At 50.7% G+C, this 51,611-nt stretch carries 51 protein-coding genes and 3 tRNA genes; 36 read left to right on the top strand and 18 right to left on the bottom strand.

Annotated features, from left to right (window positions below):
* The first annotated feature begins 104 nt into the window (after positions 1-104).
* Complete coding sequence (locus tag EYQ01_11245) at positions 105-776, top strand: site-specific integrase (protein HIE66357.1); 672 nt, start codon at positions 105-107, stop codon at positions 774-776.
* A 63-nt stretch (positions 777-839) separates the two neighbouring features.
* Here the strand turns inward: EYQ01_11245 and EYQ01_11240 are convergent.
* Positions 840-916 (bottom strand) — tRNA-Arg (locus EYQ01_11240).
* A gap of 145 nt (positions 917-1,061) precedes the next feature.
* On the opposite strand from EYQ01_11240, the gene pyrE reads away from it, so the two are divergent.
* Complete coding sequence (gene pyrE, locus EYQ01_11235; GenBank protein HIE66356.1) at positions 1,062-1,670, top strand: orotate phosphoribosyltransferase; 609 nt, start codon at positions 1,062-1,064, stop codon at positions 1,668-1,670.
* Positions 1,671-1,861: 191 nt separating this feature from the next.
* Positions 1,862-2,647 (top strand): 3'(2'),5'-bisphosphate nucleotidase CysQ, encoded by a 786-nt coding sequence (gene cysQ / locus EYQ01_11230; GenBank protein HIE66355.1) that lies wholly within the window; start codon positions 1,862-1,864, stop codon positions 2,645-2,647.
* Here cysQ and EYQ01_11225 read toward each other — a convergent pair.
* The 5 genes from EYQ01_11225 to EYQ01_11205 form a co-directional block, all read right to left on the bottom strand.
* Positions 2,642-3,781, bottom strand: a complete 1,140-nt coding sequence (locus EYQ01_11225; GenBank protein HIE66354.1) for a citrate synthase — start codon at positions 3,779-3,781, stop codon at positions 2,642-2,644. The two genes, cysQ and EYQ01_11225, sit on opposite strands and share 6 nt — an antisense overlap.
* The gene (prpB, locus tag EYQ01_11220; GenBank protein HIE66353.1) at positions 3,778-4,674 is read right to left on the bottom strand and encodes a methylisocitrate lyase; all 897 of its coding nucleotides are present in this window, start codon (positions 4,672-4,674) and stop codon (positions 3,778-3,780) included. The genes EYQ01_11225 and prpB overlap by 4 nt, the downstream gene beginning before the upstream one ends.
* Positions 4,671-6,047, bottom strand: a complete 1,377-nt coding sequence (locus tag EYQ01_11215) for an MmgE/PrpD family protein (protein HIE66352.1) — start codon at positions 6,045-6,047, stop codon at positions 4,671-4,673. The genes prpB and EYQ01_11215 overlap by 4 nt, the downstream gene beginning before the upstream one ends.
* Before the next feature lie 127 nt (positions 6,048-6,174).
* Positions 6,175-6,672 carry a cytochrome gene (locus tag EYQ01_11210; protein HIE66351.1) on the bottom strand — a complete coding sequence of 166 codons (498 nt, stop codon included), beginning with the start codon at positions 6,670-6,672 and terminating at the stop codon, positions 6,175-6,177.
* A 322-nt stretch (positions 6,673-6,994) separates the two neighbouring features.
* Complete coding sequence (locus EYQ01_11205) at positions 6,995-7,870, bottom strand: MBL fold metallo-hydrolase (GenBank protein HIE66350.1); 876 nt, start codon at positions 7,868-7,870, stop codon at positions 6,995-6,997.
* 165 nt (positions 7,871-8,035) lie between these two features.
* On the opposite strand from EYQ01_11205, the gene EYQ01_11200 reads away from it, so the two are divergent.
* From EYQ01_11200 to EYQ01_11165, 8 genes are all read left to right on the top strand, one after another.
* On the top strand, positions 8,036-8,230 hold the full coding sequence (locus tag EYQ01_11200) for an NAD(P)-dependent oxidoreductase (protein HIE66349.1): 195 nt from the start codon (positions 8,036-8,038) through the stop codon (positions 8,228-8,230).
* A gap of 26 nt (positions 8,231-8,256) precedes the next feature.
* Positions 8,257-9,171: an outer membrane protein assembly factor BamD gene (gene bamD, locus EYQ01_11195; protein ID HIE66348.1), complete on the top strand. Its 915-nt coding sequence runs from the start codon at positions 8,257-8,259 to the stop codon at positions 9,169-9,171.
* A gap of 3 nt (positions 9,172-9,174) precedes the next feature.
* A complete protein-coding gene (locus EYQ01_11190; protein ID HIE66347.1) occupies positions 9,175-9,621 on the top strand; it encodes a bifunctional precorrin-2 dehydrogenase/sirohydrochlorin ferrochelatase in 447 nt (148 codons plus the stop codon).
* Positions 9,618-10,586: a hypothetical protein gene (locus EYQ01_11185; protein ID HIE66346.1), complete on the top strand. Its 969-nt coding sequence runs from the start codon at positions 9,618-9,620 to the stop codon at positions 10,584-10,586. The genes EYQ01_11190 and EYQ01_11185 overlap by 4 nt, the downstream gene beginning before the upstream one ends.
* A 138-nt stretch (positions 10,587-10,724) precedes the next feature.
* Positions 10,725-11,237 carry a D-glycero-beta-D-manno-heptose 1-phosphate adenylyltransferase gene (gene rfaE2 / locus EYQ01_11180; protein HIE66345.1) on the top strand — a complete coding sequence of 171 codons (513 nt, stop codon included), beginning with the start codon at positions 10,725-10,727 and terminating at the stop codon, positions 11,235-11,237.
* Entirely contained in the window at positions 11,234-14,638 is a 3,405-nt protein-coding gene (gene mfd / locus EYQ01_11175; GenBank protein ID HIE66344.1) for a transcription-repair coupling factor, read from the top strand. The genes rfaE2 and mfd overlap by 4 nt, the downstream gene beginning before the upstream one ends.
* Entirely contained in the window at positions 14,575-15,729 is a 1,155-nt protein-coding gene (locus EYQ01_11170; protein ID HIE66343.1) for a hypothetical protein, read from the top strand. The genes mfd and EYQ01_11170 overlap by 64 nt, the downstream gene beginning before the upstream one ends.
* Positions 15,701-16,684 (top strand): hypothetical protein, encoded by a 984-nt coding sequence (locus EYQ01_11165; GenBank protein ID HIE66342.1) that lies wholly within the window; start codon positions 15,701-15,703, stop codon positions 16,682-16,684. The genes EYQ01_11170 and EYQ01_11165 overlap by 29 nt, the downstream gene beginning before the upstream one ends.
* Before the next feature lie 128 nt (positions 16,685-16,812).
* Here the strand turns inward: EYQ01_11165 and EYQ01_11160 are convergent, their stop codons facing one another.
* Positions 16,813-17,469: a YihA family ribosome biogenesis GTP-binding protein gene (locus tag EYQ01_11160; protein HIE66341.1), complete on the bottom strand. Its 657-nt coding sequence runs from the start codon at positions 17,467-17,469 to the stop codon at positions 16,813-16,815.
* A gap of 96 nt (positions 17,470-17,565) precedes the next feature.
* On the opposite strand from EYQ01_11160, the gene EYQ01_11155 reads away from it, so the two are divergent.
* The 6 genes from EYQ01_11155 (at position 17,566) to EYQ01_11130 (ending at position 21,547) form a co-directional block, all read left to right on the top strand.
* Positions 17,566-17,650, top strand: a tRNA-Leu gene (locus EYQ01_11155).
* Between the two features lie 176 nt (positions 17,651-17,826).
* Positions 17,827-19,233, top strand: coding sequence for a DASS family sodium-coupled anion symporter (locus tag EYQ01_11150; GenBank protein HIE66340.1), 1,407 nt, complete (start codon positions 17,827-17,829; stop codon positions 19,231-19,233).
* Complete coding sequence (locus EYQ01_11145) at positions 19,155-20,168, top strand: universal stress protein (protein HIE66339.1); 1,014 nt, start codon at positions 19,155-19,157, stop codon at positions 20,166-20,168. The genes EYQ01_11150 and EYQ01_11145 overlap by 79 nt, the downstream gene beginning before the upstream one ends.
* A gap of 83 nt (positions 20,169-20,251) precedes the next feature.
* Entirely contained in the window at positions 20,252-20,341 is a 90-nt protein-coding gene (locus EYQ01_11140) for an AURKAIP1/COX24 domain-containing protein (protein ID HIE66338.1), read from the top strand.
* Between the two features lie 35 nt (positions 20,342-20,376).
* A complete protein-coding gene (locus EYQ01_11135; GenBank protein ID HIE66337.1) occupies positions 20,377-20,604 on the top strand; it encodes a hypothetical protein in 228 nt (75 codons plus the stop codon).
* Between the two features lie 73 nt (positions 20,605-20,677).
* Positions 20,678-21,547, top strand: a complete 870-nt coding sequence (locus EYQ01_11130) for an ATP-binding protein (protein ID HIE66336.1) — start codon at positions 20,678-20,680, stop codon at positions 21,545-21,547.
* On the opposite strand, the gene EYQ01_11125 is transcribed toward EYQ01_11130, so the two are convergent.
* The 5 genes from EYQ01_11125 to EYQ01_11105 are packed head-to-tail and all read right to left on the bottom strand — an operon-like array spanning position 21,541 to position 26,549.
* A complete protein-coding gene (locus tag EYQ01_11125) occupies positions 21,541-21,894 on the bottom strand; it encodes a hypothetical protein (GenBank protein HIE66335.1) in 354 nt (117 codons plus the stop codon). The two genes, EYQ01_11130 and EYQ01_11125, sit on opposite strands and share 7 nt — an antisense overlap.
* A gap of 21 nt (positions 21,895-21,915) precedes the next feature.
* A complete protein-coding gene (locus EYQ01_11120; GenBank protein ID HIE66334.1) occupies positions 21,916-23,133 on the bottom strand; it encodes an FtsX-like permease family protein in 1,218 nt (405 codons plus the stop codon).
* 15 nt (positions 23,134-23,148) lie between these two features.
* Positions 23,149-23,847: an ABC transporter ATP-binding protein gene (locus tag EYQ01_11115; GenBank protein ID HIE66333.1), complete on the bottom strand. Its 699-nt coding sequence runs from the start codon at positions 23,845-23,847 to the stop codon at positions 23,149-23,151.
* Positions 23,848-23,890: 43 nt separating this feature from the next.
* Positions 23,891-25,039 carry an efflux RND transporter periplasmic adaptor subunit gene (locus tag EYQ01_11110; GenBank protein ID HIE66332.1) on the bottom strand — a complete coding sequence of 383 codons (1,149 nt, stop codon included), beginning with the start codon at positions 25,037-25,039 and terminating at the stop codon, positions 23,891-23,893.
* Positions 25,017-26,549: a TolC family protein gene (locus EYQ01_11105; protein HIE66331.1), complete on the bottom strand. Its 1,533-nt coding sequence runs from the start codon at positions 26,547-26,549 to the stop codon at positions 25,017-25,019. The genes EYQ01_11110 and EYQ01_11105 overlap by 23 nt, the downstream gene beginning before the upstream one ends.
* Before the next feature lie 128 nt (positions 26,550-26,677).
* Between EYQ01_11105 and EYQ01_11100 the strand changes: the two genes are divergently transcribed.
* From EYQ01_11100 to EYQ01_11010, 19 genes are all read left to right on the top strand, one after another.
* On the top strand, positions 26,678-27,748 hold the full coding sequence (locus EYQ01_11100) for a hypothetical protein (protein HIE66330.1): 1,071 nt from the start codon (positions 26,678-26,680) through the stop codon (positions 27,746-27,748).
* Positions 27,749-27,840: 92 nt separating this feature from the next.
* Complete coding sequence (locus EYQ01_11095) at positions 27,841-28,464, top strand: MBL fold metallo-hydrolase (GenBank protein ID HIE66329.1); 624 nt, start codon at positions 27,841-27,843, stop codon at positions 28,462-28,464.
* A 161-nt stretch (positions 28,465-28,625) separates the two neighbouring features.
* Positions 28,626-29,609 (top strand): histone deacetylase, encoded by a 984-nt coding sequence (locus EYQ01_11090; protein ID HIE66328.1) that lies wholly within the window; start codon positions 28,626-28,628, stop codon positions 29,607-29,609.
* 287 nt (positions 29,610-29,896) lie between these two features.
* Positions 29,897-30,574 carry a heme ABC exporter ATP-binding protein CcmA gene (gene ccmA, locus EYQ01_11085; protein HIE66327.1) on the top strand — a complete coding sequence of 226 codons (678 nt, stop codon included), beginning with the start codon at positions 29,897-29,899 and terminating at the stop codon, positions 30,572-30,574.
* The gene (locus EYQ01_11080; GenBank protein ID HIE66326.1) at positions 30,561-31,238 is read left to right on the top strand and encodes a heme ABC transporter permease CcmB; all 678 of its coding nucleotides are present in this window, start codon (positions 30,561-30,563) and stop codon (positions 31,236-31,238) included. Before ccmA ends, EYQ01_11080 begins: the two co-directional genes overlap by 14 nt.
* Before the next feature lie 2 nt (positions 31,239-31,240).
* Positions 31,241-31,954, top strand: a complete 714-nt coding sequence (locus tag EYQ01_11075) for a cytochrome C assembly protein (protein ID HIE66325.1) — start codon at positions 31,241-31,243, stop codon at positions 31,952-31,954.
* 10 nt (positions 31,955-31,964) lie between these two features.
* A complete protein-coding gene (locus EYQ01_11070) occupies positions 31,965-32,459 on the top strand; it encodes a hypothetical protein (GenBank protein HIE66324.1) in 495 nt (164 codons plus the stop codon).
* Positions 32,456-32,911, top strand: a complete 456-nt coding sequence (locus tag EYQ01_11065; protein ID HIE66323.1) for a cytochrome c maturation protein CcmE — start codon at positions 32,456-32,458, stop codon at positions 32,909-32,911. The genes EYQ01_11070 and EYQ01_11065 overlap by 4 nt, the downstream gene beginning before the upstream one ends.
* 80 nt (positions 32,912-32,991) lie before the next feature.
* A complete protein-coding gene (locus EYQ01_11060; protein HIE66322.1) occupies positions 32,992-35,034 on the top strand; it encodes a heme lyase CcmF/NrfE family subunit in 2,043 nt (680 codons plus the stop codon).
* Between the two features lie 3 nt (positions 35,035-35,037).
* Positions 35,038-35,616, top strand: a complete 579-nt coding sequence (locus EYQ01_11055; GenBank protein ID HIE66321.1) for a redoxin domain-containing protein — start codon at positions 35,038-35,040, stop codon at positions 35,614-35,616.
* Complete coding sequence (locus EYQ01_11050) at positions 35,613-36,086, top strand: cytochrome c-type biogenesis protein CcmH (GenBank protein ID HIE66320.1); 474 nt, start codon at positions 35,613-35,615, stop codon at positions 36,084-36,086. Before EYQ01_11055 ends, EYQ01_11050 begins: the two co-directional genes overlap by 4 nt.
* Before the next feature lie 22 nt (positions 36,087-36,108).
* Positions 36,109-37,035 (top strand): hypothetical protein, encoded by a 927-nt coding sequence (locus EYQ01_11045; protein HIE66319.1) that lies wholly within the window; start codon positions 36,109-36,111, stop codon positions 37,033-37,035.
* 45 nt (positions 37,036-37,080) lie between these two features.
* A complete protein-coding gene (locus tag EYQ01_11040; GenBank protein HIE66318.1) occupies positions 37,081-37,692 on the top strand; it encodes a TlpA family protein disulfide reductase in 612 nt (203 codons plus the stop codon).
* A 150-nt stretch (positions 37,693-37,842) separates the two neighbouring features.
* Positions 37,843-38,586: a cytochrome c biogenesis protein CcdA gene (locus EYQ01_11035; protein ID HIE66317.1), complete on the top strand. Its 744-nt coding sequence runs from the start codon at positions 37,843-37,845 to the stop codon at positions 38,584-38,586.
* A 48-nt stretch (positions 38,587-38,634) separates the two neighbouring features.
* Positions 38,635-39,687 (top strand): PDZ domain-containing protein, encoded by a 1,053-nt coding sequence (locus EYQ01_11030; protein ID HIE66316.1) that lies wholly within the window; start codon positions 38,635-38,637, stop codon positions 39,685-39,687.
* Between the two features lie 349 nt (positions 39,688-40,036).
* A complete protein-coding gene (locus EYQ01_11025; protein ID HIE66315.1) occupies positions 40,037-40,315 on the top strand; it encodes a hypothetical protein in 279 nt (92 codons plus the stop codon).
* Positions 40,312-40,863 (top strand): hypothetical protein, encoded by a 552-nt coding sequence (locus EYQ01_11020; protein ID HIE66314.1) that lies wholly within the window; start codon positions 40,312-40,314, stop codon positions 40,861-40,863. The genes EYQ01_11025 and EYQ01_11020 overlap by 4 nt, the downstream gene beginning before the upstream one ends.
* A 55-nt stretch (positions 40,864-40,918) precedes the next feature.
* A complete protein-coding gene (pilQ, locus tag EYQ01_11015) occupies positions 40,919-42,283 on the top strand; it encodes a type IV pilus secretin PilQ (GenBank protein HIE66313.1) in 1,365 nt (454 codons plus the stop codon).
* A 59-nt stretch (positions 42,284-42,342) separates the two neighbouring features.
* Positions 42,343-42,419 (top strand) — tRNA-Arg (locus EYQ01_11010).
* Between the two features lie 13 nt (positions 42,420-42,432).
* On the opposite strand, the gene EYQ01_11005 is transcribed toward EYQ01_11010, so the two are convergent.
* The 6 genes from EYQ01_11005 to EYQ01_10980 all read right to left on the bottom strand — a co-directional run bounded on the left by EYQ01_11005 (position 42,433) and on the right by EYQ01_10980 (position 50,998).
* Positions 42,433-42,900 carry a site-specific integrase gene (locus tag EYQ01_11005; GenBank protein HIE66312.1) on the bottom strand — a complete coding sequence of 156 codons (468 nt, stop codon included), beginning with the start codon at positions 42,898-42,900 and terminating at the stop codon, positions 42,433-42,435.
* A gap of 463 nt (positions 42,901-43,363) precedes the next feature.
* Positions 43,364-44,002, bottom strand: a complete 639-nt coding sequence (locus tag EYQ01_11000; protein HIE66311.1) for a cytochrome c — start codon at positions 44,000-44,002, stop codon at positions 43,364-43,366.
* A gap of 81 nt (positions 44,003-44,083) precedes the next feature.
* A complete protein-coding gene (locus tag EYQ01_10995; GenBank protein HIE66310.1) occupies positions 44,084-45,049 on the bottom strand; it encodes a hypothetical protein in 966 nt (321 codons plus the stop codon).
* Positions 44,973-46,379: a hypothetical protein gene (locus EYQ01_10990; protein HIE66309.1), complete on the bottom strand. Its 1,407-nt coding sequence runs from the start codon at positions 46,377-46,379 to the stop codon at positions 44,973-44,975. Before EYQ01_10990 ends, EYQ01_10995 begins: the two co-directional genes overlap by 77 nt.
* Positions 46,380-47,236: 857 nt before the next feature.
* Positions 47,237-47,638 carry a hypothetical protein gene (locus EYQ01_10985; GenBank protein HIE66308.1) on the bottom strand — a complete coding sequence of 134 codons (402 nt, stop codon included), beginning with the start codon at positions 47,636-47,638 and terminating at the stop codon, positions 47,237-47,239.
* 1,263 nt (positions 47,639-48,901) lie between these two features.
* Positions 48,902-50,998, bottom strand: a complete 2,097-nt coding sequence (locus EYQ01_10980; protein ID HIE66307.1) for an elongation factor G — start codon at positions 50,996-50,998, stop codon at positions 48,902-48,904.
* Positions 50,999-51,611: the final 613 nt, after the last annotated feature.

Below are 51,611 nucleotides of genomic sequence, written 5' to 3'. Positions count from 1 at the left end.
ATGGGATTGAGATCAATAAATCAGATCAGGTCGCCGCTTAATGAAGATCTCATACACCAGATTTGACAATAACTCTCAACCTAGAACTGTCCGCCCTAAAGAGAATGTTTCATCTCGCCTCACGACAAACACCTCCCTTAGTTACTTCTCGCCCTCACATCGACCTTCTCAAGGAAGATAACGTCAGAAAGGGCTTCTTCACCCTGGAAGAATACAAACTCCTTAGAGCCGCCCTTCCGGACCACATCAAGATTCCATTTATTATCGGATTCTGGACGGGAATGAGGGCAGGAGAAATCGTTAATCTTAAATGGGAACAGATAAATCCTGATGAAGGATGGCTTCGACTAGAGCCTGGAACAACAAAGAACGGAAGAGGGAGATCGATTCCCTTGGTTCAAGAGGTCAGAGAAGTTCTCCGGAAGTGGAAAGACAACACCCTACTCCTTTACCCACAGAGTCCTTGGGTTTGTCATTACAAAGGGGAACGATTAAGAAGAATCCCCCATCGGACATGGGATAAAATCTGTGAACGGGTTGGCCTAAAGGGGAAACTCTTTCATGACCTTCGAAGAACGGCGGTTCGGAATATGGTGAGGGCTGGAATCTCAGAGAGAGTGGCAATGGAAATCACCGGGCATAAGACCCGGTCGGTTTTTGACCGCTATGACATTGTGGATGAAACAGATCTTTCCAATGCGGCGATTTTACTCCAGGAGGGATTAGCAAATTCAGCGAGAAATCCAGAAGAGATCCACATCAGTTTGCCCGAGTGAGCACAATCCTGATCACAATCGCGGATTTTGTCTCTCCAGGAACCCTCTAAGTTATTGATTTTATGGTGCCCCCGGGGTGATTCGAACACCCGACACACGATTTAGGAAACCGTTGCTCTATCCACCTGAGCTACGGGGGCTTTTGTGATTTTCTTTTTAATCAGGTTGAAGTTTGCATGTTAGCATATCAGCCTTGGTCTGCCAAGAAATGCAGTGCCCTCTGTGAATATCCTCTTTTGGGCCTTATCGACTTGACAAAATCAGCCCAATTCGATAGGCATAGGCATGTCCTTTCACTCCTCCCGGCAAAAGCTGCTTGATCTCCTCTTTCAACGGGCCTTTCGTTATTCTGAAGAGCCGTCCTTTCAACTGACTTCCAGAAAAATGAGCTCATTTTATATTGACTGTAAGAAAGTCTCACTTGATGCAGAAGGGGCCTATCTCATCGGAGAGGAAATTTTTGAGAGGGTCAGGGCCATGGAAGCGATAGAAGGGATTGGAGGTATGACACTGGGTGCCGATCCAATTGCAACGGCGGTATCCGTGGTCAGTTTCATTAGAAAAAAACCGATTCCCGCGTTTATTGTCCGCAAAGAACCGAAGGAACATGGGAGCGGGCAACAGGTTGAGGGGGCATTAAAGGAAGGGGCCAAACTGGTCGTTGTGGAGGACGTGGTCACCACGGGTGGATCAACGATCAGGGCACTGAAGGCCTTAAGAGAGTCCGGATTCACGGTCGCAAAGGTGATCTCCTTGATAGACCGCAAGGAAGGTGGAGCTGAACGGATTTTACAGGAAAAGGTTGAATTTGAGAGCCTCTATACGATCGATGATTTTATGCGGCTTGTTCGCAAGGAGTCTGTTGCCGAAATAGGATCGTCACGAGATGCATGAAAAATAGAGGCAAGTTTCTGGATAATTTGAGGAGGAGAGCCCGGCTATTTAACGAGAATTATCTGGGAAATGGGCCTATTTGGCATCATCGCAGTAGATTCCTTATTTCACCGACAGGTTCCTCGCAGCGATCATAAGGTCTCACTGTCCCAGAGTCTAAGGAGATAAGCAACTTGAAGCATCAACCAGATATTGACCACAGTGTGTCGTCATTTTTACCCGAACTGGTTGCGATCGCAAAGCGGGCGGGCCAGGCCATCCTGGCGGTCTATGTTAAGGCCGATTTCGGGATTACTTACAAGGAAGATACCTCCCCCCTCACAAGCGCGGATATGGCTGCCCATCATCTGATTCAGGCCGGACTGGAAGCGCATCGGCCCGCCTTCCCCGTCATTTCGGAAGAATCGGAAGCGCTTTCTTTTAAGGTTCGCCAGAAGTGGGAGACCTGCTGGCTGGTTGATCCCTTGGACGGCACGCGGGAGTTCATCAAACGAAACGACGATTTTACGGTGAATATCGCCCTCATTCAAAAGGGGATTTCGACCCTCGGTGTCGTCCACGCGCCTGCACTGGGCCTCACCTACTATGCATCCCATGAAGACGGTGCATTTAAACAGGTCCGGGAAGAAACCCCTATCCAAATTCAAGTAGACGACTATAGGAAACAAAAATTGAGAGTCGTCATCAGCCGATCACACGGGGTCGACATCACCGCCCGCCTCCTCGAGAAAAAGATAGATTATGAATGTCTGCGGAGGGGAAGCTCCTTGAAGTTGTGCCTTGTCGCTGAGGGGGCCGCTCATTTATATCCCCGGTACGGGAGGACGATGGAATGGGATACCGCCGCGGCCGATTGTGTCGTGACTGAGGCCGGTGGGTCGGTGACCGACATGGAGGGAAACCGCTTACGGTATAACAAGCCTGATCTCGCAAACCCCGAATTCCTCGTCAGAGGAAATCCGCCCTTCCCCTTATGAGATCGGTTCTCGTTTATTAAGGGGAATGTACTCTCTTTCTTCTTCTCCGATATACCGGCAACGGGGGCGGATAAGCCGGTTATGATCGTGCTGTTCGATGATGTGGGCCGCCCAGCCGGTGATCCGGCTGCAGACAAAGAGGGGGGTGTCGAATGTCACGGGAATCCCGAGGAGAGTGTAAGCTGACGCGGAATAAAAGTCGAGGTTTGGATAGAGACCTTTCTCCCTCAGCATGATCTCTTCGATCTTTTTCGAAAGCGTATACCACTTTCGATTCCCTTTCCGTTCTCCCAGGGATTCAGAAACTTTTTTCATGATCCTGGAGCGCGGGTCTTCCTTCTTTAAGACACGATGTCCGAATCCCATGATCCGCTCTTTCCGGTGAAGACGCTCCAGGATATCCTTTTCGGGACCTCCCGCCTGATCGACCTCCGTGAGCAAGGTCATCACCGCTTCGTTTGCCCCGCCATGGAGCGGCCCCTTTAAGGAGCCGATGGCGGATATCACGGCGGAATGCAGATCAGACAGAGATGAGGCGGTCACACGGGCGGTAAAGGTCGAGGCGTTGAACTCGTGTTCGGCATAAAGGATGAGCGAGACCTCTAAGGCTCGAACATCGGCGGGCTCCGGCAGAAGGCCGGTCAACTGATGGAGGATGAACTCGGGATGGCTGAGGGCGGGATCAGAGCTTATGACCTTCTGCCCCTTTGCGTGTTGTCTAAACGCGCCGAGGAAAATCGGGATCTGAGAGATCAGGCGAATCGCTTTTCGGTGGTTGGCTTGGTTGTCGTTTAAGTCTCGATCCGGGTCTTCCATGCCGGAGATGGAAACCGCAGTCCTTAAGACATCCATGGGATGGGCCGAAGGGGCGGTTGATTTCAAAAATAGCCGGACCTGCTCAGAAAGGTTTCGGGCGCGGCGCAGATCCTTTTTGAATTCCTCAAGCCTCTCCCGGGCCGGCAACTGCCCCAAGAGCAAGAGATAGGCGACTTCTTCAAACGTGGACTGTCCGGCCAGCGCTTCAATGCGATAGCCCCGATAAGAAAGCCCTCCGGATTCGTGATCGACATGGCAGATGGCTGAATTGCCCGCCCTTATCCCCTCCAGACCATCATGGATCTCTTCGCTGCTCATTGTTCTCTCTTTTTTTCTTTGGGTGGAGAAGCCTTTCCAAGATCAAGCTGATTTATTTCGTCATACCCGATCAGTTGATAGAGGTCCTGCCGGGGTTGCATCTTTCCGAGCATCCCGGATGAGGTCCCCGCCTTTTTCAATTGTTCTAGTGCTTCTTCGATTTCTTTCGAGGCGATCCTGAGAAGGGTCATCGGGAAGAGGACAAGGCGGTATCCCATCTCTGCGAGGGCCTCAAGACCCAAGGGTGGGCTCTTTCCGAACTCCGTCATGTTGGCCATCAGTAGGGCCGGTAGTGCATCGGCAAACCTGAAAAATTCATCGGCCGACTTGAGTGCCTCCGGAAAAATGATATCGGCACCTGCATCGAGGTAGCGTTTCGCACGATCCACCGCGTCCTGAAAATTCGTCACTCCCCTGGCATCTGTTCGGGCGATAATCAATAAGTCAGGGTCTTTCCGAGCCGCTACCGCGGTCTTGATCTTCTGGGCCATCTCTAAGGCGGGGATGACCTCTTTTCCTGAAAGGTGGCCGCAGCGCTTTGGAAAGACCTGATCCTCAATTTGAATCGCCGCGACGCCGGCGGATTCAAAGGCCTCTATTGCCCGACGCAGGTGAATCCCGTCACCGAATCCCGTATCGGCATCTGCAATTGCGGGGACGTTGACCGCCTTCGTGATGTACCGAACCTGTGTGATCACTTCCGTCAAGGTCAAGAGGCCAACGTCGGGGAGACCAGCGACACCATTGGCCATGCCGGCCCCGGAGATGTAAACCGCGTCAAATCCGGCCTGCTCAATCTGTAAGGCCGAAAGGGCATTATGGGCCCCCGGTATAAGAAGGGTCTTTTTTTTGATCAGTCTGCGCAACCGCTTTCCGGGAGAGGAATTTTTCATGATGTCCTTCTCTTTATCTTAAAGAGGGCAAGCAAAGCCCCGATTGATTTCTCCTTTTCCAGGTTCCAAAGCCGATCAAGCGTGGTCTGAATTTGTTTCTTCGATAACAAGGATTCAGCCAGAAGACGGAACTTTGCTTCGATCTCTGTGTCGCTCATCCTATTTTTCGGGTGTCCCCTGGGATGGTCTACCCGTTTTGAATAGACCTTTCCTCCTATTGTGACCTCTACCGTATTCGCGATGGCCTCCGGGTAGGCGGCGGAGAGTTCAGGGTCGGTGACCACCTGAATCCGTTGCATGAAGGAATGAAGTTTTGGGTCGGAGACGTGCTCAGGGTCAAACTGCTGAAGACCGACCTCTCCATCCAGCAGGGCCGCTGCCACGCAATAGGGAAGGGAATGATCAGCCGTTTCCCGCGTCTTGGGATGCCACTTCTCCGGATCGCGTCCGATGATTTCATGAGAGACCCCTGATGTCCGGACCATGATTTTGTCAATACGCCCTGGTTTTACTCTCTTGATTCGTTCGCGCAGTCGTAAGCTTGCTTCAACAGCACTCTGCGCGTGATACTCGACCGGATAATATTTGATGTAGGTTTCTAAGATTTTGAAGGGACCGTCCAAAGGCAGAGGCGGGAGATCAAATGATCCGGAGACAATCTGCATCATTCCTTTCTCTCCCTCAAAAATGGGAGCGGGTCCTGTCATCCCGAGTCGCGCCAGGGAGACGGCAAAGAGGCCGTTTCTGGCCGTATTGGCAAAAGCGGCCGCCTTCCACATTGAAAGCTCGCCAACACGTGTCTGGCGGAGGGCATAGTTTGCAGTCCCGGCAAGGCCGAGGGCATGGCCTGTCTCGGTTTCCGAAAGACCCCAGAGTTTTGCAGCGACCAGGGCCGTCGAAAAGGCGCCATAGACTACATGGTCCCAGCCCCTGGGGCGAAGGGCAGCGGCATCGCAGAGGCGGCACTGGACTTCATACCCGAGGAGGATTGCCTCAATCAGTTTCTTTCCCCCCGCTCCCGCAACTTCAGCAACGGCAAGCGCTGTGGAGATGTTGTCACTGGGATGCGCCGGTTCTTTTGAGAGATAGGTGTCGTTGTAATCGAGGAAGCGGACGGCGGTCCCATTGGCAAAGGTCGCGAGATCGGGAGTCGTCTTCCAAGCAGTTCCGAGGAGGGTTGCTCCGGAGCGGAGCCGAACCACTTTTGCGGCGTCGCGGGCGATTTGTGTCGGCGTCGCGGTCCATCCACCGAGCGCACAGGCGAAGGTATCAATCAGGCGCCGTTTGACCTCATGGACGGTTTCGGATGAAAGTCTGCGGTAGGTGAGTTCACGGGAGTAACGGGCCAAACGCCCGGCAAGGGTTTGCCTCAGACCGATCTTCGACACTTCTCCCTCCGTCGCGTTTATAGAAATAGTTCATGCTACGCCGGATACTCACCCATCACTCTACAAAGCTTTGGAGGGTGTGTCAAATGTGGAAAGTTCGGATAGAGACTTCTCAGGCAGAGGTCTCAAGGATCATCTTCGCCAGCCCAATCGCTTCGGACGGGTCTCCGGCAAGATGGACCTTCTCCGGGGCGAGGCTTTTGAAGAAGTCTTTCCCCTTTTCATGGTCTGTCAACAAGATGACCTCTTTTTTAGCCTTCAATGCAAGCGCGATTTCAGAGGCGGTTCCAGCACCCATCCCACAGGCGATGACCAGATCACTTGAAAGGACATTAATATTATTTCGCCCGGAGCCCATGTCGGTCAGGATGGGGATATCGACTGCGGAGGACATAATGTCCCGGTCACCTGTAGGAAGGACGCCGACGACTAGTCCTCCGGCATTTTTTGCTCCCTTGCTTGCGGCGTCCATGACGCCGCGGTTGCAGCCGCCGCTCAGAAGGACCCACCCCTGAAGGGCGATCAGGCGTCCAAGTTCCGCGGCCGCTTCGATCTCTTTCACCGTGACTCCTTCTCCCGGCCCCATGACACCTACAATAATTCTGCTCATTTAATTTATTTTGATAAAAAAACAGTTCTTCTTTATCATCCATCCAAGGCAAGGCGATGTCAAGGGTGATTGACAAATCCCGGTTCTGTCGCAAAAAACAAATAACCAGTATTTTATTTCGTGAAGATGCATCCTAAGCCATTGATATAACTACGTATGCTTTATCAGTATTAGGCCGTAAATCGAAATTTTCGACAGAACCACATTTTTGCCCTGAAAAAACAATCCATGGCTTATTCAGAGGTTCCTTTACCTGAATCAGGATCTTGAGTCGTAGAAGGAAATGCATGGGAGCTCACTTCAGCCAAACAGGAAAAGATCTTTATTTAAAAAAGGGATTGTGCGCATTTTCTTCCGCGACGGTCGTGACCGGACCGTGACCCGGGAAGAGCAATGTTGCGGGCGGAAAAGATAAGATGACATTTTTTACGGATTTCAACAAGGTCGGATAGGTTTGCGATGACTTTGCGCGGCCAATGGAGCCGGCAAAAAGAGCATCGCCGACAAAGGCAAGCGTCGTGGACATCAGGGGTGATGCATCGATAAAATAGGTCGTCCCGCCATCGGTGTGTCCGGGTGTCAGTTTTGCCGTTATTTTAAAGCGACCGACCTCAATCGTCATTTCTTCTTTGACCTCAACCTGCCGCTTCAATCTTATGTTGTTGAGGGCTTCATTTCGGTGAAGATAGACGGGCATATCTAGGTGGGATTGTATTTTTTCTATCCCGCCAATGTGGTCTGGATGTGAATGGGTCAGACAGACGGCCACAAGTCGAACTCCGTTTTCTTTTAAGAAGGTAATCACCTTGCTTGGACTATATCCTGTATCAAAGAGGACACATTCCTTCCTCTTCCAATCGATAAAAAAGTATCCGTTCACCCCATAGCCTCCAATTTTTCCATCAATGACATGGATCATATCGTGAGAAGTGGTCAGGTCCGGGTCGGGAAGGTAGGGTGAATTGAGGCTTGGCTCCCAGGAGGTTTCGGCACTCTCCCGGAGCTTTTTGCCGTCAAGGTCTAGCGATGCTCCCAGCGATGTGATTTCGTTTTGCTCTGGCGCTGCTTCTGCTTCCAGCGCAGCAATTCTTTCTTCCGAAACCTTGGACCGGCGTTCCAGTTCCAAAAGAGACCAGTCTTTTCCAAATCGAGCTTTTCCAATGATGTCCGCGAAGGCATCTTCAAGCATTGGAGGCATCCTCTCTATCAAAAAGACGATAATCGTTCAGAATACAATATAAATATATCATTAGGGTTTCTTGAAGTTCTCCAAGGTAAACCTCATGCAGTTTACCAGCACAAAGGGCAACTTACAAAATTTAACTTGTAGAAATACACCGATATGTACAGGCCGGGAGATTCAATGAAATATATTTTCCTTGATACTTTGATATTATCTTTCTCTGTAGAGCATGCGGCCAAAGATTACGGCATCGCATTGCAACCTGCGGAGCAACAAGGCTTGGATCTCCCCCTGGCCAGGACCACCCATGCACAATATCGCCGCCTGGTGGAGATCGGAAAGGTGCCCTGGATAAATCGGCCGTTTCAGAACTGACCTTTCCGGGACGGAAGTGATTTGAAATGACTGAAAAAACTCCAATGGACAAGTTTAACCCAAGATCCAATCTCCGATCTCAGGTTAAAAATAGATTCTTGCGCTTTGTTCTGATATCTGCTACTTTTTGGTCAGCATTATCAAGGCGTAGTTCTCCGATGGGCGCTTCGGGGAGTGTTTATCTATTGGTCATAAATCCTATGGAAAAGTCTTCCCTTCGAAAAAAGATCGGGTCCTGGGCATCCGTCCTCCTTGTATTTTTTCTCATGGCCGGGTGTGCCGGTACAGAGGAAAAGTCAGAGCTTCTCTCCTTGTTGGGGATTGATGAGGATATTGTCGATGTCTCATCGGAAGATGTTGATAACATTTTTGATGCCTTGACCCTTCTGAAACGCGGAGAGGCACATTTTGTAAAAAAAGAATACGATGAAGCCGTGGCAGAGTTCCAGCGTTTTCTGACACTCCATCCTTTCAACCGGATGGCCTCCTTTGCTCAATATCGTCTTGGACTGAGCTATTATAAGCAAATGCACGCCATCGACCGCGACCCGGAGCCGATGGAAAAAGCCATGGCTGCATTGCAAAAGGTGGTGGCCAATTATCCCAGAAGTCTTTATGTCGATGATGCAGGGAAAAAGATCGTCCTACTCAGACTCCGCCGGGCCGAACATCATTTCAATGTTGGTTTTTTTTATTATAGGACGGAGGTTTACCCGGCGGCAGTTGCACGTTTTCAAAAGGTCTTTGGAGGGGGAGGGGCCGGGCCCCTTATTGAAAAAACCCTCTATTATCTTGGTCTTTCCCACTACGATGCCGGAAACCGGCAGGCCTCTGCTGAGGCTTTTCAACGTCTCCTCAGCGAATACCCTGAGTCTCCTTACATCCGGAAGAGCGAAAAGGTGCGAATCTCGCTCGCGGCACCCCTTCCTTTAGACTCCTAGAAAATGCGTTATTACCCTATTTTCCTTGATTTGAAAGCACGGCGCGCGGTTGTCGTTGGAGGCGGGCCTGTGGCCGAACGGAAGGTGGCCACCCTACTGAAGGCCGGTGCCGATGTGACGGTTGTCAGTCCGGAGGTTACACGTCGCCTGGCCGCCTGGGTCTCCCGGAAAAAAATCAGGCACATTCAGCGGGCTTACCGAAAAGGGGATCTAGATCAGGCCGCCATCGCTTTTACGGCGACCGACAGAGATCGAGTGAATCAAGCCGTCGAGGACGAAGCCGAGCAAAAAAAGGTGTGGATCAACGTTGCTGATCAATCTGTGCCGGGTAATTTTATTCTCCCGGCCCTTTATACCAAGCGTGATGTCACGGTCGCGGTCTCTACCGGGGGGAAAGATCCCCGCCGCTCCGTCAAGATAAGAGATTCCCTAAAAGGAGTTATCATTTGAAAAAAATAGAGCCGCTCCCCTGGGAGGCGCTGAAGACCTATTCCATAAAAGATCGCGTCAGCAAGGTCCGCAAAGAAGATCTGGCCACCCCGCTCTCTTCCGGCAAGGGGATCACCTCTTTTCTGGACGCCTTACCGCATATTCTGGCGGCAAAGGATTTGCGCGAGATCATTGCTGCGATGGCCAGGGCCCATCGTCAGGACAAGATGATTTCTCTGGCGCTCGGGGCCCATGTGATCAAGGTGGGATTAAACCCGCTGATTATTGATCTCATGGAGCGCGGAATTGTCTCGTCTATCGCCTTGAATGGTGCAGGGATTATTCATGATTTTGAATTGGCCTATATTGGTTCCACCTCTGAAGATGTGGCTGCTGAACTGGAAGATGGACGCTTTGGCATGGCAGAAGAGACGGCGACCTATTTAAATCGCGCGATCGCAAAAGGGGCTGCTGAAGGAGTTGGAATCGGTGAAGCTGTCGGCGCGATGATCCTTGAAGGGAAGTTTCCCCATACAAAATACAGTCTTCTGGCGGCCGGGGCGCGTCTGGGTGTCCCGGTGACGGTTCATGTGGCGATCGGGATGGATATCATCCACATGCATCCCACTGCAGATGGGGCCGCGATCGGGAAGGGATCGTTCCTCGATTTTCGCCGCTATACCGAGTGTGTGGCAAAATTGGAGGGGGGCGTTTATCTGAACATTGGTTCGGCCGTTCTGCTCCCGGAAATCTTTCTAAAGGCCCTTTCCCTTTCGAGAAACCTTGGCCGGACGGTCCAGGATTTCACCGTGGTCAACATGGATTTTATTCAGCATTATCGACCTCTCATCAATGTTGTAAAACGACCGACGCAACGCCACGGGAAAGGATATTCACTGACCGGCCATCATGAGATCATGGTGCCGCTCCTGATCGCCGGGCTTCTTGCCGAGCTGGACTCCGAAGAGAAGAAAAATGAAATGTAACGATTCAGCTTGCCTAGATTTTTCTCAAGGGCAAGGCACGAGGAGCGGAAAAATGGAGCGTATAGGTTATATGCGAGGCTTTGAGCACCCCAGCAACGCAGTCATTGAGAAAAAGATGGGTGAGATGAAACGTTACAAATGAAAAATGCTAAGGTCATGACTTTGGCCGAACTCCAGAAGCGGGTTCGCGTCCTCCAAAAAAAAGGCAAGAAGGTGGTCTTTACCAACGGCTGTTTTGACATCCTGCATGTCGGTCATGTCCGATATCTCTCAGCAGCACGGGCCCTGGGAGATGCCTTAATTATTGCTGTCAATTCCGATCAATCGGTTCGCGCTCTGAAAGGCAAACAGCGGCCCATTGTCCCGCAAAGAGAGCGGCTTGAGGTCCTTGCGGCTTTATCCTGTGTCGATTATTTACTTCTTTTCTCAGGAAAGACGCCTCTAAGATTGATCAATACACTGGGGCCGGATATACTGGTCAAAGGGGGCGATTGGTCTTTGGAAGATATCGTCGGGAGAAAAGAGGTAGAGGCACGCGGCGGGAAAGTTGTTCGGATCAAGCTTGTCCGGGGGGCCTCGACAACGGGTCTGATCGAACGGATCTTAGAAGGTTCACTCGATCCTGCCACTTCCAGGACCGGGACGGTATGACGATCCATCAGCTTAAGGCATCCTATTTTTCCCCAGTGATGGAAGCGATTGAGGGAGGGGCCTCAAAGATCAAGGTGAACGGCCTCTGGGGGTCATCTGAAGCCTTTTTCCTGGCCTCCCTTATTCGAGAGGGAAAATCTTTTTGCCTCGTAGCACCGTCTTATGCCCAGGCGGAGCAAATCTTCCAGGAGATCCGGTTCTTTGTTGAGATTGATCCGCTTCCTCCACCTCTATCTTTTGAACTTCTTTTCTTTCCTCCTTGGGATATCCTTCCCTATGAACCTGCCGCGCCGCGGCCGGACTGGATTGCCCAACGATTGGCAACACTTCATTGCCTGGCGTCGGGTCCCGCGGCCTGCGTCGTCACCTCGATTGAGGCCTTTCTCCAAAAAGTGGTTTCCAGGGCCTTCCTGAGTGAACATCACGAAGTCATCCGGGTCGGTGATTCCCTTTCCATGGAATCATTGATCGAAGGTCTGGGTAAAGTCGGTTACGAGGTTTCCGGCGGGGTGACGCAATATGGAGAGCTTGCTGTTCGGGGAGGAATCATAGATCTATTTCCGCCGACCGCGACGCACCCGATTCGGATTGAATTTTTTGGAGACCAGATTGAATCGATCCGGGCCTTTGACCCGGAATCACAGAAGTCAATCAAACCGATCGATATGGTTGAGGTCATTCCGGGACGGGAAGATATTCTGGACCCCCGTTATTACCAGACCCCCTTTTCAGCCTATCTCTCCTCAGAGGCCATTCTTGTCTTTGATGAGCCTGATGAGGTCGTTCAAAAGGGAAAACGCTTCCTTGAGGAGGCAGAAGACGGCGCTCTTTTTGCGAGAAAACGAAACGCGAAGCATCCGAAGGTGGAGGACCTCTATCTTCCCTTGACGCATCTTGCGGATGCGGGATCTGGCGGCATGACCATCGATCTTGAATCGCTTTCCTTAAGACAGGAACGGGGTGTTGAACGATTCACATTCGATACGCATTCTGTCTCCTCCCTTGGGCTGGACCGACCCGGCCAACCCTTTTCCGAGATGATCAAGATATTGGACGCACTTCGGCGCGACCACATGGTCATGGTTTCGGTCAGGAATGAAGGTCAGCTCACCCGATTCCAACACCTTTTTTCTGATCATGAGATCCCCTGGGCCCTATGGAAGGGCGAAAAGGGGATTGCAATCTCATTCCCTGCGCCGATCTTCTTAGCGGTCGGGCCGATTTCAGAAGGATTTTCTCTCCCTCAGGTGAAAGCCATTTTTCTGATTGAAAAATCATTGTTCGGAAGCGGCCGTGTCTCCCGTCCCCGTCCACAGAAGTCCCATGCCCGGGCAGCGGGCGAGAAGGACAACCGGGAAAGCTTTCTCTCATCGTTTAAGGATTTAAAACCCTCTGACTATGTGGTCCATGTCCATCATGGGATTGGCCGTTTTGTCGGCTTGAAACGCCTTGCAATCCGCCAGGAGGAAAGAGGTCCTCAACAGGAGTCCGATTTTCTGGTACTTGAATATGCCAAGGGAGACAAGGTCTATGTCCCGCTTGATTCTTTTGAGCTGGTCCAGCGGTATGTCGGTTTGGAAGGAAAACCTCCCCGCCTGGATCGACTGGGGGGCGGCTCATGGAGCAAGACGAAGGCGCGGGTCCGCAGCGAGATCAGGGAGATGACGCAGGAACTTCTTAATCTTTATGCCCAGCGGGAAGTGGTCGAGGGCCATGCCTTTTCAACCCCGGAGTCCATGGCCGAGGAATTTGCCGCTTCGTTTGAATATGAGGAGACTCCGGATCAACTCCGATCGATCCAGGAGGTTATTCGCGACATGGAAAAACCGAAACCGATGGACCGTCTTGTCTGCGGAGATGTCGGTTACGGGAAAACCGAGGTGGCGATGCGGGCGGCCTTTCACGCGGTGATGGATAATAAGCAGACCGCAATCGTTGTCCCCACCACCCTTCTGGCCCAGCAGCACTTCCAGACCTTTGTGAAACGCTTCGCCCCTTTTCCGATCCGTGTGGAGGTCATCAGCCGTTTTCGCTCGCGCCGAGAGCAGAAAGAGATCATCGCCGCCCTGGGAGAGGGACGCGTTGATATCCTGATCGGGACACATCGTCTTCTTCAGGGGGATATCAGATTTCGGGATCTGGGCCTGCTGGTGATCGATGAAGAACACCGCTTTGGTGTTCGCCATAAAGAGCGGATGAAGCAGATACGCAAGCAGGTCGATGTCCTGACCCTCACGGCCACCCCGATCCCCCGGACCTTGCAGATGGCGCTGGCGAAGGTGCGCGACCTCTCTGTGATCGAAACCGCGCCGGCTGACCGGCTTGCTGTCCGGACCATATTGTCCCCTTTCGATGCAGGGATTATTCGGGAGGCGATTTTCAGGGAATTGGTGCGTGGCGGTCAGGTCTTCTTCGTCCATAACCGAGTGAATAGCATCGACCAGATCGGAACCTTTCTTGCTGAACTGATCCCGGAGGCCAGAATCGGGATCGCACACGGGCAGATGAGTGTGCAGGCTCTCGAAGAGGTCATGATCAAGTTTCTTTCGAAGGAATACAATCTCTTGGTGACGACCACGATCATCGAATCCGGGATTGACGTTCCCTCTGCTAATACCATCATTATCAATGATGCGGAGCGCTTTGGACTGGCGGAACTCTACCAGCTTCGAGGAAGAGTTGGACGTTCAGGAGAACAGGCCTATGCCTATCTTCTGGTGCGCGAGGGACGTATCCTGACGGAGGAATCCCGCCAGCGCCTGCAGGCCATTCAGGAATTTACCGAACTGGGTTCGGGATTCAGGATTGCGGCGCGTGATCTGGAAATCCGGGGGGCAGGAAATCTGTTGGGGCAGGAACAATCGGGACAGATTGCGGCGATTGGTTTTGAACTCTACCTGAGAATGATTGATGAGATGGTCCAGGAATTGAAAGGCACGCCGACCGAAAAAGAGATCGAACCCTCGCTCCAATTCAGTATTTCTGCTTTTATTCCAGATGATTATATCTCTGATTCCTATCAGCGCCTTGTGATCTACAAACGTCTTTCAAGTTGCCAGGGTCTTTCAGAGGTGGAAGCGATTCGGGCAGAGTTAGAGGACCGCTATGGTCATATTCCAGACCCTTTAAACCACCTTTTACAGATCATTCAATTGAAAAAGCTGGCCTTACCGATTTGCATCACGCAAATTGAGGAGCAGGATAAAACGATACTCTTTGTCTTCGATGAATCGACCCCCTTGACGGAAGGTGATCTTCAACGGGTTTTGAAGCAGTTCAAGGGGAAGATTCATTTTACCTCCCCCTATTCATTTGAACTGAAACCGAGGAGCAAGGCATGGGAAGACCTCTTTTTAGAGACCGCGCATTGCCTGAAGGTCTTACAGAAGAGAGGGGGATAATGTTGGTCTGGGGCGAGACCCATCCGCCTGAAAATACTGCGTTATCGGCCAAAGGTCTCCTCACCGTACGAGTGAGTACGCCTCGGTCGCCCTTATGCCTTCTTGCCTTGTCTTTCAGGCGACTTGACGGTTTGCCCAAGGTCCAATTGCGGACCTTGGGACTTCTTGGATCACTTTCTCTGGTTCTCCTGGCCTCAGGATGCTGGCAGGAAAAAGAGACAGTGCGGCTGGCGACCCTGGCGCGGGTCAATCATGAAGAGATTACGACTCAGGACCTTCTCGTTACGATTTATGGGAAGGGAGAGAGGGCCGGGAACGATTCATCCGGGACTTCGGCCCGGGAGCATTTACGATTGAGAAGAAATCTTCTGGCCCAATTGATCGAAAGGAAGATGCTTCTTCAGGAGGCACGCCGCCTTGAGCTCCGGATCTCCGATGAAGCGCTTCAGAAAAGATTGAGTGAAATGAAAAATGGAAAAGAAGAGGTGGTCTTCCTTCAGTCTCTCGCGGAGGAAGGCATTACCCGGGGTGGGTGGGAAAGCGCAACGCGGGAAAACCTTCTCATAGAGAGGCTGCTTGAGCAGGTGATCCGGGACCAGGCACACATCACCCTGGAGGAAACACGCCGATACTATGAAGGTTATCCGGAGAAGTGGCATCGTGGAGAAGAGGTGAGACTCCGACAAATCGTCGTCGAGACGCAAGGTGAGGCGGAAGATCTTCGCCTTTCTATCCTCGCGGGCAAGGACTTTACACTAGCGGTCAGAGAATTTTCAAAGGTCTCCCAACTCGGGGCGGGAGGAGATCTCGGTTATCTGAGCCGGTCTGAAATTCCGATTAAATTCGATGTCCTTTTCGATTCTGAAATCGGGGCTGTCAGTCCGGTCATCAAGACCCCTTTTGGGTATCATCTTGTGAAGGTGGAAGATCGTCATCCGCCACGAATTCTTCATTTTGATCTCGTTAAAGAGGAGATTCAGCGGGTTCTTCTCGAAGAAGAAAAAGAACGACTCTTTCTTGAATGGATAGAAAAATTAAGGCGTCGCACGGAGGTGATCATCAATGAAGAACTTCTTCTCAGATTTTCTTAGGCCCGTTCTCTGGGGAACGCTCCTCCTGAGTTGGGCCATCCATCCCGTATGGGGTGCGGTCCTGATTGATCGTATCGTGGCCGTGGTCAATCGTGAAATTATCACGCAGAGTGATCTTGATCTTGCTGCACAATCGGCTGGAATGACACCTTTGGAAAGAGGTCAAGTGATCTTGGATGAGGACCTCCCATTTTACCAAAAAAGGTTGTTGAGTTTGATGATTGAGGAAAAACTCATTCTTCAAGAGGCAAGCCGGAGAGGGGTCCGTGTTTCTGATTCTGAATTGGATTTTGCCTTGAACGATATCGCACGCCAGAATAAATTCCCCGACCGGTCGGCGCTGAGATCTGCGGTCTCTCAAGGAAACATTACGTGGGATCGGTACGTGAGTAATCTGGAAAACCGTTTGATTGCCTTAAAATTAATCAATCGTGAGGTCGAGTCAAAGATGCTCCTCATGGATGTAGATGTTCAGGCCTACTACCAGGATCATCCGGAGCGGTTTAAACTGACAGACCGGATTCGACTCCGACAGATCCTGTTTCGTGTTTCAGAGACATCGACCGCAGAGCAGATTGAAGAGGTCCGGATGGAAGCGGAGAGGGTTCTTTCCGAAGCAAAAAAAGAGTCTGCGTTCTTTCAGCTTGTCCAGAAATATAGTGACGGGCCTGAAGCCCAGAGAGGGGGAGATCTTGGATTCTTCAATAAAGGGGATCTCGCTGTTCCGATTGGCCGGGTGGTTTTCAATCTTGGGGAGGGAGAGATCAGTCCCCTGGTTCGAACGCCCATGGGCTTTCACATATTCAAGGTCCAGGAGCGACAGGAAGGGCGCCTGCGTCCTCTCGAGCAGGTGCGTCCTGAAATTGAAGAGATAGTTATCTCGGAAAAGAGAGAACACCTTCGGAGAAAATGGCTGGATGAGTTGTGGGAGCGTTCCTTCGTTGAAATAAAGTAATTGTAAAGATTCAGGTGAATAGGCTGAAGGCCGTAGACTCTTAGAAAGCCTTTAACCTGTGGGCTGGGTTCCTCGTGCCTAGTTCTGAAGAAAGACAGGGAGGTGCTGAACCCTTCACCTTTCCCCATTCACCCTTCACTCTCATGGGATGTTTTTGATAAGACTGACTCGATCTCCTCCCAAAGCGCTTCTTTTCCCTCTTTTTTTAGGGTTGATGTGATCACCAGGTTTGAAATTCCAAATATATTCTTGACCTCATCGGACTGTTTTTTTCGTTGCGAACGCTTGATCTTATCCCCTTTTGTCGCGACATAGAGGGTGTCAAGCTGAATTGCGTTCAGCCATTCTTTTACCTGGAGATCAATCGCCTGGCCAGGATGCCGAAGATCAATCAACATGACAACGGCCCGGAGCATTTCCCGCTTGGAGAGATAGTCCTCAATCATCGCTCCAAACTGCTCCCGCTGCCCTTTCGGGACACGGGCATAACCATAGCCGGGTAGATCCACCAGATAAAAGGCCTGATTGATTCTGAAGTAGTGAATCAACTGTGTCTTCCCAGGCGTTCTGGAAATATAGGCGATTTTATGTCCCAGGAGATAATTGATCAACGAGGACTTTCCAACATTTGACCGCCCGATCATGGCAATCTCAGGCAGCCGATCCCGCGGCCCGTCATCCCAAATGGGAGTGCCTTTTACATATTCCACAGAGTAGTGCTTCACTTTTCTAATCCCGGGCTGAACATTTTTCGTGTGGGCCAGTAGGTATAGTACATTAGCGATTCAGGGATGACAAGTTGTGCCGGGATGCGATCGCACGATTTTGGGCGGAGACAACTTGACAGAAACAAGACTAAAAACCTATAATATCGCCGATTTGCCGAAGTGGTGGAACTGGTAGACACGCACGTTTGAGGGGCGTGTGGGGCAACCTGTGGGGGTTCAAATCCCCCCTTCGGCACCAGTTTTATCCAGTCGAATGCCGGATCCCCGGGGTGAGAACCCTTCTCTTTTAATCTCAAGGAAAGGCAGACTCACCTGTATCGTGAAGAATCTTTTCACTGATGATGGTGACTCTTCACCTGAGTCAACGGTTTCAAATTCCGCAATCGCGGCATTTGGGGTCATCGGATTATTTGAATGTCGTTTGCGTCCTGGTTGAAAAAGAGGAAGTGGATTTTTATCGGGCTCCTGGTCGGGGCCGTCCTCTTATCGGTCCCGGTTCCGGCCGGACTCACTCCCATCGGAATGAAGACTCTGGCGCTGGTCATCGTGGCCTTTATTTTCTTTATTACCGAGCCGATTCCGCTTCCCGGCGTCGCCCTTTTTATTGCGGTTTCTGAGGCCTTGCTCGGCCTGGCAACACCCACTACGGTTGCCCAGTCCTTTATGAGTGATTCCGTCTTCTTTATTATGGGATCACTCATGATTGCGACCGCGCTCGTCAAACAAAATCTGGATAAACGGATTGCCCTGGCCATCGTCCGGATTACCGGACCGCGCGTCGACCGAGTCATGCTCGGGCTGGTCGCTGTTTCAGCGCTCCTCGCCTCTTTTATCGGAGAACACACGGTTTCGGCGATGATGCTCCCCGTGGGGGTGTCTTTGATCCGATTTACGTCGAAGGATCAAAGACAGGTGAGGAACCTTTCCATCGTGATCCTTCTTTCGATTGCCTATGGTGCAATGATTGCCGGCATCGGAACCCCTTCGGGAGGGGCAAGGAACGCGATTATGTTGGCCTACTGGAAGGAACTTTTTGACCTTGAAATGGGGTACTTTAGTTGGATGAAGATTGCTTATCCGATCATTTTGCTTCAAATCCCCTTCATCACTTATTTTCTCTATCGATCCTTTACGCCGGAGGTCAAGGATCTCTCCCCGGCAATTAGGAGTATGCGGCTTCAGGTTCAGGAAGAGGGACGGATGACGCAGCAGGGCTGGATCACCATCGGAATTTTTTTAGTGACGGTATTGATGTGGATGACCATTTCAGATAAGATCGGACTCGGAATTACGGCCTTAATCGGGGTTCTTCTTTTCCTGGTTGCAGGTGTTGTCCGTTGGGAGGATTTGAATAACAATGTCAGTTGGGGAACAATTCTGATTTATGGGGGTGCCATTTCCCTCGGCATCATGATGAAACGGACGGGTGTCGCGGAATGGCTCTCATTGTCTCTTCTCGAATGGCTGAAGCCGATCGGGGTTGAGGGCGGGATCCCGCTCCTTGCTGTAATGAGCATTATGACCATCCTCCTGGCTTCGGTCATGACCAGTGGGCCGACGGTGGGTTTGCTCGGCCCGATCGCGCTCAACGTCGCGAGTCTTTCCGGGACCTCTGTGATGGCCGCCGGATTTGTGACCGTGATCTCCTCCTCCTTCGTGTACATGACCGCAGTGGCCTCTCCCGCATGCAATATTATGTATGGGAGCGGCTATCTAAAACGATCTGATTTCCTTAAGGCCGGATGGAAACTGACGCTGATCTCTTTCCTTCTCCTCCTTCTGCTCTGTGGAGTCTATTGGAGCTTCTTGGGTTTGCGATGAAAATGTTGATGTGCACGGATGGAGAAGAGTATGCGGAAGAGGCCATCCAATTCGGCGGAAGACTGGCAATGGAGATGAATGCAGATGTCAGTGTCGTCCATGTCCGCCCTCTGATTGCACCTTCCACTCGCGTTCAACTCATGACCGCGCGAAAAAAATTAGGAGAATGGGACCTTGATCTTCCCGGAGTGGACTACTTGGCGCGTGCGAATAAAATTTTAACCGAAGTCGGACTCACCAAGGTTCGAGCATCGAAAGGTCGACGGAGGCACACCTTTCGTAAGGGGATCGATGGGGCGACCGAACTGCAGCTTGAAGGAATTCATGGAGAGAATGTCCGTTTTCGATTGCGGGAAGGAAATGTCGTCGATGAGATCCTAGAGGAGGCGACTCGGGGAGATTATGACCTGATCATCGTCAGCTCTCGCGGGCACAAGGGCATCTCACGTTATTTTGTTGGGAGCACGGCACTTCGGGTCGCGGATCTTGCGTCATGCAGCGTTCTCATCGCAAAAAATATCCGGGAAGATGATAACTTCCTCCTTTGCACCGACGGGTCCCCTCTTGCAGAAAAGGCAGAGATTGCGGGTGCCGAGATGGCACGTGCACTGGGGGCGAAGGTTACGATCCTCTCCGTGGCTGAAGAGAAAATGGAACGTAAAGGGGCAGTCCGAATGGCTCGAAGGGCTGAAATGATTCTGGGTCAAATGGGGATCGAGGCGAAACGGAAGGTTCGTGTCGGACGGCCTTCTGAAGAGATTATTGACGAGGCCCTGGATCACGACATCGTTGTGATGGGGGCGAGCGGAAGTTCAAGCGTCAAGAAGCTTTTTTTGGGCAGTGTCCCGCTGAAGGTCATCGAATACGGGGAATGTCCCGTCCTTATTGTTCGGGAAAAACGTGGAAAGATATCATTGAATATCAATACCGCGTAATCAGTTTGGCCGGGCTCTCACCGCAGATCTCAGGGCGGTATGCCGTCTGTGTGATAACATAAGCAATAACATAAGGAGAAAAGATGTCACGTGTGGTAAAGAAAAGAAGAAAAAAGATGCGGAAACACAAGCACAAGAAATTGTTGAAAAAGACGAGGCATAAGCGCCGATAGTGGTTAATCGCAGAGACAAAGACCGGGAGGAGAGCATGCCAAATCTGAAACGCGTCAGGATTCAGGTCAGAACATCGCAGGCGAATTATGAAGGTTACATCACCATCCCTCAAATGCGGAAGAGGATATCCGACGTCCTGAATGAGGAAGACCGGCGTTTCATCAACTTGACGGATGTTCTCGTTGATGGGAAGGAAGAATCCATTCCGTTTGTTTCGGTCAACAAGAGTATGATCGAGTCGATCCTGGAATGTGACGAATAAAGCTTCCATGTGCTTTGTCTGGGAGTAAAAATTCAGGTATTCTGAATCCCGCTTTACAAGCCTTCTCCGGCCTATGTATACTGTGCATTCAGATGTAACTCTGGGAGGTGAGTTGTTCATGGCAGAAGAGAAGATAAAGGAAGAAAAATTTATCCCCGGGGTGAAGAGTGCCATCGCGATCAGCAGTGGAAAAGGGGGTGTCGGCAAGACGACCGTGAGCGTCAACATGGCGGTCGCTCTGGCCCAGGGAGGCGCACGGGTCGGGCTATTGGATGCTGATATCTATGGACCGAATATTCCCATTATGATGGGGATCAAGGCCCCGCCTGCTCCCCAGGGGGAAAAGATCACGCCAGCAGAAAACCACGGCGTCCGCTTTATATCCATGGCCTTCTTCGTTCCGGAAGATACCCCGATGATCTGGCGGGGGCCCATGGTACACGGGGCAATACAGCAGCTGTTGCGTGATGTGGCATGGGGTGATCTCGATTATCTCCTCGTCGACCTTCCTCCCGGTACGGGCGATGCTCAGCTTTCCATTGCCCAACTGGTACCGCTGAGTGGAGCCGTCATCGTGACGACCCCCCAGGAAGTTGCCCTTCTCGATTCCAGAAAAGGGATGGCGATGTTTAAAAAAGTCAGTGTGCCGGTCCTCGGAATCGTGGAGAACATGAGTTATTTTGAGTGTCCTCACTGCCATGAAAAGACAGAGATCTTCGATCGAGGCGGCGGGCGGGCTGCGGCAAAGAAATTGGGCGTCCCTTTTCTCGGAGAGGTTCCGATCGATCCTGCCATTCGGGAAGGGGGAGATAATGGTGTCCCTATTATAATTGCCGATCCGGATTCACCTCAGTCAAAGGCGTTTGTCGAGATTGCCCAGCAAATGACGAAGGAACTTTCCATTTCGAAATCGCAACAGATTGGTTTAAAAATAATTCAGTGAGTCCCTTCAGGGAACCGCAACAATACGCTCAAAAAATGTTGGGGTTCTTTTTTCTCTAGGAGCGATTCAAGCACTTCTTTTGTAAGGAAGGTTCCCAGACATTTCCTGCAGCGCATTGTCCTGAGGCCAAAGGCCTCAATCACTTCTAAAACGGCACTGCACTGCGGGCACTTTCCTTTTTCTTCTTTTTTCCCTGCCCCCTCCTCTTTTTTCCCGGTTCCCGGAAGTTCTCTTTTCTTTGCCTTTTCAATGAGCGCTTTGTTCAATTTGTGGAAGTACTCTTCTTCCTTATTATATCCCAGTTTCTTCAGATCACCTTCCAAGACGACTGATCTCCTCTCTATTATCCGGGCAACGTGGAGGCGAGGCTACTGATACCGTAGCGCCTCTGCCGGATCGAGTTGAGCGGCTTTATAGGCCGGATAAAGGCCGAAGGTCACTCCGACCGATACTGCGAAAAAGAACCCAAGGAAAACCGCGCGGGGCAAGATTACGGCGTTCCATCCGGTGATTGCCTGACTGGCAAGCAAGCCGAACCCCATCCCCATCAGGCTCCCCAGTAAGATTCCGATCACTCCTCCGATCAGGCTGATTGCGGTCGACTCAATTAAGAATTGTGAGAGTATTACTCCTCGGCTCGCGCCGAGGGCCTTCCGAAGGCCGATCTCGGCGGTCCGTTCTGTCACCGTGACCAGCATGATGTTCATGATACCGATCCCGCCGACCATCAGGGAGAGGGCGGCCGTTCCTCCGAGGATCACGCGAAAGGTGAAGATGATCATTTCGGTATTACGAATCAGTTGGTCCTGGCTTCGAATTACAAAATCTTCGACACCATCATGTCGTTGAAGCAAGATGTTCCGAATCATTTCCTCTGTTTTTTTCATATTTCGACGGTGGTCTACCTTGACGACGAACGCATTCAGCTTGTCGTTTCCATTGAACAGTTTAATGGCCGTCGTCGCTGGAATCAAAAGTGTTTCATCATAATTAATTCCGTGAAGGCTTCCTTTCTCTTTTAAGAGTCCGATCACGACAAATCGTTGGTTCCCGATCTTCAGGCCTTTTCCGAGGGGATCCTCTTCTTCGAAGAGGTCTTTGACGATTTCTTTTCCCAGGACCGCCACTTTTTTAAATCGCCCCGTATCTTCCTCGGAGAAAAATCGCCCCCGATCGATCTCGTAATTTTGGATTTCGAGGTAGCTTCCGAGTACCCCTTCTACCATACCCTTTCGATCTTTATCCCTATACCGAAGGTGTGTCCGAACATTGATCACAGGGGTCACTTTCTCGGCATGCGGGGCCATCGCCTTCACGGCCTCGGCATCTTTATACCGAAGTCCTTCTGAACGGCCGATGGAATTTCGACGGTTCTCTTTATCCAGTTTCTTAGGGCGAACCGATAAGAGATTGGTCCCCAGCTTCTCGATCATCTCAACAATCATCCGTTCCCCGCCCGCCACGATCGACGACATGGAGATGACGGCCGAGACGCCGATGATCACGCCGAGCATCGTGAGGCCGGAGCGGAGCTTATTCGACGACAAGTTTCTAAGCGCATCTATAAAAATTTCTACAAGGTTCATGGGCACCTCGTCCTATTAAACACGTTTTGGATGTTTACGGTTTTCTTCATTGCTGACAATGCAGCCATCTTTGATTGTGATCGTCCGGTCGGTTCGGCCCGCCAGCTCCTTGTCGTGGGTGACCAGGATAAGGGTATGGCCATTTCTGTGAAGTGCATGAAGGAGCTCAATAATTTCACCTCCAGACTTTGAATCGAGGTTGCCTGTTGGCTCATCCGCCAAGATGATGTCGGGGTGATTCACCAGGGCACGGGCGACGGCAACCCGCTGCTGTTGTCCGCCTGAAAGCTGGTTCGGCCGATGGTGGATCCGGTCCGAAAGGCCAACCTGGGACAAGGCCTCCTTGGCCCGCGCCATGCGCGCCTCTTTTGGAAGGCCGGCATAAAAGAGGGGGAGCGCCACATTGGCCAGTGCGGTGTTTCGCCCGAGCAGGTGAAAGGTCTGGAAGATAAATCCGATCTTTTTATTCCTGATTCGGGCCAGGTCCCGGTCTGAGAGGTTTTGAACCTCTTCTTCCTTGAACAGGTAACAACCGGTTGTTGGTCTTGAAAGGCATCCGATAATATCAAGAAGGGTGGTCTTACCGCTTCCGGACGGACCGACGATCGAAACAAACTCGCCGGAATCTATCGTGAAACTGTTTTGGTGGAGGGCATGGACCGCCACTTCTCCCATCTGATAAACTTTGCTTACTTCTTTGAACTGGATCAACATTTACATTCCGCACGCCGGGCGTATATCTTTGTGGATGTGGAGTTTATGCGCCTCTTCGCCCTTGCCCTTCCTTCGCGATGGGCAGGACAATCTGATCCCCTTCGTTTAATCCATCCATAATGACTGCAACGGTTTCATTTTTTATCCCAATCGTCACGGTAAGAAGCTGATCTTCTCCGGTGGGTTTCCGAACAGTGACCGTAGCCTTCCCGTCGACCACTTTTAAGGCGCTGAGTGGGAGGTAAAGGACATTTTTTTCAATCTGAGTGATAATGTCGACATTCGCCGTCATCGAGGGCATAAGGCGCTGATCGATGTTGGCCAGTTCGACGGTTACTTCGTAGGTCACCACATCGTCCTCTTTTTCCCCTTTTGGGGAGATCCTGGCAACCCGCCCCTCATAAACTTCGAAGGGAATTGCATCCAAATGGATGACAACCGGCTGTCCTTCCCGGATCCGGTTGATGTTGACCTCATTGATCTTCGTCTTTACCCACATCTTTGAGAGGTCGGCGATCCGCAATAGGGCTGTCCCGCCGGTGATGGTCGATGTGCCGGAAGAGACAATTTCACCCACCGCAACATTGACCTCAAGGACCGTCCCGGAAATTGGAGAAAAGAGGGTGTAATCATCCAAAGCCTCAGCCTTCAAATCGCGATTGAAGTATTTATCGAATAGCGCTTTGTCTCCATCCAGGGTCAGTAGGAGTTTTCGTTTTGCCAGGTTCAAGCGGATTTTCGAATTTTCAAGGCCTTTTTCGGCATCTTCCAACAGTTTTTGGGCAATGAATCCCTTTGTATACAAGGTCTTCATGCGGTGAACTTCCCGTTGGTTTTCTTTGAGATTGAGTTGTTCCTGTTCAATCGATGCCTGCGCCTCAGCCACCTTTCTCGCTTGGTTAGATTCCGGCTGGATTGTTGCCAAGGCCTGACCCACCTTGACGCCATCCCCCCCTTGAACAAAAAGTTGCTTTACCTCGCCCGCTTGTTCCGACTTGATTTCAACGACATTGGCCGGCTCTAGTGATCCTGTTTCCGCTGCCTTGACGACGACATCCCCTTTTTTGACAAGGACCAGATCCCTATGCCTGACCTCCTCCCGGTCGCCCTTACGAAAGGCATAAATCAATACGGCCAAAAGGAGGAATACAACGATAAAGGTGAGTATTTTATGAAGGCGTTTCGACCCCATACTTCTCCAAAAGTGTTCCAGTAGCCCCGTCCAGACTGGCAAGTGATTTATTATAATCAATCACGGCTTTCAAGGCGTTTACCCTTGCTTCGGCCAAATCATCCTGAAATTCCAGGAGGTCGTTGCTGCTGATTAATCCGAGAGAAAAACGCTCATTGCCGGCGGAAAGCTTTCGTTCTGAAAGAACCCTGGCTCGGCCAGTGGTCTCTATCCGATGAAAATCGGTCCTGACGCGTCGGAGGGCCTTTTTCACCTCCAAGGTAATCCGTTGAACGACCTTGATCTGGGCAAGAATTGCCTTGTTTTGTTCTGTTTTTTCTTTTTGGAAGTTGGCCCGTGCACTACGATTTCCGATGGGAAACTGGAGTTCAAGACCGGCTTCCCATCGGAAAGATTCTTTTGAGGTAATCTGATCAAAGCCCTGCATGTAGGTTTCTCCGAGGCCGTTTAATCCGAGTCTGCCTACAAAATCCAGCGAAGGTGAAAGTCGCTTCTCCGCAATGCGGAGAAGCAGTGCGCGGTTTTGAACACTCAAGCGGTTTTCCTCAATTTCAGGACGTCGTGTCAGGGCCATTTCCAACATCCTTCCATCGTCGAGAAGCCTTCTTGTCTCCGTCGGCTTATCGGTCGGATGAAGGGAAGGGGGGTCGACCAGCGACTGCCCCGGAAGGTTCAGGAGTTGCCGCATTTCATCTTCCTTGTCTTCAATTTCCTTTTCGGCGATGACCACCGATTCCTCCCGAGAGGCGGCCCCCGCTTCAGCCACCAGGATTTCTATCGGCGCCAGGAGGCCCAACCCGACCTTTGCCAGACTGGCTTTGAGAAGTTGTCGGGCTGATTGGAGTGCCTGCTGTTTTACCTTCAGGTTCTCCCTCTGAAAGACAAGGTCCCAATAGGTGCTGTTAATATCGAATAGGAGCGTTGACACCTTTGACCGGAAGGTTGTCCGGGACATGGCGATATTGGTTTGTGCGATTCGCAGCGGACCTTGAACAACCTTTAGCCCGAAGCCTTGCAGAAGGGGCTGGGTTACGGTGAGGACGGCATCTGCTGTGAAGGTTGGATTGAAAACCTGACCCGTATTCCGGGAAGACCGTGTCTGGTTTAGAGAAAGGCCATAATCCCCCCCCCACCGAAGACGTTGATTCAATCCCGCTTGTAAATTTAGCTTTGTTTGTTTAATCTTGTTTGTGCCGAAGATCGTGGTATCTATTGTCGATGAGGTTGTTTGGGTGGCTTGGTCCGTGCGTGCACCAAAGCGGAGAGTGGGGTCGAATTGGGCATCCTCGAGAGTAATATTTAATTCGAGTATCCGGATCGTTTCCCCTTCAATCCGGATATCCACGTTGTTTTCCAAGGCGAGCGTGATGGCCTCTGATAAGGACAAAGGAACAAAAGGAGGCGCCGCCATGCCAAGTGAAGGGGCTTGCATGATCACAAAGAGGGATATTGTCAGCGACAAAAAACCGCTTTTATGAATTTTTTCCACGTGCGATAAGAATGGCTTCATAGGTCCTCTTCAGGATAACAAAGGTCTCAAGAAAATTCAATCGTCTTGATTAACTCAAGACCAATTACTGATCTTGGTTTTATCTGCTTGAGTCCTCCCTCAAGTTGACAGGCGGGAGGGCGGTTGATATGATGCCATCTGCATGTTGGAGGATGAATACTGTGAATGAAAATCGTCCGAAAAAGGCGGTTTCTTTGTTGTCAGGCGGACTCGATAGCACTCTCGCGACGAGGTTGGTCCTGGATCAGGGGATCGAGGTGATCGGTCTTTATCTGGAAAGTCCTTTCGGCTGCAAGGAAGATGTCCAAAAGGTCGCGGACGCCTTGGGTATTCCCCTGAAGATTGTGGACAAAGGAATGGCCTATATCGATCTGGTCCGTAACCCGAAATACGGCTATGGAAAAAACATGAATCCCTGCGTGGATTGCAGGATCTATATGTTTCACCTCGCCAAAAAGGTCATGGACGAGATTGGCGCTGATTTTATCCTCACGGGAGAGGTTCTGGGGCAGCGTCCCATGTCTCAACGGCGTGAGGCTATGGATATCATCGACCGGGACAGCGGAATGAAAGGTCTGGTCCTGCGTCCGCTGTCGGCACAGCATTTTCCGCCGACGCGCCCTGAAATAGAAGGCTGGATTGATCGCGAAAAGCTCCTGAATATTTCTGGAAGAGGCCGGGCCGAACAGTTACATTGGGCCAAAACCCTGGACCTCAAGGAATATAGTGCTCCGGCGGGGGGATGTCTGCTCACCGACAAGAATTTTTCAAAGCGCCTCTCGGATTTTTTTGAACGTAATGCCGACCCGACGATGGCCGAAGTACGACTTCTCCGATATGGCCGACACTTTGAGCTGTCCGATGGCGCCCATGTTGTGATTGGCCGGGACCGGGAAGAAAATGCCAACTTATGGGAGGCTGCCCGGCTGGAGGTCGATGCGGGAAGAATGGTTTTCTTTAAGCCCCGCTTCCCGGCCCCGGTGGCCGTCTTAAGTGGTGGAAAGTCTTCAAGTCTTTACGATGAAGTTGGACAGCATATCGCCGCTTACACGAAGAGAGGCATCTCCGCGGAGCAGGTCGTCGAAGTGATCTGCGGGAGTGAGGTCTCCGAACGAAAGATCCATATCCCTATGCGCCCGCCGGTTACACGGAAGGCCGCGACGGGGACCAGCGCGTCATTGCCGATGGCCTCTTCCTGAGATGAGCATTATTTTGTAACGATTCAGTGGAACTGGCCTCCCCCCTTTAAAAAAGGGGGAAACACAAAAAGTGGACGGTGAATGAACCCCCTATGATTATCGAGTCCTTCCCGGTGGGTCCTTTTCAGTGTAATTGCATTATCCTGGGTTGTGAAAAAATGCAGGCGGCACTGGTCATCGATCCCGGTGAGGATCCGGAAAAGATCCTCAGGCATCTTTCCGCCCTGGGTTTGAAAACCACTTACCTGCTCCACACGCATGCGCATCTGGATCATATCAGCGCGACCGACGAAGTTCAAAAAAAGGCGGGAGGAGTAACCTGCCTCCATGAAGACGACATGGACCTCTGTGATAATCTTCAGCAGCAGGCCTCTTTTTTTGGTCTGCCGACGCCGACAACACCAGGGATCGATCGATTTCTGAATGATGGAGACGCCCTTTCCTTTGGTCATCATTCCGTAGAAGTTCTTCATACACCGGGGCACACGCCGGGAAGTCTTACTTTTTATATTCAAGGCTTCGGCCTGGTTACGGGAGACACACTTTTTTCCGGCGGTATTGGACGAACGGACCTCTGGGGCGGATCTCATCCGACACTGATCCAGTCGATCCGAAAAAAACTCCTTTCTTTTCCTGGGGAGACAAGTGTCTATCCAGGGCATGGCCCAAAGACCACGGTTGGAAGAGAGAGAGAAGCGAATCCCTTTTTAGTATGAATATAACTCTTCAGCTTGCCTAGATTTTGGCTTTGCTAGACCCATCTTCCAGGGCAAGGCGTGAGGAGCACAGAGCCGCAGCGGATGTTTTATACGTGAGGATTAGAGCTCTACAGCAACGCCGCCATGGAGAAAAAGATGGGTAAGCTGAAGAGTTACGAATGAAGAAGACCGGTTACGTGACCCATCCCATTTTTTTCCAACATGATACGGGACGTGGCCATCCTGAAACGGCCCGCCGCCTCACGGCAATAGAGAAGCATCTTTTTGGACAGGGTGCAGGAGAATCAGATGATTTGAAGGAACTCCGCGAACGCTTGACGCGTCTCTCTCTCTCTCCTCATCCGGAGCTTTCCCGTTGGATCACAGAAAATCATCATCCATCATACTATCGATCTCTGAAAGACCGGGTCCCGGAGCAGGGGCTGGTTTATCTTGATCCGGATACCCCTTATTCCCCCGACTCGCTGGTGGCGGCAGAGATGGCCGTTTCCGGTGTTTTAACGGCGATTGATCGTGTCATGGATGGATCTGTTGTCAACGCATTTTGTGCCTTGAGGCCGCCGGGACACCATGCGGAGCAGGATCGGGCGATGGGTTTTTGCCTCTTCAACAATATTGCCGTCGGGGCAAGATATCTTCAACTGAAGTACGGGCTGAAGCGGATCTTTATTATTGATTGGGATGTCCATCACGGGAATGGCACCCAGAACAGCTTTTACTCCGACCCAAGTGTTTTTTATTTCAGTACGCATCAATATCCTTTCTATCCCGGTACGGGGTCTGATCAGGAAAGAGGAGAAGAAAAAGGAGAGGGCTTCACGGTCAACAGTCCCCTTGCCTCCGGGGCGGGTGATCTGGAGATCCATTCCGCGTTTGAAAAGAAACTCTTCCCTGCCGTCAAGGCCTTTGATCCCGACTTTATCCTCATCTCCTCGGGCTTCGACGCCCATACCGATGACCCCCTGTCCGGCCTGGAGGTCACTGAAAAGGGTTTTGCTGAACTGACCCGGGGGGTCAAGTCTTTGGCTGAGCAGAATTGTCATGGAAGGATTGTCTCTTGTCTGGAAGGGGGATATCACCTCCATGCCCTGGCAATGTCGGTCCAAAGCCACCTGGAGGTGCTTTCTCGGGAGATTCCATAACCCCCCCCCCTCGAGACCCGCGATGAGATTTTAGGGAAACCGTTAAGTCGCCTGAAAGACAAGGCCAGAGGTCAAAGGGGGATTGAGGCGTACTGTCCCGTACGCTGAAGAGTCTTTTGGCCGATGACGCAGTATTTCAGGTGAATCGGCGGTTTCCAATTCCGCAATCGCGGAATTGGAGGATCCCACCTTTTCTTGACCGCCCCCTTGTCCTCATGCTATACTCCGAGCCTTGACTTGAGCCCGTTTTTATTGACATTTCTAAGGACCGATTTTAATCTGTTTTAATGGTGGCCATCCGTGGAATAGCGCTTTCGAAGTCCTTCCATTATCATCAGGTACTCAATGAGATTTCCCTGGAGGTAAAAGAGGGGGAGTGTTATGCGCTTTTCGGGCCGAACGGCGCCGGAAAAACAACCCTCCTGAGGATATTCGCGACATTGCACCGCCCTTCTTCCGGACGATTCGAGATCCTCGGTCGGGACGGTTTCCGGGAAAGAGCGAAAATTCGCGAAGACCTCTTCCTGATTGGCCACGGATCGTATCTTTATGACGATTTGAGTGTCGTTGAGAATATTCAGTTTGCAATCGGAATTCGCGGCGAAAATCCGAGCGATCATGAGATCAAGCTTGCGCTCGACAGGGTGGGCATTGGTGCGTTTGGAAAATTAAAGAGCCGACACTTGTCGGCGGGAATGAAAAAACGGCTCTCGATTGCGAAAACCCTCTTGATCCGTCCGAAGATTCTCCTCCTTGATGAAGCCTATGCCTCCCTTGATGAACGGGGTGTCGTGATGCTGAATGACTGCATTCGGGAGTTTGCGAAGGAGGGGGCGGCCATCCTAATGACGACCCATGACCGGTCAAAAACGGCAGAAGTGGCGCACCGGGCGGGCATCCTGCAGCGGAGCGTACTGCGGGAAATAACCATTAAAGAGATGTTGGCGGCAGATGCACTTTTTTAACGTGATCCGTTGGATTGCATGGAAAGATCTTCTGAGTGAGGTGCGAAATCGAGAGAATATTTCTTCAATGTTTTTTTTCGCCCTCATTGTTATTTTTATCTTTAGTTTCAGTTTTTCTCTGGACCCAAAAATAATAGACGAAGTGATGCCGGGAATTATCTGGGTCGCTTTTGGTTTTACGGCAATCATCGGCCTTGGAAAGTCCTTTCTGGCAGAGGTCCATAATGATTGTATGGAATACTTTCAGATACTTCCGATCCCGAAGGGGGCCATTTATCTTGGGAAATTTATTGGCAACGTCCTGTTCCTGCTGACCGTCGAAATAATTCTGTTCCCCCTCTTTGTCCTCTTCTTTAATCTGGATGTACTTGAAAGGTTTCCACAATTTCTGTTAATATTCGTGGTCGCATCGATTGGATTGTCGGCACTTGGAACCTTGTTCTCTGCCCTGACGGTTCAGGTTCGGGCACGGGAAGTGATGTTTCCGATCCTTCTGCTGCCGATGGCGGTCCCGATTTTTATTGGCGCGGTCGAAGCGACCCGGGGGGTCTTTAACGGTGATGCCTTTGCTCTCTATAGTCACTGGATTCAGTTGCTGGTTGTTTTTGATCTTATTTTTGTTGTTGTGTCCTTTTGGATCTTTGAATTTATATTGGATTATTGAACATGCTTGGACAACGTTTCATCCGATGGCTTGGGCGATATGAAGGGTGGTTTGGCGGTGTGGCGGCGCTTTGCATAGGCATTGGACTGTACATGGCGCTGGTAACCTCTCCCCCGGATTATTATCAGGGTGAGGTGGTCCGGATCATGTATGTCCATGTTCCTACCGCGAAAACCTCTCTTGTGGCCTACCTCGTTCTTTTTGGGGGAAGTATCTGGTATCTGTGGAAGCGGGACCCCGTCATCGATAATATGTGTCATGCCACTGCCGGGATCGCGCTTTTTTATGTAGGAACCGCCTTGATTACGGGTTCGATCTGGGCCAAGCCCACCTGGAATACCTGGTGGACCTGGGACCCTCGCCTGACCTCCTTTGCCATCTTGTTTTTAACCCTGGTTGGATATCTGATGCTTCGGACTTTCCTGGACGATAAGGAAAAGGAGGCGACCTTTGCGGCGATACTGGCGATCATCGGCTTCATCGATCTTCCGATTGTCTATTTCTCTGTGGAATGGTGGCGGACTTTGCACCAGCCCATGTCGATGTCGGTCCGCGGAATCAGCTTTGCACCCGAGATGCTCTATCCCCTCATCCTGATGTCAATCGGTTCCTCCCTGCTCTTCTCCTATATGCTGATGGTGCGGACCCAGATGCTCTATTTGGAACATCTGCTGGAAGCAAAGCAGGGCCGTCTGTTAAGCGAGACCCGTTTATGAGGGTTAGGCGATGAAGCGATTCTATCTGCGCTGGGGAGGGGTGTTGGCCCTTGGTGCCATCATCGGTTTCTTTGGTCTGGTTCGATATCAACGAGAGGTCAGTGCGATCCCTCTTGAAAAGTTTCTGGGCGAAAAACCAACTCGGGCCGTGCGTGTTCTGGGAATGGTTGTGGGCGGAAGTCTGAATCGGGGAGCGACGGGAGAACCGATTCAGTTCACCCTCTCAGAAGAAGGGGCGCAGGTTCCTGTCTACTACAAGGGGGAGGATCCGGAAAATCTGAGAGAGCTCAAAAGACTGGTCATATTGGGGCGATGGAACCCTGAAGATCAACGGATAGAGGCGGAAGCAATCTCCGGTGTTCCCAATTACGGCTTTGTAACCTGGGCTTATCTGGTGACGCTCATCCCCATGACCCTCTTTCTCTTTAATATGGAAAGAAAGGTTGCTTTGCTGTATGTTATGATAAAAGAAGAGAAGATTTATCAGCCGGAGGAGAACGTTTGAGGTTAGGTAGGAAAACCGGAATCATCTTTAGTATCACCCTGATTGTCTTTAGTCTAGGATATCTGGCCTACGGAAATTTTGGAAAGAACCTCGTCTATTTTGTGACCCCATCAGAGGTTGTCACTTTTGAGTCGGATCGCTACGGCAGGAAGATACGGGTGGCCGGCATGGTGGTTCAGGCAAGTTTAAAGGTCATCCCGAATACGCTGAAGATCACCTTTGACCTTACGGATGGCGCAGAAACCATCCCGGTTGCTTTTGAAGGCGTCCCTCCCGACCTGTTCAAAGAGGGGACCGGGGCCGTGGTTGAAGGTTTCTGGGATGCAGACCGTGTTTTTCACTCTCACATGATCATGGCAAAGCATAATGAAGACTATATGCCGATCGAGATGAAAAAAGCGGGAGTGAAGCTCCCGACAAAAGGTATTATAAAAACCCTGCAGCTAAAATAGTTTATCCCCGCCCCCGCCCAACCCTCTAATCGAACCACGGCAGAGGCGTGTTTTGGGCTGGCGGCAAAAAAGGGAGCAGCATGGTTGTTGAAATAGGGCATTATGCCGTGGTGACGGCGCTGCTTTTATCGATATTTGGCGTTGTCGCACCGATTATAGGTCTGAAGAGGAAGAATCCCGCTTGGGTCCAGGTTGGGCAGCGGGCGGTCATCCTCACTTTCGTCCTGATCACGGTCGGGATGATCGCCATGGTCTATTCATATCTGACCGAGGACTACTCCGTCAAATATGTCTATGCCACCTCCAACAGCAATCTCCCGATCTTTTATAAGATCGCGGGTCTCTGGGGAGGCCATGAAGGCTCCCTGCTGCTCTGGGCTTGGATCCTTGCCTTCTACTCCATGGTTGCGGCAACGCTCCATTGGAAAACCCAGCCGGTGGTGATGCCCTATCTCATCCTGATGGAATCGCTGGTCCTGTGCGGATTTCTGCTCCTCATCCTCTTCCTTTCAAACCCTTTCGAGCGGATCTTTCCGGCCCCGCTTGACGGCAAGGACTTGAACCCTCTCCTGCAGGACCCCGCGATGGTCATTCATCCCCCCTTGCTTTATTTAGGCTATGTTGGTTTGTCTATTCCCTTCTCCTTTGCAATGGCCGCCCTTTTCTCAGGACGGTTGGGGGAGGAGTGGGTCAAGGTGACCCAGCGATGGACCATCTTTGCCTGGATTTGCCTGACCGCCGGTATTCTGATGGGAGGATATTGGGCCTACTATGAGCTCGGTTGGGGAGGATACTGGGGATGGGACCCGGTAGAAAATGCGGCCTTTATGCCTTGGCTGGTGGCGACCGCCTTCCTCCATTCGGTCATGGTTCAAGAGACCCGGAAGATGTTCAAGGTCTGGAATCTCTTCCTCATTATATTGGCTTTTTCCTTATCTCTCATCGGAACCTTTCTGGTGCGAAGCGGTATCCTCTCCTCGGTCCATTCCTTCGCCGCCGACCCGGGAAGGGGGGTCTTTATCCTCGCATTTGTCGCGTTTATGCTCCTTCTCTCCTTCGGGACCCTCATCCTTCGATCATCCAAACTGAAGAGCTCCGTCACGATAGAATCGGTCGTTTCCCGTGAGGCGATATTCCTGTTTAACAACCTCTTTTTCCTTGTGGCCTTGGTGACGGTCTTTATCGGGACCCTGTATCCCCTCTTAATGGAGGTCTTGCAGTTTAACAAGGTTTCCGTCGGTCCCCCTTACTACAATGCGGTCTTCATGCCGGTGGCCCTGGGCCTGATCTTCCTGATGGGGATCGGTCCATATATTCCCTGGCGAAAGACGACGGCCAGAAACATTAAGGAATTGTTCGGCCTTCCCCTCATGCTCGCCCTTGGGGCGGGGGTCCTTTTATTTATCTTCGGGGTCCGTGAGGAGTATGCCCTGGCCAGCATGACGGTTGTCTCTTTTGTCGCTTCCGCGATTTTTATTGATTTCAGTAAGATCGCTGTTTTTTGGGGAAAGCGGGATGCGGTCAATCCCTTCCTAGGGTTCCTCTCAGCATACAGAAGAAACCCCAGGCGGATTGCGGGGCTGATCACCCATATTGGTGTCCTGGTCATGGTGGTCGGTATTACCTTCTCCTCTCTTTACCAGACGGAAAAGATTCTCATCATGAAGCCGGGCGATGAGGTCAGCCTCAAATCTTTTCAGCTTCGTATGGCAAGGCTGTATAGTACGGAAGGGGTCAATTGGGAGGGCAGGGAGGCCCTTTTTGATATCTACCAGGAGGGCAGAATTGTAACCCAGATGCGGCCGCAAAAGCGGTTTTATACAGTCTCCCAGACCCCAACCACCGAGACCGCCATTTATCAGACCTATATGGGCCATCTCTTCGTCACCATACCCGAAGTCTCCCCCGACGGCACCTGGGCTCGTGTGCGTGTCTTGCACAACCCCCTGGTCCTCCTGGTTTGGTACGGAGGTGGAATTATGGGGATTGGAGGGTTCTTGAATATCTTCCGAAGAGACCGAAAGCGGTCTGCCGTTTCCGTTACATCCGGTGTCACTGCCAAGAACGCGCCTGCCCTGGCCTCGGGGAGAGATGGAATCGTGGCACAACGTTCGGAGAGCTAAGCGATGGGCAGTTTTAAAGGGTGGCATGCCCTCCTTCTTGCGGGTACTCTGGGTCTTCTGTTTATTTTCTACCAGGGTCTATGGGGAAATCCAAACTTCATCCCTCCTGTAATTATAGCGACACCGGCCCCTGAAGTGAACGGTCCTGACCTCTACAAAGGCACGCCGGTTTCGCTAAGCGATTATAGGGGGAAGGTCATTCTCGTTAATTTCTGGGCGTCGTGGTGTGTGGAATGCAAACTGGAGCACAAATCCCTCCTCGCCATCAAGAAGCACTATGAGGACGACCCGAATTTTGCCATGTTTGGCATAAATTATCAGGATAAGGACCATCTGGCGAAGGAATACCTTCAGGTCCATGGAAATAATTTCGATCATATTCGGGACCTTGACGGCAGAATCTCCATCGATTTTGGCGTATATGGTGTGCCGGAAACCTTTGTCATTGACCAGGATGGGATCATCCGCCACAAACAGATTGGGCCGATTGTCGGAGATGTCTATTCGGACATGATCGAAAAGGTCATCGACCCACTACTCAACGGGACCGCGGGGACTGTGGGGACGGTGTCCTCATCATGAAAAAAGGCATTGTGTTTGCCCTGTTTTTATTGATCGTGTTTTCCGGTGTCTGTGTCGCAGAACAGGTCGATGATGAGGTTTTGCAGGGTCGGATCAAGGAGGTTTCAAAGACACTTCGCTGTGCGGTCTGCCAATCGGAATCGGTCTGGGAATCGAATGCCACGCTCGCGATCCAGATGCGTAAGATCGTTCGAGAGAGGCTCATTGCCGGAGAATCTCCAGAGGAAATACGAGCCTATTTTGTCAGCCGGTACGGCGACTTTATATTATTGAAACCCAGGGTGCGCGGACTGAACCGGCTTCTCTGGTTCGGTCCCTTCATTCTCTTGGCCTTTGGAGGGTTTTTCCTGTACCGAACCTTGCGCCGATGGACCGCAAGGCCCGTACCGACGGAACCGGATGCGGGAGTCCCCATTGATGATGCTCACCGAAGACGGATTGAAGAAGAGTTACGTTCTTTTAATAAGTAGTTTTCTGTAGGTTCCATACGAGATGTTCCCTGCTATAATTACATTCATGCTCCTGGGGGTCGTCGGCGTGCTTGCCATGCCGCTTTTCCGGAGGTCGGCAAACCCTCTGCTTGTGGGTAATGAGGCGGAGATTGACGAAGAACGGGTTAATCTTGACATCGAACGACAGACCCTTCTTAGAACGCTTTCAGAACTTGAGGTCAATTACTCACAGGGAAAGGTTGCTCTGGGTGACTATGAACGCCTGAAGTTGGGCTATGAGCATCGGTTTTTGAAAGTTTTGGACCGCTTGGATGCGATTCCATGGACGGGAAAAATCGCTCCGAAACAGAAAAAATCCCGTGTCCCATCTTCAACGAAGGGGCATTGGGTTTCCATCGGGATGGTCGTGCTCCTTGTTGCGGCAGGTTCATCCGGATTATATGAGTTGGTCTTTTGGAAGTTTGACCGGGATGCGACCTCGCGTGGCGGAGTTCCGGCTCAGCCGATGCCCCCGATTGACCCGGTGGCCATGGTTGCGCGTCTGGAGAAACGTCTTAAAGAGAATCCGGATGATCTGCAGGGGCAGGTGATGATTGGTCGGTCCTATGGGGCCTTGGAGCGGTGGGAGGATGCACTGACCGCATGGCGAAAGGTTCTCGAACTCGACCCAAGGCATTACACGGCACATTTCCAGATGGGAGAAATCCTGCTTCGGACGACAGCGCTTACCAATCCGAAAGACGCAGAAAAGGCCCTTTTCCACATCGATAAGGCGCTCATTGTGACGCCTCAGGATGCCAGTGTTCTCTGGTTGCGTGGCTGGTCTCTTGTTGCCCTGGGTCGAACCTTTGAGGCAGACGAGACCTGGACAGAGGCCTTTCAGTATATCCCGCAGGGGACAGAAGAATCGGAGACCGTCAAGAAGGCCTTGCAGAATCTCCGGGCAGGGAAATTCCCTTCGTCATAAGGATTCCCCTGTGGTTGGATCGGTCACAGGGCTGAGGTCGAATGAATGGAGCCAAAGCGGATAAAACGGCTTGTCTTTTATGTCCTTTTTCTCTCGGTGCTTTTATTTCAGTTTGCCTGCACCGAGACAAAGATCGGGCCGAAGGAAAAGGCGCTTCCCCTGAAAATGGGCATAGAGGTTGGAAATCTTGCCCCGGATTTTAATATCAAAAATCTAGGCGGGGGCAGGGCGTCACTCTCAGACTATCGAGGGAAGGTTGTCCTTGTTAATTTCTGGGCAACCTGGTGCGGACCCTGCAAGGCGGAGATGCCGTCGATGGAGGCGCTCTATCGAAGCCATGTGCGGGATGATTTCGAGATTCTGGCCGTTTCGATTGATCTTGGAGACGAAGCCCCTATTCGATCCTTCGTGGAAGATTTTGGCTTTACGTTTCCAATCCTGCTCGATAGCCAGTTTGACGTCAATGATCTTTTCCAGGTCCGAGTTGTCCCGACCAGCATCGTCATCGACCGTAACGGAGTGGTGACGGATCGTTTATTGGGGGCAAAGGACTGGAACGATCCGGACGCGCAGGCCTTTGTGAAAGAATTAGTCAACCGGCCTTATGAAGAAATCGGTCAATCAGGCCTAGCCGAAGGCGATAACAAGAAAGGTTAAAGGGATGTAACGATTCAGCACGCCACTATTTTTCTTCAGGGCAAGGTGCGAGGAGTACAGAACCGGAACGTATGTTACATACGTGAGGATTCGAGCACCGCCGCTATGAAGGAAAATAGTGGCGTGCTGAATCGTTACAAGCGAACACGTATGCAGCCGACGGGAAACATGTCATTCTTTATCGCTTTTTCTGCGGGGTTTCTCTCCTTTGTCTCTCCATGTGTTCTTCCGATTGTCCCTTCTTATGTTTCCTTTATTACCGGTCTGTCCCTTGATGAACTGACCTCGGCGGGAGGGAAGGGGCGGGCCCGTGAGATCGCGTTGAAAAACTCTCTGATGTTTATCCTGGGTTTCTCAACGATTTTTATTCTTTTCGGCGCATCGGCAACTTTCCTCGGTCATTTATTCCTTTCGAATCAAGTCCTCCTCCGGCGTTTTGGCGGCGCCCTCATAATGTTTTTTGGTTTGTACATCATGGGTCTGATTAAGCCCTTGTTGATGGGAAGGGATTCCCGTTTCCATTTCAAGAACAAGCCTGCGGGCTATTTTGGTTCTTATCTTGTCGGCATTGCCTTTGGTGCGGGCTGGACCCCTTGTGTCGGTCCCATCCTCGGGTCGATCCTCCTCTATGCAAGTACGACTGGTTCTGTTTTTACGGGGATTCAGCTTCTTGCCGTGTATTCCCTCGGACTTGGCCTTCCTCTCCTTATTTCTGCCATTGGGGTTCAGTCCTTCCTGTTTTATTTCAAGAAGACTGCGCGCTATATGCGGTTTGTTTCCGGGGCAAGCGGTGCAGTTTTGGTCGCCGTGGGGTTTCTGATCTTTACGAACTCCCTCACACTGCTGACCTCGTTCTTCACAGAAATAGGCTTCGGATGGACGATCGGTCAATGATAAGACCTCTAAAACCCTTTTTCGCTCCCTGTTATTGAGGGCCTGTGAATGCGGTTAATACTTAGTATTCTTCTGGCCTTTTCCTTCTTCCCATTGCCTATCCTATCTGCTGAAGAACCGACACCTTCGTATACCTTTAAGGCCCTTGCTGAGATTGGAGGGCGGTCTATTGTCAATATCCGATCTTCGGAGCTTGCAGAAGAGGGCGAGGGGCCGCTCAAAGATTTCTTCCTTTTTGGAGACTACCTCAAAACGGAGGTGAAAGCGGGAAGCCTGGGAACGGGTTTTATCATTGATCCCACCGGTTTGATTCTTACCAATTACCATGTTGTTGCGCCAAAACCCTGGAACCGGGTGGTGGGAGGGATGTCGGTTCGGCTTTCTGACGGGAGGGAGTTCCCGGCGCGGGTGATCGGAACGGATGAAAGACTCAATGTCGCTCTCCTGCGGATCGAGGGAGAAGTGCCCTTCCCCTCGGCGATCCTGGGTGATTCGGAGCATCTTGAAATCGGAGAATGGGTGATGGCGGTCGGAAATCCCTTCGGCATCGAAACCTCTGTGACGGTCGGCGTGGTCAGCGGAACCGGCAGAGTGCTTGGCGCAGGCCCCTATGATCATTTTATCCAGACCGATGCAGGTATTCATGCCGGAAATTCAGGCGGCCCTCTGCTGAACCTGCGGGGCAAGGTTGTCGGCATGAATGCCGCAGTGCGTTCCTCCGCGCAGGGCATTGGGTTTGCCACGCCGATTAATATGCTGAAGAAGATTCTCGTACCACTTGAAAAAGAGGGAAAGGTGACGCGGGGATGGTTGGGGGTAATGATTCAGTCTCTAACCCGGGATCTGGCCAGGGCCTTTCAATTGGAGGATGAGCGGGGGGCATTGGTTTCACAGGTCATGGAAGAAAGTCCGGCGGAGCAGGCCGGTGTTCTCCGAGGGGATGTTATCATGACGTTTGATGGAAAAGAGGTTGGAGAGATGCATGATCTTCCTTCTTTGGTTGCAGAAACCCCAGTTGGAAAGACGGTCTCGCTTGCCTTGGTTCGTAAGGGAAGGCCGTTAGAGCTGCGAGTCAAAATCAGGCGTCTGGAAGAGAACTAGGCGTGTGTGAAAGAAGAGCACAAGACGGATAGGCGGGAGTTGGTTTCTTTAGGCGATTTTCTGAAGCAGCCAGCCGGCCATGAAGATCCCCATGCCGACGATGGTAAATGTGTAGAGAAAGCCCATATCTTTGCCGAGAGCCGCCGACACAATGAGGGAGTGCAATACCAGGACAATTCCAGTGATCTGAACGCCCTTTGCAATGTAATAGAAGGTTTTTCCCATTATCTTTTCCTGTTGAACGAGCAGTGGGCAATACCCCAGCCTTCCAGGGAATTTACCATAGGATAGGGTTGAAAATCAATTATGACCGGGAAGGATCGCTGTTGAATCGAAGGAGGATTTGAGTATGCCGAAATCATTCCAGAACAGAAAGAGATTGGGCGAGATGCTCATTTCTGAAGGACTCCTTTCGGAAGCGCAGTTGGAGCGGACCCTGGCAGAACAGCGCACGCACGGGGGCCGAATCGGAATGCTCTTGAAAGATCTCGGGTTTGTTACAGAGGATGATATCATCAGGGCCCTTGGGAGGCAGATGGGGATCGAGTATGTCGATCTTTCCAGTATGCTCATCGACCCGGAGGTGATCAAGGTGGTTCCTGAAATCCTGCCCGCCGTCACAGCGTGATTCCTCTCTTTAAGAAAGAAAACAGCTTAACCCTGGCGATGGCCGACCCCCTCAATGTTTTCGCCATCGATGACGTGAAGCGTGTGTCCGGATGCCAGGTTGAGCCGGTGATGAGCAAAGAGGCGGACATGATGAAGTCTGACCGCTACTACAGCATGACCGGGACGATGGAGGAGGTGGTTCGGAGTTTTGAGGAGCAGCGAGCAACTACAGATCGCCGGGAGGGGACAGGAGAACGACGCCGGGGAGACCGACGTGAGGCACAAAGCCCCTACCTCATCGACTCCGGGGAGACAGGGGATGGAGATGGAGAGAGTCTGGAAACAGTTGCAGAGGATGCCCCCGTGGTGAAACTTGTGAATACGGCCATCATGCAGGCAGTTCGTGAAGGGGCCAGTGATATTCATATTGAACCGGACTCCGATGTCTTAAGGATCCGTTTCCGGATTGATGGGATGGCGGTTCACGATATTCAGCCGGACCGTGTTATTCTGAAAAATGCATCAGGGGTTCTGGAGTTAAGAGTTGATCCGTTTACCACGAGATAATAGAGGAAGCCCTGAATCAGAGATTCCTCAAGTCGCGCCGCAAGGAGGGTGTCGAATGCAGCCATATGAAAAAGACAGACCTGGGAACAGACGGACACGGATAGTCGTCCTGCTTCTTGTCCTTCTGCTTGGTTTTGTGATCGGTCCTTTGGATGCTGGAGCAGGACACCGGCATCCAGAAGACTTGGACAAGGGTTCATCCCTTCTCTCTATGGAATTCAGGGATGCCGACTTAAAAGATGTCCTCCGTGCTCTCGGCCAGGAGAACCAACTGAATATTATCGTTAGCGAAGATGTCAGCGGAAAAGTCACCCTCAGTTTTCGGGAGGTTTCTTTTGAAGAAGCCCTGGGGTCGATCCTGAAGGTCAACAACCTTGTTTCGTTCAGGGAAGGGGATATTGTCCGTGTCATAAAATCGCCATTCGGTGAGGGTGAAACGGATCTGGAGACGAAGATTATCCCGATTTCGTTTGCAGATGCAAGGGAAACGAAAGAGATCATCAAAGAATTATTGACCAAGAAGGGAAGTGTTTCACTCGATGTTCGCACCAACTCTTTGATTGTCCGGGATGACCCTGGAAACATACAGAAAATTGTCATGGTTGTCAGGACCCTCGACAGTGAAACCCCGCAAGTGATGATTGAGGAGCGTATCGTAGAGGTGAATTCCAACTTTACCCGGGAGTTGGGAATCCAATGGGGAGGAAGGCTCGAAGCCGGTTCAAACAAGTTCTTTCAGGTGACCGGGACGGGTTTAACCGGTGGGACTGGTCTTTCCGGGAGTAATTTCCTGGTCAATCTTCCGGCCACCGTCGGGGCAGGATCAGGCGGCGCCATCGGGTTACTGGTCGGGAGTATCGGATCGGCCAGGCAGCTCGACATCCAGTTGTCAGCGATGGAGGACACCGGGCAGGGGAAGATCCTCTCCAATCCCCGCGTATTGACGTTAAACAACAAGAAGGCAGTCATCTCAAGCGGGACGGAGATCCTGATCCCGACGGCCGCGATCCTATCCACAGGGGCACAGACGGGAGCCGGTGGAGGAACATCGGTCACCGGCACGGGGGCAACGACCGTGGTCACGACCATCGACGCAAAACTTGAACTCATTGTAATCCCTCATATTACACCCGACAATCAGATCCTCCTCTATGTCAAGACCACTAAAAAAGATCCTGATTGCAGCCAGCAGGTGCAGGGCATTCCCCCCTTACTTACCCGAACGGCCGAGACCCACCTATTAGTGGGAAACCGTGAAACGATTGCCATCGGCGGCATCTATACCCGTCGGGAATCGACAGCGGAAAAGGGGGGCCCCTGGTTGTCAAAGATTCCGATCATCGGGTGGTTTTTCAAAAAACAGATCAAAAATGAAATTCAGAACGAACTTCTGATCTTCATCACCCCCCACCATCCATAGGAAACCGGACAATAAGGAGCAAAGAATGAGGGCCCTCCGGTAACTCCATTCCATGTCACGCGCCCATAGCTCAGCTGGATAGAGCACTTGGCTTCGAACCAAGGGGTCGGGGGTTCGAGTCCCTCTGGGCGCACCATCTTTTCAATGACTTAGAGAGAACGTACACCTGCCACAGTCGGCGATTGTGTTAAAATTGTGACAAAATTCTCCCTTTTATCCAAGATTTCCACCCCATCTCTAAGGCTTTCCGGGTAGTGATGTGCATAACGCTGGGTCATGCTTGGAGTTTTATGGCCGAGCAAGATTTGCACTTTGTAGATGTCCACCCCCACCTGGACGAGCCGAGTCGCAAAGGTATGCCGTAGGTCATGAAAGCGGATATCTTCGATCCTGGCCTTATTGAGAGCCGAACGATAGGCACGCCTCAGGTTGTTTACGTCAATCTCGGTGTGGGCCTTGCTATGGAAGACGAGATTTGTCATAAGTGCCCTGACCTTCGATTTCTGCCTGAGAAGATGGGTTGCCGTCTGGTTGAGAGGAATGGTCCTTTTCTCCCCGTTCTTGGAACGAAAGACGGTGACGGTCTTTCGAAAAAGATCAACTCCCGACCACTTCACTCCTCTGTGTCAAGTTCACGAAAACAGTTCAGCTTGGCGAGTGATGCGCAATACATTGGAAGAATCCTAAGATGCGTGAGACTTTATTAGGAGGGTTAATATTTAGATTGAAGAGAAGTAAATTTAGGCGAGACGTTCTGGAGGTCGTAAAAGGTCAAAAATAAAAGGAAAAAGTTTATTGAAAAGGTCTTATGATGATGACTATGGTGCTTCCAAAGAGAGGGAACTTCCTAGTGTTTACCGTGGGTCCCCTGGGAGGAGGATTAGGTTTTCTCCTTCCGGTATCTTCATTAGTCTCTTGGATTTCAACTTCTGGCTTGTCGTAGGTCCCGCTGTTCCGTAACGGATTGCAATACTCTTGGTCCTTAGTACTAATGGCAATCACGGATTCGAATAATAAGTGCAACAATAGGTTGAGATCACGTTCTATTAATTGTTCCTAGAATTAAGGTGCAAGTCCTTTTCAATGTGCCTGTCGATCCCCAAACTCATCCGCCTCATCGTGATGCGAATCATCACCGTGACCGGACTCACCCCCTTCTTCGTTGTGTCCACCGTCACTATGACCATGTCCCTCTGAAGCTTGCTGATCGAGTGTCCGGTAATCCTCACTACTCATATTGGGTAAGGTCTTTACAAATGCAACGATATTCCAAAGTTCCTCATCTTTATGCGTCGGTCCCCAGGCCGGCATTCCGGTCATCCGGATGCCGTTTTTAATCACCCAGAACAGCTCGGCGGAAGACATCTGTTCGGCACGCTTGGCAAGGTCCGGTGGTTCAGGGTTTAGTCCCTGGGCTATCGGAGAGGCTGAAGCTCCCGGCGGGGTATGACAGCTTGCACACATCTCACGATAACTGCGGAAACCTTCTTCGACCTGTTGCGTCCCTTTCATGGGCGGCACTTTGATTGAGGCTGCACGGCTTTTCACGGCGTTCTCCCGTGTAGTGGCCAATACCCAGCGGATCAAGGCTGGATCTTTCCATGATGTGGACACATTGAACAGGCCGGCGTAAACTACCGTCAAACCCACAAGCGTGGCAAGTGTTAGGGCAGTACCTAATGTGATGACAATATTTTTCATCTTAACTCCTTTCGTCATCTGATATGAATTATGGAATAAAACCTATTTTTGAAAGTCCCTCAAGTTTTCTATTCACTCTTCCAATTTCCCTCTAATTCCTTATCGCCCCTGAAGGGAGAGAATGTAATGCACCAGATCCCAGGCGCTGTCTTCTTCCCCTTTGAAGGAATCGTTGTAGCCGGGCATGGGGGTACCGTCGAGGCCGGTCATGATGGTCCGGTAGATGTCTTCGTGGGAGGTTCCATTCCCGAAGGTTTCCTGTCGCGTAAGATCAACCGGATGGATCATGAGTTGTCGTTCATCCCTGAGATCCATCCGCCCGGCCTTACCATCATCGCCATGGCATTCATTGCATTTCATGATGTTAAATAGCAGTCTGCCACGCAAGGCGCTCTTAGCCGAATAGGCATAGGGACCCACATGTTTGACATACTTGATCGTTGTCGTGGTCGGAAGCTCTTCCTGAATAAACTCTTTTGCGATATACATCGCCACGGACTTGATGCCGTCTTCACCCAGATTTCGAAAAGACGGCATATACCCTGGAATCCCTTCACGAATGGTCCTCATGAGGTCCGTCAACATGGGAAGATCACCCGATTCGGTCGACCGAAATTTAAAGATCCCCATCGTAAAATTATTCGGCCTCGGGTGAGAGTAGGGCCCGATAAATCTTGAGGCGGGGCCGTCACCCTCTCCCTTCCTGCCGTGGCAGAAAAAACAGCTCATCTGAAAAATCATCTTCCCTTTCATGACGGCCATCGCATTTGGTTCTTTCATGTTCATATCATCCATACTCTGCATGTCTTCCATGCCATCCATCTCTTTCATTTCACCTCCCTCCATGTCCATAGAGGAATGGTCCATCTCTTGCGATTGAACCTGTGCAATCGAAACAAACAGGACGACGAAGCTCAGAAGTCCAAGGGTCATAACTACTGGTTTTAATAGACGCATAATTGCCTCCTGCCTAGGGTGCGCGTTCATTCTAAAAATCAAAATCGACTCCGACCGCAACAAGGTTTCTGAAATTCTGAAGGGGGTTGTCACTGACCGTCCCGACATTTACGCTGTCGCGTAAAAAGAGGGCGAAGTTGTCCCTGTAGTATTTTCTGACCTGGAGTGTCAGGACTTTTCCATCTGCCTTTTGGTTGACAAAACCTCCTGATATCATCTGGTCATATCTGAGGGAAACGAGGTGTTGATCGGTGATGAGCAGGTCGCCCTCTATCGTTAAACCCACGGCAGTGTCATCAAAGGTCGCGGCGGCACTCGCGGGCAGACCACTGATTTTATCCCAAATTATCGCTCCATAGATGTCGAGCAACTTATACTTCACGTTGCCTGCGAAGCCGTAGCGGAACCAGTCGATCAACTGATTTCCAACCATTGCCGTGTCGTTTCCCCAATTGGCGAGCCCTGAAACACTCCCGGAAAAATATTCCGTGCCCCCGAAATTCATTCGTGCCATCAGATAGGGGTCTTTTTTTTCGTTCACATCAGCGGTGCCCGCTTCGATGCCTTGCATGATGCCGGCCTGAATCATATATTTCCCTGCGACCATTGCATGGACATCAAGGCCAAAACCTCCGGAAGTGTTGTAGAGGACGGATCGTGTGACTTCAAGAGATTGGCCGTCACCCGTGCTCAGCCCAAAAAACTTTGAGGCAAAGGCATAGGGTGTCAGAGTAAATCGCTGTATCTGTCCGCCTTTATCGACGCGTCCTGGACTATTGATGATGAACTGCCGATTGGTCGAGTAAGAAAAATTGGTCGAAGGGTCAACCTTCCCGACCATGACCATCGGCCCCATCATCATCGGGCCGCTCATGCCACCGGACGGCTTTTTCGATATTGAAGGCCCAAGATCAAACATGAGGAGAAATTCTTTGCCCAGACCGAATTCCGTCTTTTTTTCGAAGAGTCCGTTTTCGATGCCTTGAATGGCATCGATTTCGTTGCTTAGATTCAAAAAATAACTGACGTCGTCGGTAAAGGTCCCTGCAAAATAGAATTCGATCTCACGCGGCAGTGCCAGGTTGCTTTCGACCGGATTCCCGCCGGAGAAAGACTCGGCAAAGTTCCCGGTCGCCCGGAGCCCGAAGATATTCAGCATCTCGATCTCGGAGTTGACCCGTCCGATTCGCCGCTTCTTACGAAGCTCCCCCTCCTTGGTTTGAGGAATCTGGTAACCTGCCATGTGAAAGACCTCGCCAAAGGCATTCAAACGGGGGGGCTTGGTATGGCAGGAGGTACAGGAAAGATCGTATTTTCTTGCAAAGGCAGGGATCGCCTTTGAGGGAGAAGGGAATATCGCTAGGACAAATAACCCTAGAAAAAAAATGGGGATGATTCTTCCTAGAACCTTCAGTAGAGTCTTTGATGTTGTCGGCATTGGAACTTCCTTTCAATAAGATAGAAATATGCTTTTCAAGAGGTGAATTTGCATCCGGACTATCGGAGAACCGATATTCGGAACCGCTAGGCATATTATGAAAGGAAATCTTAAAGACGCAGAGATTGATTGAGTTGGTAGAGGTTCGAGATCCGCTTGAGAAATATTCGCGCTTCTAAAAAGTGTAATGGACGGTGGGTAGGATGGTAGAATCGGGATGTTACTATGATCGATACAGTAGAATCGTTGTGAGGAAGCGGTATCAAAGGGCCTTTTCCCCAGCTTGCCTCTTCTTTGGATAGTAATGCCGACCTGGAACAGGTATGCTCTCCCCCCTTGGAGGTGTGGTGGGTGTCATCCGTTTTCTGGTGGCCATGCCCAGCATGGGCCGTCATTAAGGTTTGGGCGGATGCTGAATTATTATCCCAAGGACAGACTCCCCAGATAAAAAACCAGACAAACAATAGCAATGATATCGAAAAACGATTTTTTGGGGCCTGGAAATATCTCATGTTAAAGTTAAAATCCCTTGATTTATTAGATCAATTGAGGTGAACCAATCGCATCTTTAATATCGTTTCAGGACTGTTTTCACTTAATCCATCACAAATTCCAATGCTTCTCGATTGGCTAGAATGGTCTGATCAATGATTTCTCCGCAGAGTAGACAACGGAACCCAATAAAAGAAAATCTGTCCATGTCATCCCAAAAATCCTGGAATCGATTTGGGACCATTAAACCATCACATCTTGGACAACACATAACACACCTCCTTCTTTTCAAAGGATGAGTATGTTCCTGGAATATCAGTAAACTGTTACCCGAATCTTATATCGTTGGGTATTTAAAGGGGGTATTAAAGGCGAAAGGATTGGTGGATCTGATAAAGATTAGAAAAACGCTTGGGGAGCCTGAGCGTTTGTGAAAACGGCAAAGGAAGATGGGGAGGCTGATGAAACTGGGCGAACACGAAGATTGAACCTGAAGATTCGTTCCTCGGAAGAGGTTGGAGAGAGTCTTTTCCCCAGTTTGACTGCTGTTTGGAAAGTGAAATCGCTCCGACGCAGCTATGTTCAACTCCCTTGGAGGTATGGTGGGTATCGTCCATTTCCTGGTGGCCATGCCCGGCGTGGGTTGCCACTAAAGGCTGGGCAGCCACAGAAGCATTATCCCAGGGGCAGATCCCCCAGACAAAGAACCAGACGGGGAGCAGTACAAAGGTGAAAAGCCGTTTTTTAGACGAGGGGTCCTTGTTCATGATTAAATTATAATCATGCTCTATCTTTATGTCAACTCTGGTGAAACACTCAGATTAAGCATTAGCGTAGAGAACCATCCCATGCGTACGTTCTTTTCTAGTGACCATTACCATCGATATTAGGTTTAACCGGCCAAACATTTCCCTTGGTAATCGATAATTCTTAAAACTTTGAATGTTATCGATTTGTAAGATGAATGCTTATTTTAAAAAGTGACAAAACTCATTGTTGGAGTTGGTTATCGTTGGGTAGAATAGGTTTGAGAGAGGAGAGATTATTATTTTTCTAACCCGTGTGCCGGTTAAGTTACCCTCAGACACCGTTCTATACCGGACGATTTTAATACTGTAATAGTATTGTGTCAAAATTGTGACAGAATTAAGCGAAAACGATAGAATTAATGGCAATCAGCAGAACCTATAGAAATCTGATAACATATTGATATTACGACTAAAGTATGTAAAAAATCCCAAAATAAAGCAGTTGTGAAAATACCCCTTTTCACGCTTCGAATCAAGGTGGCGGGGGTTCGAATCCCTCTGGGCGCACCATCTTTTCAAAGGGGTAACGTATTCAGACAACCTTTTTCCCCTCCCGGCTGTATAGTTTGTATAGTTGATTCCTTAGGCGGGAAACCGTTTACCTTCTACCCATTTCAATTTTTAAAACTTTTCCCTGAAACCTTCACACAACGATTTTCTTAAGATATTGAAGGTTACTACTCGAAATCCACAGATATTTTGTTTCTCAAAACATCTTCAACGAAATAACCTTGTGGACGGGATATTTTGAGTAAGACGCTTTAAAAGCGAGTCCGCTGTCGATTACATTGAAACGTTTATTAACAGTAAGCGATGTCACTCTTACTTGGGGAAGCTCTGAATAAGTCATGAATTAAATTTTCAGGGCTAAAATGCCCCGCTTCAGCGTTGTAAATCTTGAACATGCACAGCAAGTGTACGCAGTTAGCGAGCGAATAAAGATAAAGATTTTTTCATTTCGTGTCGAAGAATCCTCGCCTTCAGGGCGTGGTTCTTCCAAATAGAGGGCTATGGCTTCGCGAGAACCATCCTCTTCGATTTACGCCTTGAATCGAAACATTTTTTCTCCTTAAAAAATCAACCCAGACTTAATCAGAGCTTCCTTGGGTTATTTGAGCCCAATGGAGTTTGAAAAGAGTAGTCTCAGGAAACTGTCCATTTTTAGCCAATGATTTCCCCCGCTGGGTTATCCCAGGGGGGCACTCAATGCAAGCCAGAATTTTATTTATTCTCTGCGGCTTTTTCGTCTTGGTAGGCCTTGATCAACTCTGCGGAGATTTGTTTTGGTACTGGGGCATATTTCAGAAACTCCATTGAGAATTCACCCTTTCCCTGCGTACCACTTCGGAGATCAGTGGAAAATCCGAACATTGCGGAAAGCGGAACCTCGGCCTCGATTTGAACGAAGGTCTCGTTGTTTATCGTTCCGAGGATAACACCCCGTCTCTGATTGAGCAGTCCGATCACACCTCCTTGGAATTCGACGGGCGCTTCGCATCCCAATTTCATAATCGGCTCCAGGATAATCGGTTTGCCGTGAGGATAGACTTCCTTAAAAGCGGCGATCGCGCAGGTTTTGAAGGCCATTTCAGAAGAGTCGACCGCATGGAAGGCGCCGTCGTTTAGGACGACACGAACACCCACCACAGGAAACCCGATGAGCGAACCGGTCTTGATTTGTTCACGAAATCCCTTCTCACAGGCAGGGATATATTCGCGCGGGATTGCGCCTCCCTTGATGTCTTCGACAAACTCAAAGGTCTCAACCGCATCGGATGGGAGCGGTTCGATGTATCCTCCCATTTTTGCGAATTGTCCAGAACCGCCGGTCTGCTTTTTATGGGTGTACTTGAACTCGGCCTTCTGAGAGATTGTTTCCCGGTAGGCAACCTGCGGTTCTCCCGACTCGATCTCACAGCTGTATTCCCGTTTTATTCGTTCGATATAAATTTGAAGGTGAAGCTCACCCATGCCGGAAACGATGGTCTGGTTGCTCTCATCGTCGCGGTGAACACGAAAAGTGGGATCTTCTCTCATAAAGCGGTTGAGCGCTTTAGAAAAGTTTCCGGCGTCTCCCTTCTTTTTCGGCCAGACGGCCAGGGAGATGACGGCGTCAGGGACATACATTGAGGTCATGGTGTGGCGGATGGTCCCATCGGTGAAGGTGTTTCCGGAAGCGCAGTCAACACCGAAAAGCGCCACAATATCTCCCGCTTCAGCAGAGTCGATATCGTGCATCTCGTCGGAGTGCATCCGGACCAGCCGGGAGACGCGGACCTTCTTCCCTGTTGTCACATTATGGATCGTGTCTCCTTTTCTGACTATTCCCTGATAAACACGCATATAGGTCAACTGACCATAGCGACCATCTTCCAATTTAAAGGCGAGCATGACGAGCGGCTTGTCGGGCGTGCTTTCTAAGATGACTTTGGCTTCGTCGTTGTCCTGATCGTGCGCCTCATTGGTGATCTGAGTGGGATTGGGAAGATAGTAACCGACCCCGTCGAGAAGAAGTTGAACGCCTTTGTTCTTGAATGCGGAGCCCATCATCACGGGGATGAATTGAAGAGAGATGGTCGCCTTACGGATTGCCTTGCGAAGTTCGTCGGTTGAAACGGGTTCCTCCTCTAGGAATTTCTCGGCGATGTTGTCGTCGAAGTCGCTGATCGCTTCGACCAGATCATGGCGGAGGTTCTCGGCCTGGGCCTTCAACTCGGCCGGAATCTCTTCCTCTCGAACATTCTCTCCGTTGTCGCCATCAAAGTAGTAGGCTTTCATATTGGTGAGATCGACCGTTCCTTGGAAATCCATTTCCGCTCCGATGGGCATACTGATGGCGTGTGCGTTGTGCCCCAACTTTTCACGGAGCTGTTTGATGACTCGGAAGGGGTCGGCTCCCGTCCTGTCCAATTTGTTGATGAAGGCGATCCGAGGAACCTTGTAGCGGCGCATCTGGCGGTCAACCGTGATCGATTGGCTTTGGACGCCAGAGACGCCACAAAGGACGAGAATGGCAGCATCAAGCACACGAAGGGCTCGTTCCACCTCAATGGTAAAATCGACGTGGCCGGGAGTATCGATGATGTTGATGATGTAGTTTTTCCATTCGCAATAGGTTGCGGCCGATTGGATCGTGATTCCTTTTTCCCGCTCCAAATCCATCGAATCCATCGTCGCGCCCACTCCTGATTTTCCGCGGACCTCTTCAATCTTGTGGATTTTTCCCGTGTAAAATAAGGCCCGTTCCGTCAGAGTTGTTTTGCCAGAATCGATGTGGGCTGAAATACCAATATTTCTAACTTGACTGATGATCGCCATGCACTTGCTCCTTGATTAAATTTAAATAAAAAATAGGGACTGGTAGTATACTATCTCATGAACCACTACACAACTTATATGGCTCTGCTACAAAAAAGAGGTGAAAACCGTAAGGACTATTTAAGTGAGGTTGTGATTAAGTGTGATAGGTTATATTGGTCGAGGAGAGTCAACTAGACCCGTCACTTTGAATGTGGAAAGAAATTGAAAGGGGCTTGTTGGGGGATCTCTCTTCTTACGATAAAAGCGTGGTTCACATCCTTGCATCGACACTTTGCTAGAGCTCTAAAGGTATTGGAATGATGAATATCTATTTGGATTTCAAATGATTCACAGCCTGGTCCATGGTGTTGGATATGCGAATCGATTCCTTCTCTTATTTTAGTTCTTACAGGAGATGACATTAGAACAGGCCAGTTATACTTGTCGGACATTCTTACCCAGAGTTGAGAGTGCAATAAAAAGGGGGGGAGTGAAGGAGGCTCGAGTTATAACTGAAAGTGGTGTATTGAGTACTTGAAAAAAGCGGCGTATCTGGTTGATTTGAAACTGCGAATGAATCAAACAACCTGGAGGATACGCCACCATGAAAGATCATACCGTTATTTCGTTA

Source organism: Candidatus Manganitrophaceae bacterium (assembly GCA_012960925.1).
Lineage (GTDB): Bacteria > Nitrospirota > Nitrospiria > SBBL01 > JAADHI01 > DUAG01.
Note: the sequence above shows the minus strand (reverse complement) of the source record. Positions and strands in the feature narration are given on the sequence as shown.

Coding starts and splice junctions, on each gene's coding strand:
- EYQ01_11245 (HIE66357.1), top strand. CDS start 105: ATGTTTCATCTCGCCTCACGACAAACACCTCCCTTAGTTACTTCTCGC.
- pyrE (HIE66356.1), top strand. CDS start 1,062: ATGTCCTTTCACTCCTCCCGGCAAAAGCTGCTTGATCTCCTCTTTCAA.
- EYQ01_11225 (HIE66354.1), bottom strand. CDS start 3,781: ATGAGCAGCGAAGAGATCCATGATGGTCTGGAGGGGATAAGGGCGGGC.
- prpB (HIE66353.1), bottom strand. CDS start 4,674: ATGAAAAATTCCTCTCCCGGAAAGCGGTTGCGCAGACTGATCAAAAAA.
- EYQ01_11210 (HIE66351.1), bottom strand. CDS start 6,672: ATGAGCAGAATTATTGTAGGTGTCATGGGGCCGGGAGAAGGAGTCACG.
- EYQ01_11205 (HIE66350.1), bottom strand. CDS start 7,870: ATGCCTCCAATGCTTGAAGATGCCTTCGCGGACATCATTGGAAAAGCT.
- EYQ01_11200 (HIE66349.1), top strand. CDS start 8,036: ATGAAATATATTTTCCTTGATACTTTGATATTATCTTTCTCTGTAGAG.
- bamD (HIE66348.1), top strand. CDS start 8,257: ATGACTGAAAAAACTCCAATGGACAAGTTTAACCCAAGATCCAATCTC.
- EYQ01_11190 (HIE66347.1), top strand. CDS start 9,175: ATGCGTTATTACCCTATTTTCCTTGATTTGAAAGCACGGCGCGCGGTT.
- rfaE2 (HIE66345.1), top strand. CDS start 10,725: ATGAAAAATGCTAAGGTCATGACTTTGGCCGAACTCCAGAAGCGGGTT.
- mfd (HIE66344.1), top strand. CDS start 11,234: ATGACGATCCATCAGCTTAAGGCATCCTATTTTTCCCCAGTGATGGAA.
- EYQ01_11170 (HIE66343.1), top strand. CDS start 14,575: ATGGGAAGACCTCTTTTTAGAGACCGCGCATTGCCTGAAGGTCTTACA.
- EYQ01_11165 (HIE66342.1), top strand. CDS start 15,701: ATGAAGAACTTCTTCTCAGATTTTCTTAGGCCCGTTCTCTGGGGAACG.
- EYQ01_11150 (HIE66340.1), top strand. CDS start 17,827: ATGTCGTTTGCGTCCTGGTTGAAAAAGAGGAAGTGGATTTTTATCGGG.
- EYQ01_11145 (HIE66339.1), top strand. CDS start 19,155: ATGGAAACTGACGCTGATCTCTTTCCTTCTCCTCCTTCTGCTCTGTGG.
- EYQ01_11140 (HIE66338.1), top strand. CDS start 20,252: ATGTCACGTGTGGTAAAGAAAAGAAGAAAAAAGATGCGGAAACACAAG.
- EYQ01_11135 (HIE66337.1), top strand. CDS start 20,377: ATGCCAAATCTGAAACGCGTCAGGATTCAGGTCAGAACATCGCAGGCG.
- EYQ01_11130 (HIE66336.1), top strand. CDS start 20,678: ATGTATACTGTGCATTCAGATGTAACTCTGGGAGGTGAGTTGTTCATG.
- EYQ01_11120 (HIE66334.1), bottom strand. CDS start 23,133: ATGAACCTTGTAGAAATTTTTATAGATGCGCTTAGAAACTTGTCGTCG.
- EYQ01_11115 (HIE66333.1), bottom strand. CDS start 23,847: ATGTTGATCCAGTTCAAAGAAGTAAGCAAAGTTTATCAGATGGGAGAA.
- EYQ01_11110 (HIE66332.1), bottom strand. CDS start 25,039: ATGGGGTCGAAACGCCTTCATAAAATACTCACCTTTATCGTTGTATTC.
- EYQ01_11105 (HIE66331.1), bottom strand. CDS start 26,549: ATGAAGCCATTCTTATCGCACGTGGAAAAAATTCATAAAAGCGGTTTT.
- EYQ01_11100 (HIE66330.1), top strand. CDS start 26,678: ATGATGCCATCTGCATGTTGGAGGATGAATACTGTGAATGAAAATCGT.
- EYQ01_11095 (HIE66329.1), top strand. CDS start 27,841: ATGATTATCGAGTCCTTCCCGGTGGGTCCTTTTCAGTGTAATTGCATT.
- EYQ01_11090 (HIE66328.1), top strand. CDS start 28,626: ATGAAGAAGACCGGTTACGTGACCCATCCCATTTTTTTCCAACATGAT.
- ccmA (HIE66327.1), top strand. CDS start 29,897: ATGGTGGCCATCCGTGGAATAGCGCTTTCGAAGTCCTTCCATTATCAT.
- EYQ01_11080 (HIE66326.1), top strand. CDS start 30,561: ATGCACTTTTTTAACGTGATCCGTTGGATTGCATGGAAAGATCTTCTG.
- EYQ01_11075 (HIE66325.1), top strand. CDS start 31,241: ATGCTTGGACAACGTTTCATCCGATGGCTTGGGCGATATGAAGGGTGG.
- EYQ01_11070 (HIE66324.1), top strand. CDS start 31,965: ATGAAGCGATTCTATCTGCGCTGGGGAGGGGTGTTGGCCCTTGGTGCC.
- EYQ01_11060 (HIE66322.1), top strand. CDS start 32,992: ATGGTTGTTGAAATAGGGCATTATGCCGTGGTGACGGCGCTGCTTTTA.
- EYQ01_11055 (HIE66321.1), top strand. CDS start 35,038: ATGGGCAGTTTTAAAGGGTGGCATGCCCTCCTTCTTGCGGGTACTCTG.
- EYQ01_11050 (HIE66320.1), top strand. CDS start 35,613: ATGAAAAAAGGCATTGTGTTTGCCCTGTTTTTATTGATCGTGTTTTCC.
- EYQ01_11045 (HIE66319.1), top strand. CDS start 36,109: ATGTTCCCTGCTATAATTACATTCATGCTCCTGGGGGTCGTCGGCGTG.
- EYQ01_11040 (HIE66318.1), top strand. CDS start 37,081: ATGGAGCCAAAGCGGATAAAACGGCTTGTCTTTTATGTCCTTTTTCTC.
- EYQ01_11035 (HIE66317.1), top strand. CDS start 37,843: ATGCAGCCGACGGGAAACATGTCATTCTTTATCGCTTTTTCTGCGGGG.
- EYQ01_11030 (HIE66316.1), top strand. CDS start 38,635: ATGCGGTTAATACTTAGTATTCTTCTGGCCTTTTCCTTCTTCCCATTG.
- EYQ01_11025 (HIE66315.1), top strand. CDS start 40,037: ATGCCGAAATCATTCCAGAACAGAAAGAGATTGGGCGAGATGCTCATT.
- pilQ (HIE66313.1), top strand. CDS start 40,919: ATGCAGCCATATGAAAAAGACAGACCTGGGAACAGACGGACACGGATA.
- EYQ01_11000 (HIE66311.1), bottom strand. CDS start 44,002: ATGACGAAAGGAGTTAAGATGAAAAATATTGTCATCACATTAGGTACT.
- EYQ01_10995 (HIE66310.1), bottom strand. CDS start 45,049: ATGTCGGGACGGTCAGTGACAACCCCCTTCAGAATTTCAGAAACCTTG.
- EYQ01_10990 (HIE66309.1), bottom strand. CDS start 46,379: ATGCCGACAACATCAAAGACTCTACTGAAGGTTCTAGGAAGAATCATC.
- EYQ01_10985 (HIE66308.1), bottom strand. CDS start 47,638: ATGAACAAGGACCCCTCGTCTAAAAAACGGCTTTTCACCTTTGTACTG.
- EYQ01_10980 (HIE66307.1), bottom strand. CDS start 50,998: ATGGCGATCATCAGTCAAGTTAGAAATATTGGTATTTCAGCCCACATC.